A 56,164-nucleotide genomic window follows, 5' to 3' on the forward strand; every position below is an offset into this window, starting at 1 on the left:
GGATCGCGGGCGAACTCCCGCACCGCGCGGTGGCGCCCCCGGAGCTCTCCCTCCGGCAGCTGCGCCGCATCGTCTACGGCTGAGTCGGCCGAGCGCCCCCACTGACCTTGGAGGATCAACACCTGTGTGTGGAATCGTCGGTTACATCGGCAGGCGTGACGTCGCCCCGCTGCTGCTCGAAGGACTCCAGCGCCTGGAGTACCGCGGTTACGACTCCGCCGGCATCGTCGTCACCAGCCCGAAGGCCGCCGGCCTGAAGATGGTCAAGGCCAAGGGCCGGGTCCGCGACCTGGAGGCCCGGGTCCCCAAGCGCTTCGCCGGCACCACCGGCATCGCCCACACCCGCTGGGCCACCCACGGCGCCCCCAGCGACATCAACGCGCACCCGCACCTCGACGCGGAGAACAAGGTCGCCGTCGTCCACAACGGCATCGTCGACAACGCGGCCGAGCTGCGCGTCAAGCTGGAGGCCGAGGGCGTCGTCTTCGTCTCCGAGACCGACACCGAGGTCATCGTCCACCTGATCGCCCGCTCCCAGGCCGACTCCCTGGAGGAGAAGGTCCGCGAGGCGCTCAAGCACATCGAGGGCACCTACGGCATCGCTGTGATGCACGCCGACTTCAACGACCGCATCGTGGTGGCCCGCAACGGCTCCCCGGTCGTCCTCGGCATCGGCGAGAAGGAGATGTTCGTCGCCTCCGACGTCGCCGCCCTGGTCGCCCACACCCGCCAGGTCGTCACCCTCGACGACGGCGAGATGGCCACCCTGAAGGCCGACGACTTCCGCACGTACACGACGACGGGCGCGTCCACCACCGCCACCCCGGAGACCGTCGAGTGGGAGGCCGCCTCGTACGACATGGGCGGCCACGACACGTACATGCACAAGGAGATCTCCGAGCAGCCCGACGCGGTCGACCGCGTGCTGCGCGGCCGGATCGACGACCGCTTCTCCACCGTGCACCTCGGCGGCCTCAACCTGGACGCCCGCGAGGCCCGCTCCATCCGCCGGATCAAGATCCTCGGCTGCGGCACCTCGTACCACGCCGGTCTGATCGGCGCCTCGCTGATCGAGGGCATGGCCCGCATCCCGGCCGACGCCGAGCCGGCCTCCGAGTTCCGCTACCGCAACCCGGTCGTGGACCCCGACACCCTGTACGTCGCGGTCTCCCAGTCCGGCGAGACCTACGACGTGCTGGCCGCCGTCCAGGAGCTCAAGCGCAAGGGCGCCCGGGTCCTCGGCGTCGTCAACGTGGTCGGCTCCGCGATCGCCCGCGAGGCCGACGGCGGCGTGTACGTGCACGCCGGCCCCGAGGTCTGCGTCGTCTCCACCAAGTGCTTCACCAACACGGTGGTCGCCTTCGCGCTGCTCGCCCTGCACCTCGGCCGCATCCGCGACCTGTCCGTCACCGACGGCAAGCGGATCATCGAGGGCCTGCGCCGGCTGCCCGGCCAGATCGAGGAGATCCTCAAGAGCGAGGACGAGATCAAGAAGCTGGCCAAGGAGTACGCGGGCGCCCAGTCGATGATGTTCATCGGCCGCGTCCGGGGCTACCCGGTCGCCCTGGAGGCCTCCCTCAAGCTGAAGGAGATCTCCTACATCCACGCCGAGGCCTACCCGGCCTCCGAGCTGAAGCACGGCCCGCTCGCCCTCATCGAGCCCGCCCTGCCGACGGTCGCCATCGTCCCCGACGACGACCTGCTGGAGAAGAACCGCGCCGCGCTGGAGGAGATCAAGGCCCGCAGCGGCCGGATCCTCGCGGTCGCGCACCAGGTCCAGGAGAAGGCCGACCACACCATCGTCGTGCCGAAGAACGAGGACGAGCTCGACCCCATCCTGATGGGCATCCCGCTCCAGCTCCTCGCCTACCACACGGCGCTCGCCATGGGCCGCGACATCGACAAGCCGCGCAACCTGGCCAAGTCCGTCACGGTCGAGTAGGGGCGCCCCGGGCCTGTCCCCCGGGGCCCCGCCCGCCAGGCCTGTCCCCCGGCGGTCGACCGGACACGAAAGCGGTCCCCGTGCATCCCAGGTGCACGGGGACCGCCGCTTTCGTACGCCGTGTCCGCGTACGTCCCGCCGGCCGCTCAGCTCGCGGCGGCCGCTCCACGGGACGCCCGGGCCACCGAGGTCGGCCAGCCCGCGGCGGCGGCCGTGGCGCCGTACCAGGCCGCGAGACCGGCGACCGCGGCGACCCAGCCGCCCGCCTTGCCGAGGCCCGCGTTGCCCGCGAGGGCGCCGATGCCCAGGAGCAGCAGCGCGACGAACAGCAGCCCGTACACGCCCTGGCCGAACAGCCCGCTGCCGCCCGCCGCGAGGGTCAGGGTGAGCGCGAGGAGCGCCCACAGCAGCAGGAAGAGCCCGGCGGCCTCGGAGGAGTGCTCGCCGCCCGCGCCGGTGCCCCAGGTGAACCAGAAGGCACCGAGGGCCGCGTAGGCGGTGCCCGTGCCGCTGTCGCCGGCGCGCAGGGCGAGCAGGCCGACGACGAAGAGGGCGACGCCCCCGACGAAGGTGGCGAGACCGGCGGCGTCGGACGGGCCGACGTGGTCGATCACGCCGGTGGAGCCGAGGCCGAAGGCGAGGAGGGTGAGTCCGAGGGCGAGGTTTCCGAGGGTGGAGGTGGTGTTTCCCGCGGCGGCTTCGTTGGACACGGCGGGCTCCCTTCAGGAGTGCAGTTGTGCTGCTTGGGCCACTTTGTTCCGGTGCTCTTTAGCTACCCTTCACAAGCACACAATTCACCTGAGGAAGGCCGAAATATTGGCCGAATCAAGGGAGTTGACGATGTGTCCGCTGGGACGGACGCGTACGGTCCGGCTACGGGATGACGACGACGGGCCGCTGGGCCCGCCGGGCGAGCCGGCCGGCCACCGAGCCGAAGATCCGGCCGACGATGCCATGGGTGGAGCCGACCACGATGGCGTCGGCGGCGTACTCCTTGCCGACCTCCTCCAGTTCGTGGCAGATGTCCCCGCCGCGCTCGACCAGGATCCAGGGCACCTCGGAGAGGTGCTCGGCACAGGCGAGCTCCAGCCCGAGGACCTCGGTGCGATGGTCGGGCACGTCCACGAAGACCGGCGGCTCGCAGCCGGCCCACACGGTGGTGGGCAGCCGGTTGGCGACGTGCACGATGATCAGGCCCGAGGCCGAGCGGCGGGCCATGCCGATGGCGTAGGCGAGGGCGCGCTCACTGGACGTGGAGCCGTCGAAGCCGACGACCACTCCGTGCCGGAAGGCCGGATCGCAGGAGTGGCGTGGCTGTTCCACCGCGAGGGGGTCGGCCGTGGAGTCGGCGACGCGCTTGCGGTCCGCGGGTTCGGGGAATTCGTGACCGGCCATCGGTGTCTCGGCGAAGAGAGTCCTCTTGGGAGGGACGGAAAGGGGGAGCGGAACAACGGTTGGCGGCGGAGCTGTGTCCGGGAATCATCTTCCCAAGCCCATACCCCCAAGGGTACGGCGACACTCCTCCCGTGCCCAGGGGTGTCTCCGGCACTTCGGGGGACACCCTTACGGCGTTCCCCGGAGAATGCACGAGCCCCGCACCCTCGCGCAATGCCGCTTGTCCCCTACAGCTGTCGGCAGGGGGCCGAACGGGCGCCCGCCGCAGTGACCGGAACGTTCCATTCCTCGTTCCCACAGGTCACGCCGTCGCCGCAGGGAGTCCGCCCGTGCCCGCACCCTCCTCCGCCCCCGCCGTCCGGCCCCCCGAAGCCCCCGGAGCCGCGCCCCGCGCCGCCGCCGGGCCCCCCGCCCCGCGCGGGCGGCGCCGGACCCCGGCGGAGGAGCCGGCCGCCCCGGGGCCGGACGCGGCGAGCGACGTGGTGCGCTGGGCGGTCTTCTGCTGCGCGCTCGTGCCGGTGGTCCTGGTGGTCTACGGGACCTCCCTCGGCGGCGCCGCCGGCGCGGCCCTGGGGCTCGCCGCCGTGACGGCCGCCTGCCGGGTGCTGCTGCGCCGCTCGGAAAATGGCTTGCGCGCCGAGCGCGCGCGCCCCCGTACTGGTCGCGGACACCCTCGGAGTTGACAGGGTCGTACGTCGATTCCCATACGTTTTCAGCCAAGTTCCGACTAGCGGTCAAAGACTGGCCGAAGACCGCTCAACCCGCGTAGGGCTTGGCGTCCACGCTCTGGACTGCGTCGGCCGATCGAACGCTTCACGCCACGTACCCATGTCGACAATCCGCCGGGCGGAGAACTTGTCACGCCGGCGGCACCGGACGCAGTAGATTCGATCATGGGTACCGAAGACTGGGGTCTCGTGCAAAACCGAGGGGAAACGTGGCACAGCGACACGACCAGGGAGACGCCAACACCGAGGGGGGCTTAGCGTCATGAGCCAGGACCACTCCGTCGCACCGGAGGCGGCACGGAAGCTGTCCGGGCGCCGCCGTCGCGAAGTCGTCGCGGTACTGCTGTTCAGCGGCGGGCCCATCTTCGAGAGCTCCATCCCGCTCTCCGTGTTCGGCATCGACCGTCAGGACGCGGGGGTGCCACGCTACCGGCTCCTCGTGTGCGCCGGCGAGGACGGCCCCCTGCGGACCACAGGGGGACTCGAACTCACCGCGCCGTACGGCCTGGAGGCCATCAGCCGCGCCGGCACCGTCGTCGTGCCGGCCTGGCGCTCGATCACCTCCCCGCCGCCCCCGGAAGCGCTCGAAGCGCTCCGCCGGGCGCACGAGGAGGGCGCGCGCATCGTCGGCCTGTGCACGGGGGCCTTCGTCCTCGCCGCGGCCGGCCTGCTCGACGGGCGCCCCGCGACCACGCACTGGATGTACGCGCCGACGCTCGCCAAGCGCTACCCCTCGGTCCACGTGGACCCCCGGGAGCTCTTCGTCGACGACGGCGACGTGCTGACCTCCGCGGGCACGGCGGCCGGCATCGACCTCTGCCTGCACATCGTGCGGACCGACCACGGCACGGAGGCCGCGGGCGCCCTGGCGCGCCGGCTGGTCGTCCCGCCGAGGCGCAGCGGCGGTCAGGAGCGCTACCTCGACAGGTCTTTACCCGAGGAGATCGGCGCCGACCCGCTGGCCGAGGTCGTCGCCTGGGCGCTGGAGCACCTCCACGAGCAGTTCGACGTGGAGACCCTGGCGGCCCGCGCGTACATGTCGCGGCGGACCTTCGACCGCCGGTTCCGCTCGCTGACGGGCTCCGCCCCGCTCCAGTGGCTGATCACCCAGCGGGTGCTCCAGGCGCAGCGGCTCCTGGAGACCTCCGACTACTCGGTCGACGAGGTCGCCGGGCGCTGCGGCTTCCGCTCGCCGGTCGCCCTGCGCGGGCACTTCCGGCGGCAGCTCGGCTCCTCGCCGGCCGCCTACCGGGCCGCGTACCGGGCCAGGCGTCCGCAGGGTGACGGCGGGACCGCGGTGCTCGACCCGGTCGTGCCGGCGCAGCTCGCCTCGGCTCCGCGCCGGCCGATGGGCCCGCTGGAGCCGGGCCGGCTGCCGTCGGACGCCTTCGGCCCCGGCCGGGCCGCGCTGCCGGGCCAGCGCAGCGCGCCGTAGCCCCACCCCCGTACCGCGCCGCCACAAGCCGCGCACCGAGAAGACCGACGGGCCCCCGGGACACCTCCCCGGGGGCCCGTCGGGCGTGCCGGGGGCGGCCGCCGGGTCTCCCCCCGTTCCCCAGGACACCCCCTAAGGTAGGACGCATGAACGATCGCATGGTGTGGATCGACTGCGAGATGACCGGGCTCTCGCTGACGGACGACGCACTCATCGAGGTGGCCGCGCTGGTCACCGACTCGGAACTGAACGTGCTCGGCGAAGGCGTGGACATCGTGATCCGCCCGCCGGACGCGGCCCTGGAGACCATGCCGGACATCGTGCGCGAGATGCACACCCACTCCGGCCTCCTCGACGCGCTCGCCGAGGGCACCACCCTCGCCGACGCCGAGGCCCAGGTCCTCGCGTACATCCGCGAGCACGTGAAGGAGCCCGGCAAGGCCCCGCTGTGCGGGAACTCGGTCTCCACCGACCGCGGCTTCCTCGCCCGGGACATGGCGGCGCTGGAGAAGCACCTCCACTACCGGATCGTCGACGTGTCCTCGGTCAAGGAGCTGGCACGCCGCTGGTACCCGAGGGCGTACTTCAACAGCCCGGAGAAGAACGGCAACCACCGGGCGCTCGCGGACATCCGCGAGTCCATCGCCGAGCTGCGCTACTACCGCGAGGCCGTCTTCGTGCCGCAGCCCGGCCCGGACTCGGAGACCGCGAAGCAGATCGCCGCGAAGCACGTCGTCCCCGCGGAATGAGCCGGGCGACGAGCCCGGAGTGAGCCCCGCTCGCGCCCGTCGAACAACGCGGGCGCGAGCACCCTCAAACACCCTGTAGACTTCTTCTCGGCCGGTCGGGGAAACCCTAGGGAAAACCGCCGGTCATGGTGGGTATAGCTCAGCTGGTAGAGCACCTGGTTGTGGTCCAGGATGTCGCGGGTTCGAGTCCCGTTACTCACCCTGATGCCGAAGGCCCCGGTTCGAGAGAACCGGGGCCTTCGGCGTTTCCGGCGCGCCCCCGCCGCCGCCTGGCACCCGTGCGGGTGAGTTCCCGGCCGTCCGGCGAGCTGACGCCGGGGCCTCGGGCGGGCGGCCGGTACGGTCGGGGGCCATGGGGAGCGGACGGAGGGGGACGAACGGGTACGGGGCCGTCCTCGCCCTCCTCCTGACCGCCGCCCTCGCCGCCGGCTGCGCCACCGACCCGCCGGGGCCGCCGCGCCCCAAGGACGCCGGGGCGGGCGGGCGGCGGGCGGTGACCCTCACCGTCGGGGTCTTCGGGAACTTCGGCCTCAAGGAGGCCGGGCTCTACGACGCGTACATGCGGCTGCACCCGCACATCGCGATCCGGCAGAGCTCCGTGGAGCGGAACGAGAACTACTACCCGCAGCTCATCACCCACCTCGCCACCGGCTCCGGCCTCGCCGACGTGCAGGCCGTCGAGGTGGGCAACATCGCCGAGGTGGTCGCCACCCAGGGCGACCGGCTGGAGGACCTGGGCGCGGCGCCCGGGGCCGACCGGCGGTCCTTCCTGCCCTGGAAGTGGGCGCAGGGCACCGGCCGGGACGGGCGGACCGTCGCGCTCGGCACCGACATCGGGCCGGAGGCCGTCTGCTACCGCAAGGACCTGTTCGCGCGGGCCGGGCTGCCCACCGACCGGACGGCCGTCGGGCGGCTGTGGGCCGGAGACTGGCGCCGCTACCTGGAGGCGGGCCGGCGGTTCGCCGCGCGGGCCCCGAAGGGGGTGGCGTTCACCGACTCGGCGTCCGGGGTGATGTCGGCGGTCCTGGTGGGCTCGCCGCTGCGGTACTACGACGCGCGCGGCGAGCTCGTCCTGCGCGACAACCCGGCCGTGCGGGCGGCGTGGGACCTGGCGGCGGAGTTCGCCCGGGAGCGGCTGACCGCCCGGCTCGCGCCGTTCACCCCGAGCTGGGACCACGGCTTCGCGAGCGGTTCCTTCGCCACGATCGCCTGCCCCGCCTGGATGCTCGCGTACATCATGGACAAGACCGGTCCGGCCGGGCGGGGCCGCTGGGACGTGGCCGCCGCGCCGCGCCCCGGCAACTGGGGCGGCTCCTTCCTCGTCGTCCCCTCGGCGGGGCGGCACCGGGCGGAGGCCGCGCGGCTGGCGGCCTGGCTGACCGCGCCCGCGCAGCAGGCCCTGTTCTTCGAGCGCCGGGGCGGCTTCCCCAGCTCCTCCGCGGCGCTCGCGCTGCCCGTCGTGGCGGGCGCCCGGCACCCGTACTTCGGGGACGCCCCGGTGGGCGCGATCTACTCGGCGGCGGCGCGGGGCGTGCCGCGCGCGCCGATCGGGCCGAAGGAGGGGCTGATCGCCCAGCACCTGACGGAGGGCGGGATGCTCCAGGTCGACCAGGCGGGGCGGGATCCGGACGAGGCCTGGCGCGCGGTGCTGGCCTCCATCGACAACGCGCTGGACCGGTGACCGGGTGAGCGGCGAGGCGGGGACGCTGACCGTGCCCGCGCCGGGCGAGCGGGCCCCCGCGCCCGCCGTGCGGCGCCGGACGGACCGGGCGGCGCGCTGGACGCCGTACGGGCTGGTCGCCCCCTTCTTCCTGTTCTTCGGGGCCTTCGGGCTGTTCCCGCTCCTCTATACGGGCTGGGCCTCGCTGCACCGGCTGGAGCTGACGGCGCTGGACGAGCGGCGGTGGGTGGGGCTGCGGAACTACACCCGGCTGCTCGACGACCCCTTCTTCTGGAACGCGCTCGGCAACACCTTCACCATCGGGGTGCTGGCGACCGTCCCGCAGCTGCTGCTCGCGCTGGGCGTGGCGCACCTGCTGGACGCGCGGCTGCGGGGGCGCGGCTTCTTCCGGCTGGTGGCGCTGGCCCCGTACGCGACCTCGGTGGCCGCCGCGACGCTGGTCTTCGCGCTGCTCTTCGGGCGGGACCACGGCCCGGTCAACTGGGCGCTGGGCGGGGTCGGGCTCGCGCCGGTGGACTGGCAGAACGGACCGTGGGCGTCGAAGGCGGCGGTGTCGGCGATCGTGGTGTGGCGGTGGACCGGCTACAACGCGCTGATCTATCTGGCGGCGATGCAGACGATCCCGCGCGAGCTGTACGAGGCGGCGGCGCTGGACGGGGCCTCGCGGTGGCGCCGGTTCCGGCATGTGACGCTGCCGGGGATCCGGCCCGCGCTGCTGTTCACGGTGGTGGTGTCGACGATCGGGGCGAGCCAGCTGTTCGGCGAACCGCTGCTGTTCGGCGCGGGGGCGGCGGCGTCGGGCGGGGCGGACCACCAGTTCCAGACGCTGGGGCTGTACCTGTACGAGCAGGGCTGGGTGAATCTGCACCTGGGGCGGGCGGCGGCGATCTCCTGGGTGATGCTGCTGGGGCTGGTGGTGCTGTTCGGGGCGGTGCGGCTGGTGCGCGCGGGAGCCCGGTGGCGGGCGAAGCGCGCGGGGCACACGGGGCACGCGTGCTGACGCGGACGGAGCGGGCCGGGCCCGTCTCGTACGCGCTGCTCGTGCTGTTCGCGGCGCTCTCGCTGGGGCCGCTGCTGTGGGCGGCGGTGGCCGCCTCGCGCACCTCCTCGCGGCTGGCCCGGACCCCGCCGCCGCTGCGGTTCGGGCGGAACCTGCCGGAGAACCTGGCGGTGGCGTGGACGGAGGCGCGGCTGGGCGCGGCGCTGGCGAACACGCTGCTGGTGGCGGGGGCGGTGGCGGCGGGCACGGTGCTGGTGTCGACGCTCGCCGGTTTCGCCTTCGCCCGGCTGCGGTTCCGCTTCCGGGGCGGGCTGCTGGCGCTGGTGGTGGGCACGATGATGATCCCGCCGCAGCTCGGCGCCGTACCGCTGTATCTGATGGTGGCCCGGCTGCACTGGACGGACTGCCTCCAGGCGGTGATCCTGCCGGGGCTCGTCTCGGCCTTCGGGGTGTTCTACATGCGCCAGCACCTGCTGCGGGCCCTGCCGGCGGAGCTGGTGGAGGCGGCGCGGGTGGACGGGGCGGGGGTCGTGCGGATGCTGTGGCACGTGGTGTTCCCGGCGGCGCGGCCGGCGATGGCGGTGCTGGGCGCGCTGACGTTCGTGGCGGCGTGGAACGACTTCTTCTGGCCGGTGCTGGTGCTGACCCAGCCGGGGAACCCGACGGTCCAGGTGGCGCTGACGGGGCTGGGCCGGGGCTATGTGCCGGACCAGGCGGTGGTGATGGCGGGCGCGGTGCTCGGGACGCTGCCGCTGCTGGTGGTGTTCGCGCTGCTGGGGCGGCTGGTGGTGGGCGGGGTGATGGCGGGCGCGGTGAAGGGCTGAGCGCCCGGCCGGGCCCCGCCGCCGTACGCGCCGTACGCGCCGTACGCGCCGCGCGCTACGAGCCGGCATAGGCGCCGCCCTACGCGTCGCCGCACGCGCCGGACACGGCGGACACACCGGACACGACGGACACGCTCACCCTTTCGGGCGAGGCGGAAGGCTCTGACGATCCCTCCGCTGTTAGCTTTCCCTTATGTCCGATATCTTCGCAAATCTCCCCTCACGGGCGAGGTGAGGCCGGATGGGAGTCCTGCGTGACCATCCCGAACTGGCCCTCTTCCTCTGCCTGGCCGCCGGCTATCTCGTCGGCAAGCTCCGCGTCGGACCCATCACCCTCGGCGGCATCTGCGGCACGCTGATCGTCTCGCTGCTGCTCGGCGCCTGGGCGAAGATCACCATCTCCGACGACGTGAAGACCATCTTCTTCGCGCTCTTCATCTTCTCGCTCGGCTACATGGCCGGACCACAGTTCTTCGCCAACCTGAACAAGAAGAGCCTGCGCTTCTTCACCCTCTGCCTCATCGAGGTCGTCTGCGTCGTCGGCATCGCCCTGGGCCTCGCCGAGGCCTTCGACCTGGACGTCGGCACCGCCGCCGGCATCCTGGCCGGTGCCGCCACCGAGTCGGCGGTCGTCGGTACGGCCACCGAGTCCATCGGCAAGCTGACCAATCTGACGCAGGCGCAGATCACCGAGTACCAGGGGCACGTGGCCACCGCGTACACGGTCTGCTACCTCTTCGGCCTCATCACCATCGTGATCTACACCAGCCAGATCATGCCGATGATGATGCGGATCAACCTCCGCGACGCCTCCCGCGAGCTGTGGGAGAAGATGCGCGGCGGCGGGGGCGGCCTGGAGGACGACGAGCGCGAGGCGCTGCCGGGCATGGTCGGGCGCACCTTCCTGGTCACCCGCGCGGACGGCCAGAAGGTCTCGGAGCTGGAGCGGGCCAACGGGAACCGGGTCACCGTCGAGGCGGTGAAGCGGGGCAGCAAGGTCCTCACCCCTCCCCCGCCCGACTTCGAACTGACCCTCTCCGACCTGGTGCTGATGGTCGGCCGCCGGTCCAACATCATCGCCGCCGGGCGCCACGTCGGCCCCGAGACCCCGGCGATCCCGGGCCTCGACACCCCGCTCGCCACCACCCAGGTCTCGCTCACCGACAAGGCCGTGGACGGCAAGTCGCTCGACCGGCTCACCACCGAGCACCCGGAGATCTCGGGCGGCGGGGTGTACGTCACCGATGTGCTGCGCAACGACCAGCACCTGCCCGCCACCCTGGAGACCGTCGTGCACCGCGGCGACGTCCTCACCCTGGTCGGCTCCCGGTCGGGGCTCGGCAAGCTCGCCTCGAAGGTCGGCGCGGTGGTCAAGAACGACGCCACCGACTTCGTGTACCTGGGCTTCGGCATCGTCGTCGGCTCGCTGATCGGCCAGATCGTGGTCCGCTTCGGCGACGTCCCGATGTCGCTCGGCACCGGCGGCGGCTGCCTCATCTCCGGGCTGCTCTTCGGCTGGTTCCGCTCCCGCAAGCAGACCTTCGGCGCCTTCCCGCCGCAGGCCGCCACCACGATCAAGGACCTGGGCCTGGCCGTCTTCATCGCCTGCACCGGCCTGGTCTCGGGGCCCCAGGCGGGGCCGCTGCTCAAGGAGTACGGGGCGCTGCTGCCGTTCGCCGGGATCGCGATGGTCCTGGTGCCCGCGACGATCTCGCTGATCGTCGGCCGCAAGCTGCTGAACATCGAGAAGCCGATCCTGATCGGCGCCATCGCGGGCCAGCAGTGCTCGACCCCGGCCATCACCTCGGTCACCCAGGTGGCCCAGAGCTCGGTGCCGATGCTCGGCTACACGATCACGTACACGCTCTCGAACTTCCTGCTCCCCCTGACCGGCCCCCTGCTGGTCGGGATCCTCGGAGCGTGAGAGGACCCATGGTGACACCTGACCCGGCGGGAGGGCGGACCTCCCGATGATCGACTTCCTCAACCGGAACATCTTCCAGCCCCACCCCGAGCTGCTGATCTTCATCACGGTCGCGCTCGGCTTCCTCTTCGGCAAGCTCCGCTACAAGGCCATCGCGCTCGGCGCGGTGACGGGCTGCCTGGTGGCCGGGCTGCTGCTCGGCGCCCAGTTCAAGATCACTATCGACGACACCGTGAAGAACCTCTTCTTCACGCTCTTCCTCTTCGCGCTCGGCTACAAGGTCGGCCCGCAGTTCTTCCGCGGCCTGAAGAAGGACGGGATGCCGCAGGTCGTCAACGCGGTCGTCGTCTGCGTCACCGGCCTGCTGGTCTCCTGGGGCTTCGCCGTGATGCTCGGCTACGGCCCCGGGCTCTCGGCCGGCCTGCTGGGCGGCGCGCTCACCCAGTCGGCGGTCATCGGTGTCGCCCAGGACGCGATCGGCAACCTGCCGGGGCTGTCCGGCGCGCAGATGAAGAACGAGGAGAACCTGGTCGCGATCGGCTACGCGGTCACCTATCCGCTCGGCACGATCCTCTGCGCCATGCTGCTGGCCAACTTCCTGCCCAGGCTCTACAAGCGGGACCTGGCCGCCGAGTCGGCCCAGCTCGCCAAGGAGATGGACGCGCCCGGGGACAACCCCGACCTGGCCGAGGGCTACTACGAGGTCGTGCTCCGCGCGTACGAGATCGGGGACTCCGCGCTGGCCGGGCGGACCATCGACGACTTCGAGAACCAGCAGAAGGAGCTCGGGCACCGGATCTACCTCACCCGGGTCCGGCGCGACGGGCAGATCCTCGACCACGACCAGCAGACCGTGCTGCGCACGGGCGACGTGGTCGCGGTCAGCGCCCTGCGCGGCTCGCTGATCACCTTCGACGCCCGCACCAACATCGGGCCGGAGACCGACGACGTCGAGCTGCTCGGCTACCAGACCGAGATCCTGCACGTGGTCGCCTCGGAGAAGGCGCAGCTCGGCAAGACCATCGCGGACCTGCGGCGCGAGCCCTTCATGGTCGGGGTGTACATCGACAAGCTCTACCGCTCGGGCGCGGAGTTCCCGTACCGGCTGAGCACCAAGCTGGAGCGCGGCGACACGGTGGTCCTGACCGGCCCGAAGCGGCTGGTCGACCCGGCGGGCAAGGCGATCGGCAAGCCGGTGCCCACCTCCTTCGCCACCGACATGCTCTGGGTCGGCCTCGGCGTCTTCCTCGGCGGCTGCATCGGCATCCCGGCGCTGACCGTCTCGGGCGTGCCGATCTCGCTGTCCACCTCCGGCGGCGCGCTGATCATGGGTCTGGTCTTCGGCTGGATCCGCGGCAAGTACCCGACGTACGGCAACGTCCCGCCGGGCGCCCAGTGGTTCATGGACACCCTGGGTCTCTGCCTGTTCGTCGCGGTCGTCGGCATCAACGCCGGCCCCAGCTTCACCAGCGGGCTCTCCACGGCCGGCTGGGGGCTGCTGATCTGGGGCGCGGTGGCCACCCTGATCCCGCTGATCGTGGGCTTCCTGGTGGGCCACTACATCCAGAAGATCCGCTTCCCGATCCTGATGGGCGTGCTGGCCGGCGGCCAGACCACGACCGCGGCCATCGGCGCGATCAACGAACAGTCCCGGTCGCAGATCCCCACGCTCGGCTACACGATCCCCTACGCGGTGGGCAACGTCCTGCTGACCATCTGGGGCGCCGTCATCGTCATCCTCAACCACTGAAGGGTTCACCGTGCCCAAGACCACGTTCACCCGCGAGGAGATCAAGTCCTTCGCGCAGCTCTCGCCGTTCGAGCTGAAGGACAAGTTCATCAAGATCGCGCAGGCGGCGCAGGCCGACAAGCCCGGCCAGAAGGAGAAGTCGCAGACGCAGATGCTCAACGCGGGCCGAGGCAACCCGAACTGGGTCGCCACCGGTCCCCGCGAGGCCTTCTACGCGCTCGGCTACTTCTCGCTCGCCGAGTCGCGCCGGGTGTGGACCGCGGACAACCTCGGCGGGATGCCCGAGCTCACCGGTGCCGGCGCCCGCTTCGACACCTTCGCGCGCCAGCACCCGGACCTGCCCGGCATCGAGCTCCTCCAGAACTGCGTCGCGTACGCGATCGAGCGCTTCGGCTTCGACAAGGACGCCTTCGTCCACGAGCTCACCGACAGCACCATCGGCGACAACTACCCCGTGCCGGGCCGGATCCTCACCCACACCGAGCAGATCGTCCGCGGCTACATCGCGGACGAGATGTTCGACAAGCGCCCGCCGGCCGGGAACGTCTCGTACTTCGCGACCGAGGGCGGCACCGCCGCCATGTGCTACATCTTCGACTCGCTGATGAAGAACGGGATCCTGAAGAAGGGCGACCGGATCGCCCTGATGGTGCCGGTCTTCACCCCGTACATCGAGATCCCCGAGCTCGACACGTACGAGTTCGACGTCGTCAACGTCAACGCGAGCCTGTTCGCGGAGACCGGCGTCCGCGAGTGGCGCTACCCGACCGAGGAGGTCGACAAGCTCGCCGACCCCTCGGTGAAGCTGGTCTGCGTGGTCAACCCGTCCAACCCGCCCTCGCTCGCGATGAGCCAGCGGGTGACGGACCAGATCAAGGACATCGTCGCCACGAAGAACCCGAACCTGATGATCGTCACCGACGACGTCTACGGCACCTTCGTCGAGGGCTTCCGCTCGCTCGCCGCCGACCTGCCGCACAACACCCTGCTCGTGTACTCGTACTCGAAGCACTACGGCTGCACCGGGCACCGGCTCGGCGTCATCGGGCTGCACGACGACAACGTCATCGACGAGATGATCGCGAACCTGCCCCCGTCCGAGAAGGACCGGCTGAACAAGCGGTACGGGACGCTGACCCTGGAGCCCGAGAAGATCCGCTTCATCGACCGGCTCGTCGCCGACTCCCGGCAGGTCGCGCTCAACCACACGGCCGGGCTCTCCCTGCCGCAGCAGGTGCAGATGGCGCTGTTCTCCCTCTTCGACATGCTGGAGGAGGGCCAGGCCTACAAGCACAAGATCCGGGCCATCGTGCGGCAGCGGCTCGACCTGCTCCTCGAAGGCGCCCAGATGAAGATCGCCGAGGACCCGAAGCGGGCCGCGTACTACATCGAGCTCGACCTGCTCGCGGAGGCGGAGCGGGTGCACGGCAAGGACTTCGCGGACTTCCTGGAGAAGAACTACGAGCCGGTGGACGCGCTGTTCCGGCTCGCCGAGCAGACCAGCGTGGTCCTCCTCAACGGCGGCGGCTTCGACGGCCCGGAGTGGTCGGTCCGCGTCTCGCTCGCCAACCTGGACGACCTCGACTACCTGAAGATCGGACACCACCTGCGGGCGATCTTCAACGACTACGCGCAGGAGTGGAAGGGCGCGGCGGCGGGGTAGCGGCAGCCCTCCCCCGGACGGGGCGGGGCCTGGGGGTCCGGGCCCTTCGTCCACAGGCGGGGATATTTCTGTAGCGGGCGTTATGGAATCTGGTACGGTGAGTCCGTCGCTGATCTCATAGCGTCCGCTCCGCGTGTTCCGGGGCGCGGGCGCCGACCACGGGGGACCTTCCATGACCGCGCACGCCGCCCCACGCTCCCTGCTCCTCGCCCACGGCTCCGGCGGCGGCATCGACTCCCACTACGGCCCGGTCCGGGCCGCGCTGGCCGCCGGCGGGCGCCGGGTCGTCGGCTTCGACCTGCCCGGCTCCGGCGCCGCGCCGCGCGCCACCGCCCCGCTCGACCTGGACGCCCTGGCCGACGGACTGGTCGCCGAGGCGGACGCGGCGGGGATCGGGCGCTTCGCCGTCGCCGGGTATTCGCTGGGCACGACCGTCGCGGTACGGGCCGCCACCCGGCATCCGGAGCGGGTGACCGGACTGGTGCTCACGGCCCCCTTCGCGCGGGCGGACCACGCGCTGCGGCAGGCCTCCTACCTGTGGCGGGACCTCGCGGAGAGCGGGCAGCACGAGCTGGTGGCCCGGCTGCTGGTGCCGCTCGTCTTCAGCCCGGCCCTGCTCGACCCGATGAGCCCCGAGGTGGTCGAGGGGATCGTGCGCCTCACCGCCGAGTCGGTCCCGGCCGGGACCCCGGACCACGCCGATCTGGTGATCCGGGCGGACATACGCGAGGACCTGGCCCGGGTCCGTGTCCCCGCCCTCGTCGTCTCGACCACCGGGGACCGGCTGGTCTCCCCCGCGCTGCACCGCGCGGTCGCCTCGGGCATCCCGGGCGCCCGCCTGGCCGAGCTGGCCACGGGTCACGCGCCCTTCGCGGAGAGCCCGGCGGCGTGGGGGAAGCTCATCACGGAGTTCCTGGGAGAGCTGGAGGACGGCTCCGCCGCCGGGTGAGGTGCGCGCCCCGGCAGGAGGTGGGGGTGGGATCCGGCCGGGGCGCGCGGTGTGGGGGGTGTGGAGGTGCGGCGGCGGAGCGCGTGACGGCAACGCTAGCGGCCCTCGACGCCCAACGGGCGCCGGAAGGACTGAGGTTGAGGATTCTTAGGCTCCACTTAAGGGAGGCATCGGGGCGCCGAAAGGTTGGGGCGCGACGGGGTGCCCCTCAGGCCTTCTGGCGCCTGCCGCGGCGGCCCGCGCCCGCACCGGCGCGCCGGCCCCGGCGGCCCCCGCCGCCGCCCGGGCGGCGCCCGTCGAGGCCGATCCAGATGCGGACCTCGGTGCCGCCGAGGACCGAATGCCCGATGCGGACGTCGCCGCCGGTGGACTCCGCCATGCGGCGCACGATGTCGAGGCCGAGTCCGGTGGAGCCGTCCCGGGCGCCGCTGTTGCCTCGGGCGAGGGCGGCGGCCGGGTCGGCGATGCCGGAGCCCGCGTCGGAGACCAGGACGATGACGGCGTCGTCGCCGTTGTGGACGTCCACCGAGAAGGCGGTGCCGACGGGGGTGTGCCGGAAGACGTTGCCGAGCAGGGCGTCGAGCGCGGCGACGAGTTCGGGCCGGGCGACCGGGATGCGCACGGGTCCGTCCACCCCGGCGACCCGGACCTTGCGGTCCTCGTCCTCGGCCAGCGCCGACCAGAAGTCCATCCGCTCCCGCACCACTTCGGAGGCGTCGCAGCCGGCCAGCGGCGCGGTCGGCTGGGTCTGCGGCTTGGCCTCGCGGGCGGTGCGGATGATCGTGTCCACCTCGCGCTCCAGCTGCTCGACGGCGGCCCGGGTCTGGTCGGCGGCGGGACCGGAGCCCAGCGAGGCGGCGTTGAGCCGGAGCACGGTCAGCGGGGTGCGCAGCCGGTGGGAGAGGTCGGCGGCGAGCTCGCGCTCGTTGGCGAGGAGCTGGACGACCTGGTCGGCCATCGAGTTGAAGGCGGTGGCGGCGGACTTCAGCTCCGGCGGGCCCTCCTCGGGGACCCGGGCGCCCAGCCTGCCCTCGCCGAGTTCATGGGCGGCGCGGGCGAGCCGCTGGGCGGGCTGGACCATGCGCACGCCGAGCCGGTCGGCGACCGCGACGGAGCCGACGATCAGGGCGACCCCCACGGCGGCCAGCACCAGCCAGGCGGTGGCGACGCCGTTGCTGACCTCGCCCTCGGGGACGAAGAGTTCGACGATGGCGACCTGGTCGGGGCTGACCGCGGTCGGCTGGAGGAGCACCGAGCCGCCCGGCACCTCGGCGATGGTGGCCCGGCCGAGCCGCCGGGTGGTCGCCAGGTTCTGGTCGGTGGCGCGCCGGGTGCCCACCTCGATGCCCTCGGCGCCCGGCCGGTCCGGCGACGGGGGCAGGTGGACGGCCAGCCGGCCCTCGGCGCCGTCGTCGGTGGTGGCGACGGCCCGGTCCAGCTGATCGCGGTCGGTGGTGATCGCGAGGACCGGCGCCAGGCCCGCGGCCCGGCGCTCGGCGTTGGAGAAGGCCCGGTCCCTGGCCATCTCCTTGACGACCAGACCGAGCGGCACGGCGAACGCGACGACGACCATGGCGGTGACGGCGAGCGACACCTTGACCAGCGCCCATCTCACGGCAGCGCCTCCAGGGGCGGTTCGAGCTTCACGCCCACCCCGCGCAGGGTGTGCAGATAGCGGGGCCGGGCGGCCGTTTCGCCCAACTTACGCCGCAGCCATGACAAATGTACGTCGATGGTCTGATCGTCCCCGTACGACTGCTGCCACACCTCGGCCAGCAGCTCCTTGCGCGGCACGACCACCCCGGGGCGGCCGGCCAGGAAGGCCAGCAGGTCGAACTCCCGCCGGGTCAGGTCGAGCGGCGTGCCGTCCAGGGCCGCCTGACGGCGCAGCGGGTCGATGGCGAGCCCGCCGACCCGGATCTCTCGCGGCGGCGGGACCTCGCCTCCCGAGGAGCGAGCCCTGCGCAGCACGGCCGCCATCCGGGCGGACAGGTGCTCCACGGAGAAGGGCTTGGTCAGATAGTCGTCGGCGCCGTCGTTCAACAGCCGGACGATCTCCGCCTCGTCGTCGCGCGCGGTCGCGATGATCACGGGAACATCGGTGATGCCGCGCAGCATCTTCAGCGCCTCGGACCCGTCCAGATCGGGCAGTCCGAGGTCGAGGATGACCACGTCGAAACGGAAATGGGCGACCTCGCGCAGCGCCTCCAGGGCCGTGCCGACGCTGCGCACCAGGTGCGACGCCTCGGTCAGATGCCGGATGAGGGCGGAGCGCACGAACTGGTCGTCCTCGACCACGAGCACACTTGCCATGGGGCGCACCGTACGCCATCCGGGGGATGGCAGTATGAGCCGGATGCGAAGAGGACTGGTTCACGCGCTGGCGTGGTCGCTCGCCACGGGCGGGGCGGTCACGCTCTCGTGGTGGGGCGTGCACACGGTGCTCGCGGGCACGGTCTACGACCCGCCGCGCGCGCTGCCGATCCCGGCCGGCATCGGCTCGGCCGCCAGCGGCTCCGACCCGGTCACCTCCTCGACCAGCGCGTCCGGTTCCCCGAGCGCGCCGCCGGCCACTCCCCCGCCGACGACCCGCCCGCCGAGCTCCCCGGCCACGCACCCGACGCGTCGCACGACCGCCCCGGCGACCGGGACCGGCGCCCCCGGCGGCACGCCCGGCACGGGCACGGCGCCGGACCAGGGCGGCGGGAGTGGCGGCGGGGGCGGGGGGAACGTCCAGAGCTACGGCACCGACGGCGGCCGGGCCGTCTTCGACCTCGGCCCGTCCTCGGCCGAACTGGTCAACGCGACGCCGGAGTCGGGCTGGCAGATGCAGGTGTGGAAGCAGTCGACCTGGATCCGGGTGACCTTCACCAAGGACAGCCGGGAGATCTCGGTGTTCTGCATGTGGCACGACACCGCGCCCCGCGTGCAGATCGACGAGCGCGCCCTCTAGGGCCTGTCGTCACAGTCCCGTCGTCGCCCGGAGGGCGGCCTCGCGGCGTCTGGTGCGTGCTCTCGGCGTGCCGGGCGGAAGCCCGCGTACTGGACGTACCCGGGCTTTCGCCCGGTGCGGCGAGAGCGCGTGCCAGGCGTCGCGAGGCAGACGGGAGTGTGACGACAGGCCCTGGGGCCTCTCGTCACGGGTGCCGGTCAGCGGAAGACGGCGGCCGGGGGGAGCGGCGAGGGCTTCGCGCCCGCGTCGGTGACCGGTGCCGCGCCGCCGGTGAAGTCGGCGAGCGCCCGGCCGTGTTCGACCCGTCCGGCGTGCGGGTCGCCCGCGACCCGGCGGGTCAGCTCGGCCACCGGGAGCTCTTGGTCGGAGGCGAGCAGCACCGCGTTGCCGAAGCGGCGCCCGCGCAGCACGGTCGGGTCGGCGGTGAGGGCCAGTTCGGGGAAGACGGCGGCGGCGGTGGCGATCTGGCCGCGCAGATGGGCCAGCGGCGGGCCGTCGGCGAGGTTGGCCGCGTAGAAGCCGCCGGGCCGCAGCGCGCGCCGCACCTCGGTGAGGAATTCGGTGCTGGTGAGGTGCGCGGGCGTGCGGGCCCCGCTGAACACGTCGGCGATGATCAGGTCCGCCCAGCCGTCCTGCACCTTCCCGAGCCCGGCGCGGGCGTCGGTGGAGCGGACCCGGATGCGGGCGGTGGTGTCGAGGGGCAGTTCCCGGCGGACGAGCCGCACGAGCGGGCCGTCGAGCTCCACGATCTGCTGGGTGGAGCGGGGCCGGGTGGCCGCGATGTACCGGGCGAGGGTGAAGGCGCCGCCGCCGAGGTGCACGACCTGGAGGGGGCGGTTCGGCGGGGCGGCGAGGTCGGCGATGTGGCCGAGGCGCCGCTGGTATTCGAAGCCGAGGTGCGCGGGGTCGTCGAGATCGACGTGCGACTGCGGGGCGCCGTCGATCAGCAGCGTCCAGCCGCGGGGGCGTTCCCGGTCGGGTATGAGTTCGGCGAGCCCGCCGTCGACGGTCTCGACGACGGCGACGGCCGACGCCGTTCGCTCCCGCTGTCTGTTCCTTGCCACGTGCCCCATTATCGACGCAGCCGGCCGGGTGCCGCCCGACGAGCCGCGCGGGGCCGGAGAGGGCTCAGCGGCAGCCGTCCGCCGCCTCGATCAGGCGGGCCGCCTGGCCGAGCGCCTCGCGGAGCATCGCCGGGTCGGTCACCTCGCCGCTGTCGCCGGGGGGCAGCAGCCAGTCCGCGGGGCGGGGGGTGGCGCCGTCCGGGCCGGGCAGCTCCGGGAGCTCCGGCAGGCGCAGCCCTCGGCCCGCGGTCCTGGTACACGCGCTGCCCGGCATGTCCCAGCCGGCCGCGGTCCCGGGCGGGACCAGGAAGCCGAGCGTGTCGCAGGCGCCGTCGTGCAGCACCGGGCCGACGGCGGGGGACCCGCCGCGCCGCAGGATGTCGACGGCCTCCAGGCCCTGCCGGGCGGGCACGGTGACCAGGTCGCAGGGTTCGGCCGGGGACGCGCTGGCGTCCGGGGTGGGTGCGTGCGTCGCGGTGGACTGTGACGCGGTATCCGCCATGGGACCCCTCCTCACTCCAGGAGACACGTTCCGTCTCTCCGCATGGTTCAACGCCCGGGGACGTCAACGGCTACGGCGGCGCGCCGCCGCAAAGGATGGCAGTTCATGGCAGATCGCAGGCGAGATATCCGATTTGTTTGCAAACTCCGCGTGCGCGCCCGGTCACAGCGGGTACGTTCTTGCCCCGCCGGAACACCGGCAGCACCAGGAGAGGGCTCGGCCATGGCGTTGTCACGGGCAGTTCCCAATCTCGCCTTCCGCGGACTGCGCGGCCGGCACTCGCCGGCGGAGTTCGCCGCGTCGGTCCGCCGGGCCGCGCGGGAGATCGGCGAGCAGGTGGCATGTGACGCCCGCTACATCGGGCGCGTGGAGGCGGGCGAGATCCGCTGCCCCAACTACGCGTACGAGCGGGTCTTCCTGCACATGTTCCCCGGACTGAGCCTCGCGGACCTGGGCTTCTCGGCGAGGGAGGCCGTTCGCGGCCGGCGGCCGGCCGTCCCGGCCGGGGCACCGCCGCCCCTCGCCATCACCACCCGGAACGATGAGGAGAGCGACGTGCTGCGTCGCGCATTCATGACCGGCGGCACCGCCACCATGGCGGCCGTCTCGCTGGGACTCGGCGGCCCCGCCGCCGCGATCCCCGCCCCCCGTGGCGCCCACCGCGTCGGCGACGCCGAGGTGCGCGCCGTCGAGGACGCCGTACGCCAGATCCGCCTGCTCGACGACCGGCACGGCGCCGACGGCCTCTACCAGCGCGCCACCCAGCCGCTCCGTACCGCCTACGCCCTGCTCGACGCGGGTGTCAGCGCCCGCCGCTCCACCGCCGACCGGCTGCACAACGGCGCCGGCGAGCTCGCCATCTCCGTCGGCTGGCTCGCCCACGACTCCGGCCGGCTCGACGAGGCCCGCTCCCACTACGCCGAGGCCCTCGCCACCGCCCGGGTCGCCGGGGACGCCGCCCTGGAGGCGCACGCCTTCTGCAACACCTCGTTCCTGGCCAGGGACGCGGGCCGGTACCGGGAGGCCGTCCGGGCCGCCCAGGCCGGGCTGCGGGCCGCGCAGCCGCTGGGCTCCGCCCGGCTGCTCACCCTGCTGACCCTGCGCGAGGCGGCGGCCTGGGCCGGGCTCGGCGACCGGGCCGCCTGCACCCAGGCGCTCGGCCGCGCCCACGACCTCTTCGGCCGGGGCCGAGGCGAGCAGGACCCCGAGTGGATGTCGTTCTTCGGCGAGCCCGAGCTGGAGGCCCTGGAGGCCCAGTGCTGGTCGATGCTGGGCGACTGGACCCGTGCCGCCCGGCACGCCCACCGGGCGACCGTGCTCCAGGACCCGCACTTCGCCCGCAACCTGGCCCTCTACCGGGCCCAGCTCGCCGGGAACCTCGCCCACGCCGGGCACCCCGACGAGGCCGCGGCCCAGATGCAGCGGGTGGTGGACTCCCTGGACGGCGTCGACTCCGCCCGCATCCGCACCCTGCTCGCCGAGACCCGCCGGGTCCTCGCCGCGTACTGACCGGCGCGCCGCCCGTCAGGGCCGTGCCGGGCGTCCCGTCACGCCTGTTCCAGGTGCCCGGTGTCGTTCCAGCGCTCGACCGCGGGCGCGCCGTAGGCCCAGCCCAGGACCGACAGGCTGGTCGGGTCGAGGCGGATGCGGGAGCCGAAGGAGACGTCCTCCCCCATCCAGCGCGCGGCGATCGAGCGCAGGATGTGCCCGTGCGCGAAGACCAGCACGTCGCGGTCGGCCGAGCGGGCCCACTCCACGACCTGGTCGGCCCGCGCGGACAGCTCCGCGAGCGTCTCGCCGTCCGGGACGGCGTCGCGCCAGATGAACCAGCCCGGCCGGACGGCCTGGATCTCGGCCGGGGTCATCCCCTCGTAGGCGCCGTAGTCCCACTCCATCAGCGCGTCCCAGTCCTCCGCACGCTCGCCGAAACCGGCGAGCTCGCAGGTCTCCCGCGCCCGCACCAGGGGGCTGGTGCGCACCTCGACGCCGTCAAGACCGGCCCACGGGCCTCGGCTCAGACGCGCGCCGAGCAGCTTCGCCCCGCGTCGGCCCTCGTCGAGCAGGGGGATGTCGGTCCTGCCGGTGTGCTTGCCGAGCAGCGACCATTCGGTCTGCCCGTGCCGGGCGAGCAGGATGCGCGGTGCCATGGGGTCTCTCCGGGTGGTTCGGAACGGATCCCCTCCATCATCGCCCACATGAATTCCCGGTGGCCTCCTGGCAACCCCGCGCCGCTCCCCCGCGTCCTCACACGATCGGGGGACACGTGCGGCGGCCGGCGACGGCCGCCGGGGGACGCGACTGGGGGACTCGGATGCGCAGACCACGGTGGTGGGCGGAGCTCGCGCTGATCGGCGCGGTGTACGCGGCCTATTCCGGCGGGCGGCTGCTGGCCCGCGGCGACGTGGACGCCGCGGTCGGCCACGGACTGGCGCTGCTGCGGGCCGAGGAGGTCCTGGGGATCGACGTCGAGCGGGCGCTCAACCGCCTGTTCACCTCGGTGCCCGCGCTCGGCGTCCCGGCCGACTTCCTGTACGCCTCGCTGCACTACCTGGTCACCCCGGCGGTCCTGGTGTGGCTCTTCCGGAGCCGTCCCGCGCGCTACCGGGCGGCCCGGACCTGGCTGATGGTCTCCACGCTGCTCGGGCTCGTCGGCTTCACCCTGCTGCCGACCTGCCCGCCCCGGCTGCTCGACCCCGGGTACGGCTTCGTGGACACGATGGCGCGGTTCAGCGCGTACGGCTGGTGGGGCGCCGAGGCCAGCGCCCCGCGCGGGATGGGCGCGCTCACCAACCAGTACGCGGCGATGCCCAGCCTGCACGTGGGGTGGGCGCTGTGGTGCGGGGTGATGCTGTGGCGGTACGCGCCCGGGGCGCGCCGGTCGCTGTGGCGCGCGGCCGGGGTCGGCTATCCGCTGCTGACCACGCTGGTGGTCATGGGCACGGCCAACCACTACCTCCTGGACGCGGTCGCCGGGGCGGCCGTGATGGGCGCGGGGCTGCTGCTCACCCCGTACGCGCTGCGGCTGGCCGACCGGGTCGCGGCGCGGCTGCCGGGGCGGGGTCCGCGCGGGGGCGTCGGCGGGGGCTCGGGCCGGGCGACCGGGGCCGAATCCGCCCGAAACTCCCCCGCTGTCAGTGGCGGATGGGAGACTTCCGCGGGTGAGCGCATCCCTCGACAGCGGTCCGCCCCGACCGCCTCAGACGACCGTCCGGCATCGGCTCGCTGAGCTGCGCGGACCGGCCTCCGTGCCGCGCCCGCTCGACGCGCGGGCCGTGGCCGCGCTGGCCGCCAACCCGGGCTGCCGGCGCCGCGCGCTGCTGGACGGTGCCGGCGTCGACAAGACGGCGCTGGCCGCGAAGCTGGGCTCCCCCTCGGGGTACGGCCAGTCGCAGTTCGCGATAGCGCGGGGCAACGCCTTCGAGGCGAAGGTGAAGGCCGACGGCGGGCGGGAGCTGCTGCGGCTGCTCGGCGTCGAGGAGCCGGCGGAGGTGGACCTGCCCGACCTCGCGGCGGCAGGTCCGCAGGGCCGGGCCGCGCGGACGGCGCTCGCGCTGCGGGAGGCGACCGGGGCGGGCCGCTGGGCGCTGCTCGACCACCCGATGCTGGCCGTGGAGGTGGCGGGGTCGCCCGTCTATCTGGAGCCGGACGTGGTGGTGGTGCACCCCGACGGGCGCTGGACGGTCGTGGAGATCAAGTCCTTCCCGATGATCGACGGCTCGGCCGATCCCGCGAAGGTGGGCGCCGCGGCCCGGCAGGCCGCGGTGTACGTGCTGGCCCTCGACCGGGTCGCCGCCGTCACCGACGGCGCGACGGTGGCCCACTCGGTGCTGCTCGTGTGTCCGAAGGACTTCTCCAACCTGCCGACGGCGGCGGCGGTCGACGTGCGCAGGCAGCTTTCGGTGACCCGGCGTCAGGTGGAGCGGCTGACCCGGCTCGACGAGATCGTGGCGGCGCTGCCCGAGGGTGTCTCCTTCGACGTGGCGGAGTGCTCGCCGGAGCGGCTGGCGGAGTCGGTGGAGGCGGTGCCGCACGCGTACGCGCCGGAGTGCCTGGCCGCCTGCGAGCTGGCCTTCCACTGCCGGGCGCGGGCCCGGGCCGCCGGTGTGGTGGAGGCGCTGGGCCGCTCGGTGCGCGGGGAGCTGGGCGGGCTGACGACGATCGGCGAGGTGCTGGCGGCGGCGCGCCGGGAGAGCGGGGAGAGCGGGGAGAACGCGGAGAGCGACGATCCGGCGGTGGCGGCGCTGCGCCGCGCGCGGGAGCTGCGGGCGGAGGCGCTGGGATGCCGCTGATCGCCACGCTGGCCCGGATGGAGGCCGTGGAGTCGGGCCGGGCGCGCCCGCTGGCCACGGTCCGGCACCGGCACCTGTCGGCGCGCCCGCTGGTCCTCGTACCGCTGACGACCTCCGGTGAGGCGGGGGCGCCGCTGGGGGCGCTGGTCGGCACCGATCCGGCGGAGCCTCGGCTGCTGGTCGTGCCGCAGCCGCGCGACCGGGACCTGCGCTTCACGTTCCTGGCCGAGCTGGCGGACGCGGTGCTGCCGTACGTCGACTCGTTCACCGAGGACGTGGAGGGGGTCGAGCGGTCCGAGACCGACCCGGAGACCGGCAAGAAGGCCAAGGTCGAGGTCGAGCTGTGCGCGGACGCCCCGCAGCTGATCGTGCCGGGCCGGGCGGCCGTGGAGTACGTGCGGCTGCTGGGGCGCTCGACGCGGTTCCGGCGGACGGCCGAGCAGGATCCGGAGACGCCGTTCCCGGCGCCGCCGCGGGTGCCGCTGCTGGGCCGCTGGCTGACGCATTACGGGGAGCGGGCGCGGGTGCCGGGCTCCTCGCTGCTGCTCGCGGCGACGGACCTGCTGAACCGGCACTGGGCGACGGGCCAGTCCTCGCTGGAGGACCAGCACCTGGGTGCGCTGCTGTCCTGGATCGATCCGCCGGAGGGCGCGTCGGGCGCGGAGGCGGCGCTGCGGGCGGAGCTGGAGCGGGACGAGCGGGGGCAGTTGTGGTGCCCGCCGGCCGGTCCGGCGACCGATCCCGCCTTCGACAACGGGCTGCTGGCGCCGGCGATCGAGCGCTACGACCGGGCCCGGCAGGCGATGGGCGCCGCCGAGGACGGCGGGGTGGCCGAGGACGGGCTGGCCGCGCTGGGCGCCGCCGAGCGGGAGATCCGGCGACTGCTGGTCACCCAGATGAAGCCGGCCTGGGACGCGGTGTGGCAGGCCCTCGGGCTGCTGCGGGAGCTGCCGGAGGGGGCGCGGGTGGCCGAGCGCTGGACCCGGGACCGCTGGTCGTTCACGGGGCAGCGGGACCGGATCGCCGCGGGCGAGCCGCCGCAGCCGCGCCGGGACGACGCGGTGACCGCGGCGCGGAAGCTGGCGGCGCGCGAGCAGGCGCAGACGCAGCTGGAGGCGCAGGAGGCGCTGGACGATCCGCTGGTGCTGGCGGGGCGGCGGCTGTCCGGGGAGGCCTTCGTGGCGGAGGTGGCGGAGGTGACGATGACGCGGACGGAGAAGGGGCGTCCGCGTCCGCTGCTGACCGTCCGCACGGACGACGCGCCTCGGCTGGACGAGGGCGTGAAGGTGTTCCGCTCGCTCGACGGGAGGCCGCAGACGGCGGAGTTCGCCGGGCTGGAGCCGGACGGGGCGCTGGTGCTGCGGATCACGGACCGGATGGGCCGGGCCAAGGAGCCGGCGGAGGGTTCGGTGCCGGAGAAGGGCGAGCGGATCGCCTGGACGCTGTTCGAGCACGAGGCGCGGGTGGGCGCGAAGCTGCCGGACCCGGAGGAGACCCCGTGGACGCACGGGGGTCCGCCTCGGGCGGACGCTGTGGAGCTGCCGGACGCGGTGACCCCGGAGGATGTGCTGTGAGCGCGGTCCGAGAGCCGTTCGATCCCTCGGCGCTGGCCGCGCGGGCGACCCGCGAGATCCTCGCCGACACGCTGGGCGGCTCCTCGCGCGGGGTGGTGGTGGATTCGCCGCCGGGCGCCGGGAAGTCGACGCTGGTGGTGCGTGCCGCGCTGGAGCTGGCGGCGGCGGGGCGCCCGCTGATGGTGGTGGCGCAGACCAACGCGCAGGTGGACGACCTGGTGCTGCGGATCGCGGAGAAGGAGCCGGAGCTGGCCGTGGGCCGGCTGCATTCGAACGACGCGGATCCGTACGACCGGGCGCTGGACGGCCTGGAGCAGGTGCGGAAGTCGGCGAAGGCCGGGGAGCTCGCGGGGCTTCCGGTGGTGGTGTCGACGGCGGCGAAGTGGGCGCACGTGAAGAACGTGGAGCCGTGGGCGCACGCGATCGTGGACGAGGCGTACCAGATGCGTTCGGACGCGCTGCTGGCGGTGGCCGGGCTCTTCGAGCGGGCGCTGTTCGTGGGCGATCCGGGGCAGCTGGACCCGTTCTCGGTGGTGGGCGCGGAGCAGTGGGCGGGGCTCTCGTACGACCCGTCGGCGAGCGCGGTGGCCACGCTGCTGGCGCACAATCCGGAGCTGCCGCAGCACCGGCTGCCGGTCTCGTGGCGGCTGCCGGCGTCGGCGGCGCCGCTGGTGTCGGACGCCTTCTATCCGTACACGCGGTTCCGCAGCGGTACGGGGCACGGGGACCGGCGGCTGTCGTTCGGGGTGGCCTCGGACGGTTCGGGTCCCGACCGGGTGCTCGACGAGGCGGCGGAGTCGGGCTGGGGCCTGCTGGAGCTGCCGGCCCGGCACACCCCGCGCACGGATCCGGAGGCGGTGCACGCGGTCGCCCTGGTGGTGCGGCGGCTGCTGGACCGGGGCGGGGTGGCGTTCTCGGAGCGCTCCGAGGTCCCCGCGCCGGTCACCCCGGACCGGATCGCCGTGGGCACCGCCCACCGCGACCAGGCGGCGGCGGTCCGGGCGGAGCTCGCCCGGCTCGGGGTGACGGGCGTGACGGTGGACACGGCCAACCGGCTCCAGGGCCGGGAGTACGACGTGACGGTGGTGCTGCACCCGCTGTCGGGCCGCCCGGACGCGACCGCCTTCCACCTGGAGACGGGCCGCCTGTGCGTCCTGGCCTCCCGGCACCGGCACGCCTGTGTGGTGGTCTGCCGCGCGGGCGTGGCCGGGCTGCTGGACGAGCACCCGTCGACGGAGCCGGTCCAGCTGGGGGTGACGGTGAAGTTCCCGGACGGCTGGGAGGCGAATCACGCGGTGCTGTCGCATCTGGCGGAGCACCGGGTGGGCTGGACGCCGTGACGGGTGCGCCCACCCGGCCCGGCCCTCGGAGCCAGGGGGCGCGCCGGGCGCGTCGGGCGCCGGTGGGTGCGCCCTGGGGCGGTCTTGCCCGGCGCGGGAGAATGGGTGGCGGCCCGGGTGTCCGGGCCGCGTGCGCGCGAGGAGGAGAACGATGGCGGAACCCGCGGAGCGGAGCGGTCAGCGACGGGTCAGGCCGGCCCCGCTGATCTTCGAGCCTGCCGAGGCGACCGCCGATCCGGAGCACTTCTTCGACCTGGAGTCGATAGAGGATCCCCGGGAGCTGCTCTCCCGGGCGACGGAGCTGACGCTGGCGTTCCGGGCGGCGGCGGACCGGGCGATCGAGTTCCAGGCGATCGCGGCGGCGCAGCTCGCGGATCCGCGCCGGTTCGACCGGCTGACGCCGAAGGCCGTCGCGGAGCGGGCGGGGTGGACCGAGGACTACGCCCGGAAGATGATCGAGTTCGGTGAGGGCCTGATCCGGACGGGCGGCCACGACCCGGAGGAGTGAGCCGCCCCCGCCCGGCCGGGGAGCCGGACGGGGTGGGCCGGCCCGACCGGCCGGACCGAGTGGATCCGGCCACCGGTCTGATTTTCTGGCATATGCCGGGGCGCACGATACTCCCCCGGACCCCGCCGTGTCCGGGTTTCCGGCAACCCGCTGAAACCGACCGGTCACGCCCGGTAGATCTTCCCGTATGACCACTTGGCTGCGCGAAGAGACGACCCCCTACGAGATCCTGCACGCCCTGCGTGACCTGGACGAGGGGCGGCACCAGGCCGCGCGGGTCACCGAGGCGGGGGCCGCCTGGCTCGCCTCCGCCGTCAGCGGGCAGCGCTCGCTGCTGGACCTCTGGGAGGCGCACCCGACCGCCGCCCCGGTGCTGCCCTGCGGCACCGCCTTCGACGTGGTCAACGTGGAGCCGACGTTCGGGCGCCGGATGCTGGACCGGCTGTGGGCGGAGGGGCCCGGCTGCGGGCCGGTCGCCACCCACCGGGGCCGGATGCTGCTCTTCGCCGCCCCGGGCACCGCGCAGCGCTTACCGTCGCTGCTCGACTGGGAGGAGTGGGGCCAGGCGGTGCCCCGGCCGCTCTGCCACGGCACCGGCGACGCCGTGACCGTCCCCGCGCTGAGCCCCGGGGACGCCGGCGGCCCCCGCTGGCTGGTCGCCCCCGACACCCGCTCCCCGTGGCTGCCCGGGCCCGAGGTGCTGCTCTGGGCCTGCGTCCGGGCGGTCAGGGCCGCCTCCGCCGCCGACGTGCGGGTATCGATTTTTCCTCCGGCGGATCCGGGTGCTAATGTCTACGACGTCAGCAGGCGCCGCTAGCTCAGTTGGTTAGAGCAGCTGACTCTTAATCAGCGGGTCCGGGGTTCGAGTCCCTGGCGGCGCACCGACAGAAGAAGCCCCTCGCGGAAGCGGGGGGCTTCTTCGTGTGCGCGGGCGGTGCGCCGCCGTCCGGTCAGCGGGCCGCCTGCGGGCCCGTGACGCGGACCGTCCAGACGCCCGCCTCGGTCCGGTCGGCCACCTCCACCCGTACGCCCGTGCCCGGCACGGTGAAGGACTCCCCCACGCCCAGCGGCGCGTCCGCGAGCGGCGGGTAGACCGAGCGGTCCCAGCAGGCCTCGGTGTCCGGGTGGGCGTCCACGACCTCGACCGGCCCGTCGCCGGAGGCCGCCCCGTTGCGGACCCGGTAGACCAGCACGCCCTCGGCGCAGGTGTCCCGGTCGTTGCCGGTCGCCGCGCGGGCCTCGATCGCGAGGACGCTGTCCTCGCCGGTGCGGACGACCGCGAGCCGGGTCCCCACGGTGCCGCCGGCGGCCGGCGCGGCGGCGACCGGCTCCAGGCTCACCGTGCGAGTGCCGGGACCCCGGACGCAGGCCACCTGGGAGCGGTCGAGCCAGCCCAGCTTCCACTTGTGCCAGGCGAAGAGGTCGGGGGCGAGGCCGAACTGGCTGCCCATGACGTCCCAGTCGCCGACGTAGGTGTCCCAGTCACCCTTGCCGTCCACCGGCCGGTGGTAGAGGTCGGGCAGGTCGAAGACGTGGCCGGTCTCGTGGGCGAGCACGTTGCGGTCCGGCGGGTGCCGCTCGAAGACCGTGACCACCCGCTTGATCTCGGTGCCGTCCGCCTCCAGCGGGTGCTCCAGGTTCACCACCTTGGTGGCGTCGGAGTCCACCCCGGGCGCGTCCGGGTCGGCGACCAGGTAGACCACGTCGTAGCGGGAGAAGTCGACGGAGGCGTCGGCCGCCTTCACCGCGTCGCGGAGATAGGCCGCGCGGTGCTCGGCGTCCCAGTCCCGCCGTATCGCGTACGCGGAGGAGTCGCGCGGCATCCGGGTCCAGCCGGTCTGGGCATGGGTGCGCAGGGTGAAGCGCCCGTAGGAGGCCCGCTCGAAGAACCGGGCCGTGCCGGGGAAGTGGTCGGCGGTCAGCTCGGCCGGGGTGGTCAGCGGCGTGGAGTCCGGGAAGGACAGGAAGATCATGACCGCGTCGAGGGTCCTGGTGGGCCGGGGATAGGCCCGGTTCCAGGTGTCGAGGCCGAGCGAGTGGTGCGCGGCGGTACGGGGCAGGGCGCAGGGCCCGGCCGAGGGCGCGGCGACGGCGGGGCCCGCCACGAGGCCGGTCGCGGCGAGCGCCGCGAGGGAGGTGAAGGCCGCCGCCCCCGCCCGCAGGCGCGGACGCGGCGCTCCTCCGGGCGCTCCCACGGGCACTCCCCCGGGTGGCTGCTGACCCCTCACGTGGACCTCCGGCTCCGGAATGCGCGACACCTCACCCACCTTGTGATGGTTTGCCGGGTTTCGCACCTTTCCGCTGCCCCGGTCGGGTGAGCGGGACCCGCCGGGTCGACGCGACACGGACGCGCGACGGCTCACGGAAAGTCACATTCGGTCAGGGTGGCGTCGGCCCGTGTCAGACCCGCGCAGAAACGATCGGGCGAGGGCAACGGACGGGCGGTCCCGGGCACCGCGCGGCCCCGCCGCCGGGCCCCGGAGCTGGAACGGCCCCCGGCCAGCCTCTATGATCGGCACACTTTCCCTGGCCGACCATTCCGACCACATCTGTACGGCCCGAACGCACTACGGGAGCGAGCGGTGAGCGGAACCCCCGAAGAACCGGTGCACCCGTCGGCGGAGCCCTCGCTCACGGAGCGTCACCCGTCCGAACTCCGCGACCGTTCCGCCGCCTTCCGCGCGGCCCGGCTCGCGATGGCCCTCGTCGACCAGGACGGCACCGTGGTCGCCGCCAACGACTCGCTCGCCGCCCTCCTCGGCACCGAGCCCGCCGCCCTGCGCGAGCAGACCGCCGCCGACCTCGTCGACCTCGCCTCCGACGGGCGCACCTGGCACGCGTACCGCGAGGTGCTGCGCGGCCGGCGCTCCCGCTTCCGCTGCACCCGCCGCCTCAAGCACCCCGACGGGCGCTCGCTGTGGGCCGAGGTCACGGTCGCCCCGCTGCCCGACAGCCCCAGGGTGCTGCTCTCGGTCGCCGACGTCAGCGAGCGCCGCGAGCTCCAGGCCCGGCTCCGCCACCTCCAGATGCACGACCCGGTCACCCGGCTGCCCAACCGCGCCCTCTTCTTCGAGCGGCTCACCGCCGCGCTGGAGAGCGCCGCCCTCGACGTCGAGGAGGGCGACCCGCGCGATCCCCGGGACCGGTCGTACGAGTCGTACCGGTCGTACGGGCATGGCGGAACAGGGCGGATCGGCATCTGCTACCTCGACCTGGACGGCTTCAAGGCCGTCAACGACACCCTCGGCCACCGGGTCGGCGACCGGCTGCTCGCCGCCGTCGCCGGCCGGCTGACCGAGTGCGCCGACCAGTACGGCTACACCCGCGGCGGCGGGCACCTCGTCGCCCGGCTCGGCGGCGACGAGTTCGCCATCCTGGTGGAGGACTCCACCGGCACCGAGCAGCTCGCCGACCTGGCCCGGTCCGTGCTGACCGCGCTCCAGCGCCCCTTCGACCTGGCCGGGCAGCGGCTCTCGGTCTCCGCCTCCATCGGCGTCGTCGAGCGGACCGCCCACGGCTCCACCGCCACCTGCCTGATGCAGGCCGCCGACACCACGCTGTACTGGGCCAAGGCCGACGGGAAGGGCCGCTGGACGCTCTTCGACCCCGAGCGCAACGCCCACCGGATGACCCGGCAGGCCCTCAGCTCCACGCTGCGCCCCGCCGTGGAGCGCGGCGAGTTCGCGCTGGAGTACCAGCCGCTGGTGGACCTCGCCGACGGCGCGGTGCGCGGAGTCGAGGCGCTGGTGCGCTGGAACCACCCGCAGTTCGGCACGCTGGCGCCGAATCGGTTCGTCGGGATCGCCGAGGAGGACGGCTCCATCGTCGAGCTCGGGCGCTGGGTGCTGGAGACCGCCTGCCGCCAGGCCCGGCAGTGGCAGAAGGACCACCCCGGCGACCGGCCGATCTTCGTCAGCGTGAACGTGGCGGTGCGGCAGGTCTGGGACTCGGACCTGGTCGCCGACGTCGCCGGCATCCTCGCCGAGACCGGGCTCGCGCCCCATCTGCTCCAGCTGGAGCTCACCGAGTCCGCGGTGATGGGCTCGGCGGGCCGCCCGCTCCAGGCGCTCCAGGCGCTCAGCGACATGGGCGTGCGGATCGCCATCGACGACTTCGGCACCGGCTATTCGAACCTGGCCTATCTGAGCCGGCTGCCCGTCTCGGTGCTGAAGCTGGACGGCTCCTTCGTCCGCGGCTTCCAGGACGAGGCGCACGCCAACCCGGCGGACGAGCTGATCGTGGAGGCGCTGGTGCAACTGGCCCACCGCCTCGGGCTGACGGTCACCGCCGAGTGCGTGGAGACCTCGGGGCAGGCCACCCGGCTGCGCCGGATCGGCTGCGACACCGGGCAGGGCTGGCTCTACTCGCGGCCGGTGGCCCCGGACCGCATCGCCGAACTGATCGGGGTCGCGCCGCTGCCGGTGTGACGCCCCGCCCGGTGTCCGGGCATGGAACTGCCCCCGGCCGGAGGGACATTCCGGGCGGGGGCAGTGGTTCATGAGGGGCTGGTGATCAGACGGGGACTAGCAGGCGCCCTGGTCCTTCCAGACGCCCCAGTCGCCGGTCGTGCCCGGCTCCTCGTTCTGCGTCCACCACTGGGCGAGCCACTTGCGGCCCTTGTGGGAGACGGTCGAGCCACCGGTGTAGACCGTGCCGGCCACGTACGCCGGGGCGGTGCAGCCGGTCGGCGGCGTCGTCGGAGGCGTGGTGGGCGGGGTGGTCGGCGGCGTGGTCGGAGGGGTCGTGGGCGGGGTGGTCGGCGGCGTCGTGGGCGGCGTCGTCGGGGTGGTCGGCGAGGAGCCGACGGCGGTCACGATCTGGTTGAAGAGCGTGGCGTTGGCGTCGAGGCCGAGCAGCGAGTACATCATCGCGCCGGCGAGGCCGCGCTGGTGGGCGTAGTCGGCACGGGCCTGGATGGTGCGCTGGTCGAGGCCGGTGAAGAACTCGCCGTCCTTGTAGAAGTACGCGGACTTGGCCTGGTCGTCCCAGAAGGTCGTGGCCGGGTTGTCGACGATGCCGCCGAGCTCCTTGTAGTGCGCGATGCCGGGCTGCTGGCTCAGCGGACGGGCGCCGGAGGCACCGGTGGCGGGCTGGGCGAGGCCGTTGGCGGTCCCGGCGGGGACGCCCTTCCAGCCGCGGTAGTAGAACTCGTAGCCCAGGGTCAGCTTGTTGGCGGGGAAGCCGCCGGCGATGCCGTAGGCGGGCTTGCCGTCGATCCAGGAGTCGATGGCGTTGTCGATCGAGTACTTCTCGGTGCCCGGCTTGATCGCGTCGGTCGGGTCGTTCGCACCGGAGTACAGCGGGGACTGGTGGTACGTCGGCCCGTCGCCGTCCCAGGCGCCGTGCATGTCGTACGTCATGATGTTCGCGTAGTCGAGGTACGCGCCGATCTTGTCCGTCTCGATGTACTTGATCTTGTCCTGGCCGGCCGGCAGGGCGGCGGTCAGCAGGTACTTCTTGCCGCCGTTGGCGGCGCCGTACGCGTCGAGCTGCTTGCGGAACTCGGCGAGCAGGAGGGTGAAGTTCTGCTTGTCCTCGGGGGCGTAGTGGTTGCCGAGGTGGCCGCCGTCCGAGCCCGGGTACTCCCAGTCGATGTCGATGCCGTCGAAGATGCCGGCTGCGGTGCCGGGGCCGCCGTAGCCGCCCTCCACCGGGAGGTCGCCCTGGATGTACTGCTTGATGCAGGAGGCGACCAGCTTCTTGCGGCTCGCGTCGGTCTTGGCCGCGTCCGAGAAGTACTTGGAGTAGGTCCAGCCGCCCAGCGAGATGTTGATCTTCAGGTTGGGGTGCTTCGCCTTCAGCTCCTTGAACTGGTTGAAGACGCCCACGATCGGCTGGTCCCACTTGTCGGCCACGCCGTCGACGCTGTCCGCGGCCGAGAAGGACTTCTGGTAGTCGGCGTACGAGTCGCCCGCGCCGTCACCGGCGTTGGGGTTGTTGTCGTCGCCCGCGGCCTTGTTGGCCTGGAAACAGGTGAGGTCGGTCGGGTGGATGTTCCCGAACGAGTAGTTGATGATGTCCAGCTTGGCCGCGATGCCGCGGGTGTCCAGGTGCTTGGGGTAGAACGCGTTCCCGTACACGCTCCACTGGTCGTAGTAGGCGATCTTCACGCCGCCCGTCGACGTGGCGGAGGCGGCGCTGTCGGCGGCCTGTGCGGAACCGAGGCCGACGGTGGCGGCGAGCGCGCCGGCGGCGAGGGCGGAGCTGAGAAGTGCTGCGATCACTGTTCTGCGGGGGTGCACGTGCGGCCTCCGGGTGGGGTGGCGGTACGGAAGTTGGAGCAGTGATATCCGGCGCGTGAACAGCGCGTCAATGGTCTGAACCAGATTGAGGACTAGACCAATTGGCGCGAGAAAGCCCTTGTCAGCGACGCCCGGGAAGCCCGCAGCACAAAACGGAACCGCCCGCCACCACATGTGACGAGCGGTTTAAGGTTCACTTAGGGATCGGCCGTCCGGTCGTTCGGAACTGAACCAACGGCCGGAAGGTCTCCAGGTTTTACTCTCCCGTCGACAGCTCCGGGAGCCCGTACGCGTCCGCGATCAGCTCGTAGCTGCGTACCCGCGCGTCCCCGCCGTGGGCGTTGGCGGTGATCATCAGCTCGTCCGCGCCGGTCCGCTTCCGCAGTCCGTCGAGCCCCTCGCGCACCTCGTCCGCCGTGCCGTGCACGACGTTCCCCAGCCAGGAGTCGACGAACTCCCGCTCGGGCGCGCTGAAGTCGTACGCCTCCGCCTCCTCCGGCGTAGGGATCAGGCCCGGCCGCCCGGTGCGCAGCCGCAGCATCGACAGCGCGCCGGTCAGCACCTGCCGGCGGGCCTCCTTCGGGTCGTCGGCGGCGAGCGCGGCCACCCCGATCAGCGCGTAGGGCGCGTCGAGCACCGCCGAGGGACGGAAGGAGTCCCGGTAGAGGTCGAGCGCGGGGATCGTGTTGTGCGCGGAGAAGTGGTGCGCGAAGGCGAAGGGCAGCCCGAGCGCCCCGGCCAGCCGCGCGCTGAAGCCCGAGGAGCCCAGCAGCCAGACCGGCGGGCGCCCCTTCGGCCCCTGCACCGGCCCGGGTACGGCGTGGATGCGGGCGTACGGGTGCCCGTCCGGGAAGTCGTCGTCGAGGAAGCGGACCAGTTCGGCGAGCTGCTGCGGGAAGTCGTCCGCCCCCTCACTCAGCCGATCGCCGCGGCGCAGCGCCGCCGCCGTGGCGCCGTCGGTGCCGGGGGCGCGGCCCAGCCCCAGGTCGACCCGGCCCGGGGCCAGCGCCTCCAGGGTGCCGAACTGCTCGGCGATCACCAGCGGGGCGTGGTTGGGCAGCATCACGCCGCCGGAGCCGAGCCGGATGCGGCGGGTGTGGGCGGCCAGGTGGGCCAGGATCACGGCGGGCGAGGAGGAGGCGACCCCGGGCATCGAGTGGTGCTCGGCCACCCAGTGCCGGTGGTAGCCGCGCCGCTCCGCGAGCCGGCTGATCTCCACGCTGGTCGCCAGCGCCTGGCTCGCGGTGCGCCCGCTGCCGACGGTGACGAGATCCAGTACGGACAGCGGTACGGGCGCGGTGCCCCGCGCCTCTCCTCGAATCGCGTCGCTCACCGTGGGCGGCCTTCCTGCGCGGGGTCGTCTGTACGGGGAGGGATAACAGGAGGGTGTCTCCGGTTATTCCGGCCATGGCCGACTTCCGTCGCCCCGGGTCCCCCTGCGACCTCGTACGCCCCTCCGGGCACGCCCCGAGCGCCCCCAGGGGGCCCGCGCGGGGGCCCTCGGGGTCCCCACCGGGGCCCCGGGCCGAAAAAATCTTCACGTCCGGAGCGGCCCGAACGCCCGTGCGGGAACCTTCCCGCACTGTCCTGACCTCACTTTCTCCCCTCGGGCTGTGACTCTGGCATATGCCAGAGTGATGCGCCCCAGCGTAGGGCGCCCTTGCACCGCATCAATCTCGCCAACAGCCGCCCCGTACCGGGCCCTTGGCGGCTATCGTGGTACGGAAGCTAGCGGTCACAACCTGGTAGGGGGAAACCGTGGCGCTGAAGCCCGAGCCCACCGCGCCGTTCCACTCGGTGCAATACGCGCTGCGCGTGCTGGAGACGGTCTCACGGCACGGCGGCGGAGTGTCGGACGTGCAGATCGCACGGGAGACCGGCCTGCCCGTCGCCCATCTGACGTCCCTGCTCCTGATGCTCAGGCGCGAGGGATATGTGGAGCAGGTCTCCGACGGCGCCTACGTCATCGGCGACTCCCTCGTCCTCCTCGGCTCCGGCATGACCCGCCGCGAGGCCCTGGAGCTCAAGCTGCAGGAGACCCTGACCGAGCTGCGCGACTCGGTCGGTGCCGCCGTCTACATCAGCCGGTACATCGACGGCGAGGTGAAGATCACCCAGTTCGCCGACGGACCGCGCACCCCGAAGGTCAACGAGTGGGTGGACTTCCGCTCCGCCGCCCACGCGAGCGCCGTCGGCAAGTGCCTGCTGACCCAGCTCGACCAGAACGGGCGCCGCGACCACCTCTCCCGGCACAAGATCGCCCGGCTGACCTCGCGGACGATCACCAACGAGAAGGTGCTGTTCTCCAAGCTGGACAGCCAGCCGCCGACCGTCCCGGTGCTCGACCTCCAGGAGTACGCGGTGGGCACGGTCTGCGCCGCCGTGCCGCTGACGGCGGGCTCGGCGGTGGGGTGCCTCGCGCTCTCGCTGCCGATCGAGCACGCGCACCGGCTGCGCTCGGCGGCCGACACGCTGAACCGGCGGGCCGCGCCGGTGGTGCTGTCGCTGGCGATCTGACCGGCGCCCCGGCCGGCCGCCCGACGGGCTGCCCGGGGGGTGCTCGGCCGTGGTCGGGAGCACCCCCGGGGACCAGGTAGTATTTTCTCTGTCAGCAAGCGCCGCTAGCTCAGTTGGTTAGAGCAGCTGACTCTTAATCAGCGGGTCCGGGGTTCGAGTCCCTGGCGGCGCACCGACAGGGAAAGGCCCCTCGCGAGAGCGAGGGGCCTTTCTTCTTTGCCCGCGCGCCCCGCGCGCCCTTCCGCCCCGCGCCCTCCGCCTCACGCCCGCAGATAGGCGAGGACCGCGAGGACCCGGCGGTGGGTGTCCTCGGCCGGCGGCAGCTCCAGCTTGGCCAGGATGTTGCCGATGTGCTTGCCGACCGCCGCCTCCGTGACGACCAGCCGGCGGGCGATCGCCCCGTTCGAGTGCCCTTCCGCGACCAGGCCCAGGACCTCCCGCTCGCGGGGCGTCAGCGCCGCCAGCGGGTCCCGGTGCCGCCACAGCAGCTGCCGTACGACCTCCGGATCGACCACCGTGCCGCCGTCCGCGACCCGGACCAGCGCGTCCAGGAACTCCTCGACCTGGCCGACCCGGTCCTTGAGCAGATAGCCGACACCCGTGCCGTCCCCGGCGTCGAGGAGGTCGGCGGCGTAGCTGCGCTGCACGTACTGGCTGAGCACCAGCACCGGCAGCCCCGGGCGCTCGGCGCGCAGGGCGACGGCCGCGCGCAGCCCCTCGTCCTGGAAGTCCGGGGGCATCCGCACGTCGGTCACCACGATGTCCGGGTCGTGCGCGGCGACGGCGGCGCGCAGGGCGCCGGCGTCGCCGACCGCCGCGACCACCTCGTGGCCGAAACGGGCCAGCAGCCCGATCAGTCCCTCGCGGAGGAGGACGCCGTCCTCGGCGAGGACGACGCGGAGCGAACGCCGCACGGGATCTCCACTCGTAGCACGGTCGGCCCGCCGGGCGGGCTGGTGAGCGAAAGTGTGCCATCGAGCACCGCGAGCCGGTCGCCGAGCCCGGTCAGCCCGCTCCCCCGGGCCGGGTCGGCGCCGCCGCGCCCGTCGTCCTCGACGGTGAGCCGGAGCAGCCCGCCGGTGTGGCGGGCGGTGAGCCGGGAGCGGGTGGCGCCGCTGTGCCGGGCGAGGTTGGCGAGGGCCTCGCGGGCGGCGAAGTAGGCGGCGCTCTCGACGGGGGCGGGCAGCCTCGGGAGGGCGTCGGCGCGGACGTCGACCGGGACCGGCGAGCGGTCGGCCGCGTCGGCGAGGGCCTCGGCGAGTCCGTAGTCGGCGAGCACCCGCGGGTGGATGCCGTGGATCAGTTCGCGCAGCTCGGTCAGGACCTGTCCGGCCTCCTCGTGCGCCTTCGCGAGCTGCTCGGCGAGCGGGCCCGGCGGGGCGTCGTAGCGGGCGAGGCCGAGGGTCATGGTGAGGGCGACCAGGCGTTGCTGGGCGCCGTCGTGGAGGTCCCGTTCGATCCGGCGCCGCTCGGCCTCGAAGGCGGCGGCGAGCCGGGCGCGGGAGGCGGTGACCTCGCCGATCCGGTCCCGCAGCTCGGCCTCGCGCGGGGCGAGCAGGGCGCGGGCGAGGGCGGCGCGGGCGGCCGCGAGGACGGTGAGCGGGTAGAGCAGGAGGGGCAGCAGGACGAGGCCGAGCAGGGCCGTGGCGATCGCCTGCGGGTAGGAGGTGACGAGGAAGGCCTTGACCACCTTCGCCTCCTCGCCGCCGGCCGCGGCGAGCTGGACGGGCGCGCTCAGCAGCGCGGCGGGCAGGCCGAGGCCGACGGCGAGCGTGATCAGGTCGAGCGGCCAGAGCACGGTGGCGAGCAGCACGGCATAGCCGAGCTCGCGCCAGGTGGCCTGCTCGCGCACCCGGACCCGGAGCCAGGCGGCGAGGCCGGGGGCGTCGGGGAGCCGGTGCGGGTCGGCGGCCGGGTCCCGGTCCAGGAGGAGCAGCCGGCGGCGCTCCAGACCGCCGAGGGCGACCCCGGCGAGGAGCAGGAGCGGGAGCCCGAGGAGGACGAGCGAGAACCCGGCGAGCAGGAGGAGGACGAGCAGGGCGAGCGCCCCGAGGACGGCGCCGGAGGCGAGGTAGCCGACGGCCCGCCAGGGCCAGACGGTCAGCGGGAATCGCCGGGGCCGGGCCAGCGCCTGCCAGGGGGTACGGGGCTCCATGGCGCTCACGGTAGGCGGGGGCGCGGGGGCGGGGCCATGGGCGTGGGGGGTGTACGGGGGGTGGGGCTGGGACTACCCCGGCGCGGGGGCGGGGAGCGCGGGGGCGGGCCGTGGGCAGGCCCGTGGGCGGGGGCGGGCGGGGCCCGATCCGCTGGACGGGCCCGATCCGCTGGGCGGGGGCGGCCCGTGGGCTGGTCCGCTGGGCGGGCCCGATCCGCTGGGCGGGCCCTAACCCGGGAAGTCCCGGCCCCGTTCCGCGTACTGGGCGCGCAGGCTCGCGCGGGCGGCCGGGGTCAGGGGTTCGTACGGGGCGGTCGGGGTGGGGCGCCACCAGGTGGGGTCCGGGGAGCCGAGGGCGGTGCGGCGGAGGGCCACCCGGTGGATCTTGTTGGTGGCGGTGAGGGGGAGTTCGGGGACCACCCGGACGAAGCGCGGCGGCATCTTGGTGCCGAGGTCCGGCTGGGCCGCCAGGAAGGCGCCGAAGGCGGCGGGGTCGAAGGCGGTGCCGGGGCGCAGGGCCAGCGCGGCCATCACCTGGTCGCCGGCGGCCGGGTCGGGGACGGCGTACACGGCGACTCCGGCGGCCCGGTCCCAGCGGGCCAGGATGTTCTCGATCATGGCGGCGGCGAGGTTCTCGCTGTCGACGCGGAGCCGGTCGTCGGTGCGGCCCGCGAAGTAGAGGAAGCCGTCGGCGTCCCGGTAGAAGAGGTCGCCGGTCCAGTACCAGCCGTCGCGGAGCCGGGCGGCCTGCGCCTCGGGGTTGCGCCAGTAGCCCTCGAAGGGGTTGCGGCCCCGGTTGACCAGCTCGCCGACGGCCTCGTCGGCGTTGAGCAGGGCGCCGGCCGGGGAGAAGCGGGCCGGGGGGCATACGCGGCGGGTCTCCGGGTCGACCACGGCCAGGTCGTCGGCGGGGGCGGCGCGGCCGATCGCGCCGGGCGGGGTGCCGGGGGTGCGCTGGATGGCGGCGCCGCCCTCGGAGGAGCCGTACCCCTCGACGAGCCGGGCGCCGAACCGCGCCTCGAAGCGGGCCGCGTCCACGGCGCCCGCCTCCGTCCCGAAGCCGATCCGGACGGCGTGGTCGCGGTCGTGCGGGGTCTCGGGGGTGGCGAGGAGGTACTGGACGGCCCGGCCGACGTAGGTGAAGTAGGTGGCGCCGAAGGCCCGGACGTCGGGGAGGAAGCGGGAGGCGGAGAAGCGGGCGCGCAGGGCGATCCCGGCGCCCGCGACCAGCGCGGGGGCCCAGTCGGCGATGACGGCGTTGCCGTGGAACATCGGCATGCAGATGTAGTGGGTGTCCTCGGCGCGTATCCCGAAGTGGGAGACGAGGGAGGCGCCGGCGGCGGCGAGCCGGCCCTGGGAGCAGACGGCCGCCTTGGGGGCGCCGGTGGAGCCGGAGGTGAAGGAGAGGAGGAGGCGGCTGTCGGGGCCGACCGGGCGGAGGGGGACGAGGTCGTCCGGGGTGGCGGCGGCGTAGGGGGCGAGGAGGGCCCCGTACGCCTCGGTGTCGGTGACCAGGATCCGCAGGCCGGGCAGGGCGAGGCCGTCGAGCAGCGGGAGGTGGGCGCGCTGGGTGACCAGGACCCGGCACTCGGTGTGGCGGATGTCCCGGGCGAGTTCGGCGCCGCGCCGGGTGGGGTTGATCCCGGCGACGGCGGCCCCCGCGAGGGCCGCCGCGCCGAGCCAGAGCGGGTACTCCGGTGTGTTGTCGAGCAGCAGGCCGAGGTGCGGCTCGCACCCCGGCCGGTCGGGCATCAGCTCCGTGAGCAGCGCCGCGCGCGCGGCGGCGCCGGCGGCGACCTGGTGGTGGGTGAGGGCGGTGTGCTCGTCCCTCAGTCCGGTCCGCTGGTCGTCCCACTGGCGTCGTACGAGCTCCGCGACGGTCCCCATGGGGGCGGATGCTAACTGACGCTACGTCAGAACTGAACGTCCGAGCACGCGTAGAAGGCGTTCCCGGTGTCCGCGACCGTCCATACGGCCAGGATGACGCCGCGCCCGGTCTTGCCCGCCGGGATGGTCCCGGAGTGCGAGAGCGTGGCCGGCGGCTGCTGGCTGTTGTACGGGACCACCAGGAAGGGCTGGGTGTCGAGGTCGGCCCTGGTCAGGGCCTTGGTCCCGGTCCAGCCGTTCTTGGTGACGTAGTAGCGGAAGTCCGTGGTCGCGTGGCGGGCCGTGAACTGCCAGCGGAAGGTGTAGCTCTGGCCCGCGGTGACCTTGGTGGTGGGCCAGGCGCCGCCGCGGGGGTCGTCGAGCTGCGAGAAGCGGGAGTTCCCGCCGGCGCAGATCTTCCCGTCGGCGGGGCCCGCGGCCGGGAAGCCCTTGAGCCCCTCGACCGACTGCGGCTCCCACTGGATGTCGCCGCAGTTCTTCACGGTGCCGTTGGCACAGAGTTTCTGGCGGCTGATCGGCGAGTCGGTGTAGCCGTGACTGCTCGCACTGGTGGTGGCGAAGAGGGAGGCGGCGGCGATGCCGAGCGCCACGGCCGCCACTCCTGTCTTTTTGCGCATAGCTTCGCTCCAGGAGAACGTGGGGGAGTTCTGTGGGTCGTGCCGCACGCGCGCGATGACACTGATTCCGGTCTAGACCAAGTACCAAGGTATGGCCGGAAGTTGAGCATGTCCATACCAATGAGCGAGGGTCACGCGCCCTCCCCCGGGCCCGTGCGGCCCGTGTAGAACGCGACCGTCAGGTCCTTCACCAGCGCCTTGCGCTCGTAGTCGTCGAGCTCGACCAGACCACGGGAGGTCAGCCGGTGGACCACGTCGTCCACCGCGTCCACGACCGAGGTCAGGACGCTGTCCCGGTGCTTCGCGTCGATCGCGGCGATCCGGCGGCGGCGCATCGCGGCGGCGACCTCCGGGGCGTACTCGATCCGGGTCGGCTGCGCCGAGAAGACGTCGATGCCGACCGGGGCGCACTCCGCCGACAGCATCCGGGTCAGCGCCTCGCCGACCGCCTCCGCGTCGCGGAGGGTCGGCGCGTCCTCGTGGAAGGCGTCCGCCGGGAGCTGGCTGAGCACCCGGGCCATCGCCGCCTCGACCTGCTCGCGCAGATACTCCTCGTGCCGGGCCACGCCGAGGGCGGCGCGGACCGTGTCCCGGATCCGCCACACGACGAGGACGACGACGTCCAGCGCCGTGCCCTTCGCGTCGACGGCGGGCAGCGGCTCACTGCGCCAGTGCCGCAGGCGCACGTCGACGCGGCGGCGCAGCAGCAGCGGGCTCACCCAGAGCAGCCCGGTGCGGCGGACGGTCCCCCGGTAGTCGCCGAACAGCGTCAGGACCAGCGCGTAGCCGACCCGGCCGCGGCCGAGGCCGCCGAGGAAGAAGAGGGCGAGGAGCACGCCGAGGGCCAGCAGGCCCCACTGGCCGAGGTGGATCCCGTGGTACGGACGCGAGGGCAGCCGCAGCATCCGCGCGGCCTCCTCGGGGACGGCCCCCGTCCACCACACGAGGGCCGCGCACCCCGCGAGCGCGAGGGCCCCGCCGGCCACGCCGACCCAGCCCGGCAGCACCGGACCCGGCCGCTCCACGAGCTGGGGGTCGGCGGTCGGGGCGGGCCGCGCGGGCGTCCGGGCGGGCGCGGGGACCGCCGCGCCGCCGCGCGGGGCCGGCTTGTGCGCGGGCACCTTCGGCTTGGGTACGGGAACGGTCGCGGGGCCCCCGTCGTCGGCCCCGTCCACCTCCTCACGGAACAGCAGGTGCACGGGGATGGACCCGGTGGTCTCGGTCCCGATGACGTTGCGCCGCCGCGTCACGGGGGGCCGCGGGGCCGGGCCGGGTGCGGCGGGCGAGGCGGACGGGACGGGCGAGGCGGACGAGTTGAGAGAGCCGGGCGAGACGGGAGAGGTGGGCGAGGCGGCGACGGGCACGGCGATCCCCTGGGCCCGCGCCCCGGCGATCCACGCGAAGTCGACTCCCCCATCGGCCCCGGACGGCTTCCCGGCGGAGCCGCGCACCGGGCGGGCCTTGCGGCCGGACGCGCGGTCGAGGCGGACGGGGGTGGGGGGCGCGTCGGCGGGGGCCTTGCCGGCGGGGGCGGGTGTGTCGGCGGCTGGGGTGGCCTTGCCGTCGCGCTCGCCGCGCGGGTGGGCGGGGGCCTCGGCGGCGGAGGTGGCCTCGCCGCGCGGCTGCGCCGAGGCTGGGGTGGCGGGTGCGGGGGCCTGGTCCGCCGGGGCCACGGAGGCCGCCGGGCTCGCCGGGACCGGCACGTGGCCCTCCCGGGCCGCAGGGGCGGCGGGAGCGGCGGGGGGCGTCAGGCCCACCGGGGCCACCCGGGTGGCCCGGGTCGCGGGGGTCGCGGGGGCCGCGGGGGCTGCGGGGGTCGCCAGGTCGGCGTGAGGCGGCCGGACAGGCGGGTCCGCCGGACTCGCCGGACTCGCCGGACTCGCCAGGGTCACGGGAGCCTCCGGGGTGGCGCGGGCCGCCTGGGCCGCCGGAACCGCCGGGGTGGCGCGGGCCGCCTGGACCGCCGGGTTGGCGTGGGTCGCCGGAACCGGCGGGGTGGCCGGGGCTGCCAGGGCCGCGGGGGTCGCCAGGTCGGCGTGAGGCGGCCGGACAGGCAGGTCCGCCGGACTCGCCGGACTCGCCAGGGTCACGGGAGCCTCCGGGGTGGCGCGGGCCGCCTGGGCCGCCGGGACCGCCGGGGTGGCGAGGGCCGCCGGGACCGCCGGGTTGGCGTGGGTCGCCGGAACCGGCGGGGTGGCCTGGGTCGCGGAGGCAGCGTGGGGCGTCCGCGTGAGCGTGTCCGCCGGGATGGCCGGGGCCACAGGGGCCTCCGGGGTAGCCGAGTTGGCGCGGACCGCCGGGGCCGGGTGCGGTGTCCGGGCGGGCGGGTCCGCCGGGACCGCCGGGGGCGTCAGCCCCAGCGGGGCTACCGGGGTCGCCCGGGGGGCCGGGGCGGCGTGGGGCGTCCGGGCAGGCGGGTCCGCCGGGGCGGCCGGGGGCGTCGGCCGCGCCGGGGACGTGACGGGAGGCTGAGGCGCCCGGGCCGCCGGAGTGATCGGGCCCGTCCCGGTCGGGGGGACCTGCGGGGCGGTCCCGGCCCCCGGGGCCCCCGGGGTCACCGAGGTCACCGGGGCGGCCGAAGCCGCCCGGGCCCTCGGGCCCGGCGCGCCGGTCGCGGGCGGCGTGGCCGCCGGTCCCGTACGAGCCGCCTGGCCCGCCGAGGCGGCGGGAATCCCCGAAGTCGCCGTGCCTACCGCGCCCTCCGGGTGCGCCGTGCTCGTCGCGGGCCCGGAGGCGGCGGGCACCGCCCGGGTCACCGGGACCCCGGCGCCGACCGGGGCCGTCGAGGGCACCGAGGCCGTCGCAGACGCGGAAGCCGTCGGGCTCACCGCAGGCGTCGAGGCAGCCGGAGCCGTCAGCCCCGCCCGGGGTGCCTGGGCCCCCGAGGCCGCCGCACCCGCCCCGCCCTCCCGGGCCACCGCACCCGACGCGGACACCGGAGCCGTCAGCCCCGCCTGGGCAACCTGGGCCGTCCGCACCCCCGAAGCCGCCGCACCCACCGCCCCCGGCGCGAGCGCCGTGCCGGACGGCGGGGGCGTCGGGGCCACCGGCCCCACCGGGGCCGTCGCCGTCCCCGGGCCCGCCAGGTCAGCCGCCACCGGGCCGCGCGCCGGCGAGCCCGTACCGTCCCCGGAACGGCTCACGGCCTCGCGGGCCGGCTCCCCCTGGGTCGGGTCCGGCGGGTTCGGGCGGAGGCGGCCGTCGGTGAGGCGGCGGGCCGTTCTGGCCGCGTCTCGGGTGGCCGCCGGGCCGGAGTCCGGGGGGTTCGGGGTCGATGCCGTCATTCGGTCCGCCTCACGTTCTCGGGGTCATCGGAACAAGCGCCGCCAGGTCTCCGGGCCCGGGTAGCCGTCGGCCGCGCCGCCGCGCCAGCCCTGGGCCCGCTGGAAGGCCTCGACATTGCGGCGGTCCGCCTCCGTCCACTGCGGACCGGGACCCGACGCGTAGTGCTTGCCGAAGCCCCGCTTCACCAGTTGTTTGCCCAGCTTCTCCACATATGCGCTGGATTGGCCCGGACGGAAGTAGCCACGCCCGGGAAACCCGCTCGCAGTTGCGCTCGACCCGCCCGAACCACTCGAACCGCCGATGTCCTTGCCCTGCCCCGACACCAGCAGCGCCCACGTCTGCGGGCCCGGCAGACCGTCCGCCGCGCCGCCCTTCCACCCCTGGGCCTGCTGGAACGCCTGGGTCGCCTTCCGGTCGGCCTCGCCCCAGCGGGGGCCGGGGCCCTGCGCGTAGAACTTCTTGCCGCCGCGCGCCACCAGCAGCCGCCCGAGCTGCGTGACGTACGCGTTGTTCGCGCCCGGCCCGAAGCTCGCCGCGCCCGGGTACGGCGTCGCCGTGGTGTCCGTGCCCGTGCCCGTGCCCGTGCCCGTGCCCGTGCCCGAGCCCGAGCCCGAGCCCGCGTTGCCCGAGCCGCCGCTCACCACGCCCTTGTAGCGGTAGGCGAGGTAGCGGTCCGAGTTCTCCCAGTACGCGAGCGGAGTCGCCTGCTTCCGGGTGCGCGGCTTGGTCTGCTCGTACGCGATGTACGAGGTGTGGGTGTAGTCCGTCCACCCGCCGAAGATCGTCACGTGCGAGCCGCGCGTCGGGTTGGCGGGGTTGTGGAAGAGCAGGATGTCGCCGGGCTGGAGGTCCGCGCGGTCGACGCGGTCGGCGAAGCGGTCGAGACTGCCGGTCCACTCGTTGCTCCGCAGGTTCCACGCCATGGAGATGTAGCCGGAGCAGTCCTGCCGGTAGCCGTCGCTCCAGTACCGCTCCATCGAGTACGGCACCTGCGCCGCGACCCAGATCTTCGCGCGGTTGATGATCTCGGCCCGGGTCGTCTTCCGCAGGGTGGCGGTGGAGATCTGACTGGTCGTCGGGGTCGCGTCCGGGGACGGCGCCGAGCCGGGACCCGGCGCGCCGTGCAGCGGGCCGGCGCCGCCCTGCGGGGTCTCCGGGCCCGGGACGGCGGCCAGGAGGCGGGCCTCCGCGCCCGCCGCCGCCGTCGTCGCCCCGGCCGTGTCGGCGGAGTCCGCCACCGCGTCCGCCGCGCCCGTGCCCGCGCCGCCGAGGACGACGCCCGCCGCCGTCACCAGGACCAGCGCGCGGCGGGCGCCGTGCGCGGCCGGGGGGCCGCCCGCCCGTACGGGGAGCCCCAGCGCGAGGTCGCGCCGCTGCCGCGCACAGCCCGCGCAGGCGCAGTCCGACGCGGGTTCGATTTCTTCGAAGACCGGCACACTCATGTGTTCCCCTCCACACTCGTCAAGATCTTTTGGAGCTCCTGCACGGGCGCCAGTGTCTCAACTGTCTGGACAAATCGCATTTTGACGGATCGAAGGCTCGATACGACCATCCGACAGGCCGGGCGGGGCGGTGAATGGTCAGGAGCACGGTCGGGGGTCCTGTAGAGTTCTCGATGTCAGCAGGCGCCGCTAGCTCAGTTGGTTAGAGCAGCTGACTCTTAATCAGCGGGTCCGGGGTTCGAGTCCCTGGCGGCGCACGCGCATGACTGAGGCCCCCACCGATGGTGGGGGCCTCAGTCGTATGCAATCGTTCGCTCGTGTTCGGCGTACGGGCTCTGGGCCCGGGGTCGGGCCTCGCCCTACAGTGAGCGGAACCCGACCTCCCGCGGCGGCTCCGGGCTCCTCCCGCGGCCCGTGAGCCCGCGGTCGAGGACCGGTCCGGCCGGCGGCCGGCGGGAGCCGATCCGCCGGCCGGTGCCCGGTCGGACGCCCCCGCCGCGAGCTCGCCGGTGTCAGCCCTTGGCCGTCTTCACCGAGGTCAGGTACGCCGAGACCACCACGTTCGCCGTGTAGGCGCCCGCCTCCCGGTCGAAGGTGCCGCCGCAGGTGATCAGCCGCAGCTCGGCCTGGTCGGGCCGGCGCTGCCCGTACGCCTTCCGGGGGTCGAAGCCCTCCCGTTCGAGGACCTGGACGTCCTCGATGGTGAATTCCGCGACGCTTCCGTCCGAACGGGTTACGTCGACCGTGGCGCCGGGCCTGGCCGCGCTCAGGCCGTAGAAGACCGCCGGGCGGGTCTCGGTGTCCACGTGCCCGACGAGGAGCGCGGCGCCCGAGGCGCCGGGGCGGGTGCCCGCCCCGTACCAGCCGACCGTCTGCGGCATCTCGAACGGCGGCGGGTCGATCGCCCCCGCCGCGTCCAGGCCGCGGGCCACCACCGGGGCGGCGATCCCGACCGAGGGGATCTCGACCCGGCGCGGCTCGACCGCCGCCGTCGGGGCGTGCGCCGGTGGCAGCGGCAGCCCGAGCGGGCGCCCCACGGCGGCGATGTCGCCGGTGGCGGGCGCCGGGACGGCGGGGCCGTCCGCCGCGTCCCGGCCCCAGAGCCACAGGCCGCACAGCAGCAGCGCCCAGGCCGCCCCGGTCAGCGCCCGCCCGGAGGACACCCGGTCAGTCCGCGCCCTGGCCCGCGCCGGTGCCGCGGCGGCGGGCGCTGCGGAAGGCGACGGACACGGCGGCGACGGCGGCCAGGCCCAGGCCCAGCAGCGTGTACGGGGTGCCCAGCCCCTCCTCGGCGGCGGTCTGCGCCACGCCGGGGGCCGCCGGGGCGGCGAAGGCGGCCGTGCCGCCGCCGCCCGCCCGGACCGGGGCGATCGGGGACGGGTGGTGGGTCGGCTCCTGGTGCCGCTTGACGTGCACGGTGCCGACGTCGGGGTGGTCGTGGCCGTCACAGGTCACGCTGATCTTGTACGTGCCCTCGTCGAGACCCGACTTGAGGGTGGTGTCGCCGAACAGCGGGTCCTTCCCGCCGTCCCGGCCGGTGAGACCCGCGTCGGCGACGAACGCCTGGGACTTGGCGGCGCCGGTGGTGCCCTTGCAGCCGGTGACCCGGATGTCGACGTCGGCGCCGGGATGGGTGCTGGCGGGGGTGACGGTGGCCTGGACTCCGTCGTGGGCCAGGGCGGTGCCCGCCGTGGGCGCGAGCACCAGAACCAGAGCCGCCCCCGCGGCACGGAGAGCGATGGGACCTGAACGCATGGTGACCTCCTGATACTGGCAGGGTCACCCGGTTCGGGCCGTTCCGCATCCGCAGGGCGGCGGCCAGGGGACGCGCGTCCCGTCGGTCAGATGCGCTCGACCAGGTCCGCGATCGACTTGACGACCTTGGACGGGCGGAACGGGAAGCGGTCGATCTCCGCCTGCGAGGTCAGGCCGGTCAGCACCAGGAAGGTCTGCATCCCCGCCTCCAGGCCGGCCAGGATGTCGGTGTCCATGCGGTCGCCGATCATCGCGCTGGACTCCGAGTGGGCGCCGATCGCGTTCAGGCCGGTGCGCATCATCAGCGGGTTCGGCTTGCCCGCGAAGTACGGCTCCTTGCCCGTCGCCTTGGTGATCAGGGCGGCGACCGAACCGGTGGCGGGCAGCGGGCCCTCCAGCGACGGGCCGGTCTCGTCCGGGTTGGTGCAGATGAAGCGGGCGCCCGCGTTGATCAGGCGGACCGCCTTCGTCATGGCCTCGAAGGAGTACGTGCGGGTCTCGCCGAGCACCACGTAGTCCGGGTCGTGGTCGGTGAGCACGTAGCCGATGTCGTGCAGCGCCGTGGTGAGGCCCGCCTCCCCGATGACGTACGCGGTGCCGCCGGGGCGCTGGTCGTCGAGGAACTTCGCGGTGGCCAGCGCCGAGGTCCAGATGTTCTCGACCGGGACCTCCAGGCCCATGCGGGCCAGGCGCGCGTGCAGGTCGCGCGCGGTGTAGATCGAGTTGTTGGTGAGCACCAGGAACGGCTTGCCGGTGTCCCGCAGCTTGGTGATGAACGCGTCGGCGCCGGGGATGGGCACGCCCTCGTGGATGAGGACGCCGTCCATGTCGGTGAGCCAGGATTCGATCGGCTTGCGCTCTGCCATGGGTTCGGGACTCCTGCCGTACAAGACTTCCGGTGTGCTGGGGGCGACGCGACAGCTCTGTGGCGACGCCCCCAGCCTAGGTCAGGAAGCCGCGACCGTGACCCCGTCGATCACCCAGTACCAGTTGTTGGAGCCGGTGTAGCGGAAGCGGAAGCTCACGCTGCTCGCCCCGGCGGGGACGGCGACCGGGACGGACTGGGGCCGCGAGATGACGTCCGCCGTGTAGCTCTTGACGACCGTCGGCGTGCCGCCGTTGAACGAGGCCAGGATCTCGGCCGTCTGGGCGCCCTCCTGGCGGTAGAGGGTGGTGAAGCCGAGGGTGACCCGGCTCGCGCCCGCGACCGGGTACGCCGGGGTCACCAGGGTCGAGTCGTAGGTGCCCGAGAAGCTCTTGTCGGCCCACTCGTCGGAGTCGGCGACCGCGAAGACGCCCCGGGCGCGCACGTTGAGCTCGCGGGACTGGTCGCGCTGGGAGCGGGACCAGAACTCGTCGGTGGCGAAGGACCAGCCGCGCCACTCGGTCACGCCGCCGGTGCCCATGGCGTTGTTGATGACGGACCAGCCGGCGGGGGCGGTGCGGGTGAAGCCGAGGACGCCGGCGGGGATGCCGGTCTCGTCGACGCGGCCGGTGAGGGAGGGGTGGAGGGTGTCGAAGGGGTCGGTGGAGCGGTCCTGGACCGGCTTGCCGTCCAGGCCCCAGGCCGGGTCGGGGACGATGCCGAGCTGGCAGAAGACGGTGGCGGCGACGTCGACGAGCCGGGTGTCCACAGGGCGGGCGCCCGCCTCGATGCCGGGGCCCTGGGCGAGGACGAAGGTGCGGCGCTCCTCGATGCTGGAGCCGCCGTGGCCGCCGGCGTCGGTGTGGCCGTGGTCGGTGGCGACGATGACGGTCCAGCGCTCGGTCGCGTACGTCGGGCGGGCCCGGATCGCCGTGAGGAGGCGGCCGAGGTAGGCGTCCTGGACGTCGATGGCGTCGGTGTACTTGGGGCTGGCGGCGCCGTAGCTGTGCCCGATCTCGTCGGTCTCGCCGAAGTAGACGAAGAGCACGTCGGGGTTCTGGTTGCGCAGCACGTCCTCGGTGATCTCGGTGATCACCCGGTCGTTGACGGCGTAGTCGTTGTTGTAGACGATCTTGGCGTCGGCGCCGGGGGTGACCGTGCCGTAGGTGTCGAGCTCGGGCCAGTCGACGGCGGCGAAGAGGGAGAGCCCGGGGCGGACCTGGTGCAGCCGGGCGAGGAAGCCGGGGTAGGTGCCGTAGTCGCGGCCGGTGAAGGTGTTGTCCTTCACGCCGTGCTTGTCGGGCCAGACGCCGGTGGAGATGGTCGACCAGCCGGGGCCGGAGGAGGTGGCGGCCATCGGGTTGGCGTAGAGCAGCGAGCGGCCGTAGGTGCCGTTCGCCATCAGGGACTTGAGGGTGGGTGCCTTGGCGGCGTCTATGCGGTCGTGGCGCAGGCCGTCCATGCCGACGACGAGCACCTTGTCCTTGCTGATGCCGTCGGGGAGCGTCGGGGCGGCGGCGGCCGTGGTGGCGGCCTGGGTGCCGGGGGCGGTCACCAGGCCGGTGGCGGCGACGGCGGCCGTGGCGCCGGCGGCGGCGAGCAGGGTCCGGCGGGTCGGCCGGGCGGACGGCTGGGCGGAGCTGGCGATGCCGGGGATCGGCATGTCGGGAGTCCTCCGTGATCGGGGGTGAACTGACGGCACACCAACGCCCCTGATTGCTCAGGGGCGTCGCGCGATCTGGCGTTGGTCCGTACCCGTTATCTTTTCGCTATACGGGTGCGGGGCGGAAGGGACGTGCGGTGAACTCTCAGCTGCCCGTGGCGGTCTTCCACGCGTCCACGTAGGCGGTGAGGTTCGTGTCGATGTCGGACCAGTCCGGCTCGAAGACCTCGACGCCGTCCATCAGCTTGGCGAGCGCGAGGGCGTTGGCGTCGGTGGGCTTGACGTCCTTGCGGGCGGGGAAGCCGCCGCCGATGGCGCTGACCTCGCGCTGGGCCTGCTCGCCGAGCATGAAGTCGAGCAGCTTCTTGCCGTTCTCGGTGTGCGGGGCCTTGGCGACGAGCCCGGCGGCGTACGGCAGGGCGAAGGTGGTCGGCTTGCCGCCCGCCTTGGCCGGGAACCAGATGTCCAGGTTGGGCATGGACCGGGCCTGGGCGTAGTTCATCTGGACGTCGCCGTTGGCGACCAGGATCTCGCCCTTGTCGACCTTCGGGGCGAGCTTGGAGGTGGAGGAGGACGGGCCGACGTTGTTGGCCTGGAGCTTCTTCAGGTAGGCCATGGCCGGCTCCTGGCCGCCGAAGTCGTGCAGGGCCTTGATGAGCACGGCGGTGCCGTCGCCCGCGACGCCGGGGGTGGAGTACTGGACCTTGTCCTTGTACTTCGGGTCCAGCAGCTCCTCCCAGGTGGTGGGGGCGGGCTTCGCCTGCCCCTTGTTGCGGATGAAGCCGAAGTAGTTGTTGACGACGGAGGTCCACTTGCCGTCGTCGGCCTTGTCGGCGCCGCTGACCTGGTCGGCGCCCTGCGGCGCGTACGCCTGGAGCAGTCCCTTGGAGTCGGCCTGCTGGATGAAGGGGGGCAGGGTGACGAGGACGTCGGCCTGGGTGTTGTTCTTCTCGCGGGCGGCGCGCTGGACCATCTCGCCGGAGCCGCCCTCGACGTACTTCACCTTGATGCCGGTCTGCTTCTCGAAGTCCTTGAAGACCTTGTCGTACCAGCCGTCGCCCGCCTCGCCCTTGAGGCCGTCGGCGCTGTAGACGGTGACGACCTTCTCGTCGGCGGCCGCGGAGGAGCCGCCGCAGGCGGTGAGGGTGGCGGCGAGGGCCAGGCAGCCGGTGACGGCGGCGATCGGCTTGGCGTACGGGAAGGGGGTAAGCATGACGTCGTTCTCTCCTGACGGCTAGCGGTACGAGGCTTTGGTACGGATGCGGGAGACGGCGAGCAGGACCAGCAGGGTCGCCGCCATGAGGACCACCGCGAGCGCGGAGCCCGTGAAGAGCGAACCCCGGTCGGTGGCGGTGAAGATGAGCACCGGCAGCGGGAGCCAGTCCGGCGGGTAGAGCATCATCGTGGCGCTCAGCTCGCCCATGGACAGGGCGAAGCAGAGGCCGGCCGCCGCGGTCAGCGACGGCAGCAGGAGCGGCAGCCGGACCCGGAGCAGGACGTACGAGGGGCGGGCGCCGAGGCTGGCCGCCGCCTGCTCGTACACCGGGTCGAGCCGCCGGATCGCGGCCGAGACGGACTGGTAGGCGAAGGCCGTCACGAGCACGGTGTGGGCGAGGATCACGATCCAGCGGGTGCCGTTGAGGAGCAGCGGCGGCTGCGAGAAGGCGACCAGGACCGCGAGGCCGACGACCACCGAGGGCACGGCCACCGGCAGCATGAACAGCGCGTCGACGATCCGGCGCCCGCGCCTGCGCAGCGCGGCGGCGGCGAGCGCGGCCCAGGTGCCGGCGGTCAGCGCGAGGGCGCTGGCGGCGAGGGCGGTGACGAGGCTGGTGGTGAGCGCCGTCAGCGACTCGCCGCGCAGGGCGGCGGTGTAGTGGGCGGTGGTCGGGCCGGAGGGGAAGGCGCCGGACCAGTGGGTGGAGAGGGAGGCGGCGAGGATGACGAGGAGGGGCAGGGCGAAGAGCGGGACGAAGAGGACCGCGAAGAGGGCCCAGACCGCCCACCTCCCGGCTCGGCTATGCACCAGCACGGCGGCTCACCACCCGGTAGACGGCGTAGAGCCCGACGGAGAGCACCACGTTGACGACGGCGACGACGCAGGCCGAGGCGTAGTCGGATTCGAGGATGGCCTTGCCGTAGACGAGCATCGGGAGGGTCGTGACGCCCTTGGCGCCGGTGAAGAGCACGATCCCGAACTCGTTGAGGCACATCACCAGGACCAGGCTGCCGCCGGCGGCGAGCGCCGGGAGCGCCTCGGGGAGGATCACCCGCCGCACGATCCGCAGCGGGCGGGCGCCGAGCGAGGACGCCACCTCCAGCTGGGCGGTGTCCAGCTGGGAGAAGGCGGCGAGCAGCGGGCGCATCACGAAGGGCGTGAAGTACGTGATCTCGGCGAGGAGCACGCCCCAGGGGGTGGTCAGGAAGTGGAAGGGCCCGTCGGCGGCGCCGGTCAGGTCCGTCCACAGGCCGTTGGCCACGCCGACGGTGCCGTAGAGGAAGAGCAGGGCGAGGGTGATCAGGAAGGACGGGAAGGACAGGAAGACGTCGATGAACCGGGCCACCGCCCGCCCGCCGGGGAACGGTACGAAGGCGATGACCAGCGCCAGCGTGAAGCCGAGGACGAGGCACCCGGCGGTGGCGGCGAGGGCCAGCCACACCGTGGTGACCAGGGCGTCCCGGAACGAGGCGGACGCGAAGACCTCGGCGTAGGCGCCGGGGGCGAGGGACTCGCGGACGACGAGGGCGAGCGGGTAGAGGAAGACGACGGCGAGGGCGAGGACCGGGGGGACGGTCCAGAACCAGGTGGGCGCGCCCGCCCGGGTCCCGGTCCGGGGCTCCTCGGACGGCGTCCGGGGGAGGGCGGGCGCGGCGTCCGCCGCGGGCCGCGCCGCCACGACGCCCGCGCCCGGGCTAGTCATCGTTCACCCCGGCGGCCAGCAGCACCGCGTCCTCGCGGGCGAAGTGCAGGGTCACCTCGTCGCCGAGCGCCGGGGTCTCCCGCAGCTCGCGGACGTCGGCCTTGATCCGCCGGGCGCCGACGTCGACGTACAGCCGGTGGGTGGAGCCCCGCCACTGGACCTCGGCGATCCGGCCGCTCAGCGCGTTGGGCCCGGGGCCGAGGCCGACGAGGTGGGGCCGGACGCACAGGGTGGCGCCCGCGCCCGGCACGGCGTCGGTGCCGGCGACCGGCACGTCGAGGGCGACGCCGTCGAGGGTGACCCCGTCGGCGCCGACGACGACCGGCAGCAGGTTCGCGTTGCCGACGAACGAGGCCGTGAACTCCGTGCGGGGCCTGCGGTACAGCTCCTGCGGGGTGCCGCAGTCCCGCAGCCGGGCCCGGTCCATGACGGCGATCCGGTCGGCGAGGGTGAGCGCCTCGACCTGGTCGTGGGTGACGTACAGGATGGAGACGTCGGGCAGCTCGCGGTGCAGGCGGGCCAGTTCGGCGAGCATCCCGGAGCGGAGCTGGGCGTCGAGCGCGGAGAGCGGCTCGTCGAGGAGGAGGACGTCGGGGCGGATGGCGAGGGCGCGGGCGATGGCGACGCGCTGCTGCTGTCCGCCGGAGAGCTCGCGCGGGTAGCGCCGGGCGTACGCCCCCATGCCGGTCATCTCCAGCGCCTCGGCGACCCGGCCGGGGATCTCGCCCTTGGGCGCCTTGCGCGCCTTCAGTCCGAAGGCGACGTTGTCCTCGACCCGCAGGTGCGGGAAGAGGGCGTACTGCTGGACGACCATGCCGATGCCGCGCTTGTGCGGCGGCAGCGCGGTGACGTCCCGGTCGCCGATGAACACCCGCCCGGCGGCGGGCCGGACGAAGCCGGCGACGGCCCGCAGGGCGGTGGTCTTGCCGGAGCCGGAGGGCCCGAGCAGGGCCATCACCTCGCCGGGCCCCACGGTGAGGTCGAGGCCGTCGAGGACGGTGTGGTCGCCGTACCGGACGGAGACGCCGTCGAAGCGTATGCCGCTGGTCATGCCCCGTACTCCCGCAGCAGGTCGGGGAGTTCGGCGACGGAGGCGAGGACGTGGGTGGCGCCGTGCTCGGTGAGCGCGGCCTCGCCGTGCGCCCCGGTGAGGACGCCGGCGACGATCCCGGCGCCGGAGCGGGCACCGCTGAGCATGTCGTACGAGGTGTCGCCGGCGACCACGGTGTGGCGGACGTCGTCGACGGCGCCGGTGCGCAGGAAGGCGGCGAGCACCAGGTCCGGGTAGGGCCGGCCGCGGCCGCCCGCGTCGGCGGGGCACAGGGTGAGGGCGACGAGCTCGCGCCAGCCGAGCGCGTCGAGGATGGCGTCCTGGGTGACGCGGGCGAAGCCGGTGGTGAGGACGACGGTCCTGCCCTGCTCGCGCAGGGCCGCGATGGCCTCGGCGGCACCGGGGACGGGGGCGATCCGGCCGGCCGTGACGAGCTCTCCGTAGGCGTCCTCGAAGGCCAGGTTGGCCTGCTGGGCGCGCTGTTCGTCGCCGTCGAAGAGGTGCCGGAAGACGGAGATCTTGGACTCGCCCATGGTGGCGCGGACGTAGTCGATCATCGTGGCGGGGTCCTCGCCGAGGCGTTCGGCGGCGGCCGTGAAGGCCTGCTCGACGAGGCCGCCGTCGGCGACGGTGGTACCCGCCATGTCGAGGACGACGAGGTTGTGCTTCTGCATGGCGGTCACCAGCCCAGTTCGTTCGCGGTGGTCTCGGCGATGGCGGGCGAGCAGGTCATGCCGCGTCCGCCGGGTCCGGTCACCAGCCACACGCCGTCGCGCACCCGCTGGCGGTGGACGACGCGGCTGGTGTCGGTGCACTGCGCGTACACGCCGGCCCAGCGGCGCCGGACGCGCGGCAGGGGGCGGCCGAGGAAGGACTCGACGACGCGGGTGAGGTGCTCGTAGGGGTCTTCGAGGGTGTCGAAGGCGAAGGGGTGCTCGTACTCGTGGGTGTCGCCGATGGTCAGCCCGCCGTCGAGGCGCTGCACCATGAGGAGCTGCATCTTGTGGGCGGCGGCCGTCGGGTCCTGCGCCTGGCCCGCGTTGAGGGCGTCCAGCTCGGGGGAGGCGTACGCCGGGTAGTAGCGGAAGGAGTCGGCGTCGGCGACGGAGGTGGTGAGCGGCTCGCCGAGCGGGTCGGTCTGCATCATCTGGAGGCGGACCCGGCGGACCGGGACCGGGCCGGCGATCTCGCGGACCAGGCCGGAGAGCCAGGCGCCGGTGCACAGGACGACCGTGTCGCCGGTGTGGGTGTCGCCGTGGTCGTCGCGGACCGCGTGCTCGCCGACGACCTCGCGGACCTCGCGGTTCGGCAGGAAGGTGTAGCGGCCGGTGGCCAGCAGGGCCTCGCGGAGGGCGAGCTGGGCGGTGCGGGGCTCGACGGCGGCGTCGCGCTCGCACCACAGGGCGGCCTGGGCGACGCCGTTGTCGAACGCGCCGCGCAGGGCCGGGTTCACGGCCAGCGCCTCGGCGGCGGTGAGCAGCTTGTAGCCTCGGG

At 73.9% G+C, this 56,164-nt stretch carries 48 protein-coding genes and 4 tRNA genes (2 of these 52 only partly in view); 26 read left to right on the forward strand and 26 right to left on the reverse strand.

Annotated elements, in window-relative coordinates:
* Positions 1 to 83, forward strand: partial view of a hypothetical protein gene (locus tag ACZ6J5_RS06470; RefSeq protein ID WP_351662955.1) — the 3' end only. Its footprint begins 193 nt before the window's first position; the window shows 83 of its 276 coding nt (coding positions 194–276); its start codon lies off the left edge, out of view; its stop codon occupies positions 81 to 83.
* Between the two features lie 41 nt (positions 84 to 124).
* Positions 125 to 1,942, forward strand: a complete 1,818-nt coding sequence (gene glmS, locus ACZ6J5_RS06475; protein ID WP_469388250.1) for a glutamine--fructose-6-phosphate transaminase (isomerizing) — start codon at positions 125 to 127, stop codon at positions 1,940 to 1,942.
* 146 nt (positions 1,943 to 2,088) lie between these two features.
* Here the strand turns inward: glmS and ACZ6J5_RS06480 are convergent, their stop codons facing one another.
* A complete protein-coding gene (locus ACZ6J5_RS06480; RefSeq protein WP_469388252.1) occupies positions 2,089 to 2,652 on the reverse strand; it encodes a GPR1/FUN34/YaaH family transporter in 564 nt (187 codons plus the stop codon).
* A gap of 163 nt (positions 2,653 to 2,815) precedes the next feature.
* Positions 2,816 to 3,337 (reverse strand): universal stress protein, encoded by a 522-nt coding sequence (locus ACZ6J5_RS06485; RefSeq protein WP_469388254.1) that lies wholly within the window; start codon positions 3,335 to 3,337, stop codon positions 2,816 to 2,818.
* 329 nt (positions 3,338 to 3,666) lie between these two features.
* On the opposite strand from ACZ6J5_RS06485, the gene ACZ6J5_RS06490 reads away from it, so the two are divergent.
* From ACZ6J5_RS06490 to ACZ6J5_RS06540, 11 genes are all read left to right on the forward strand, one after another.
* A complete protein-coding gene (locus ACZ6J5_RS06490) occupies positions 3,667 to 4,020 on the forward strand; it encodes a hypothetical protein (RefSeq protein WP_469388256.1) in 354 nt (117 codons plus the stop codon).
* A gap of 307 nt (positions 4,021 to 4,327) precedes the next feature.
* Positions 4,328 to 5,500 carry a helix-turn-helix domain-containing protein gene (locus ACZ6J5_RS06495; RefSeq protein ID WP_469388258.1) on the forward strand — a complete coding sequence of 391 codons (1,173 nt, stop codon included), beginning with the start codon at positions 4,328 to 4,330 and terminating at the stop codon, positions 5,498 to 5,500.
* Positions 5,501 to 5,646: 146 nt separating this feature from the next.
* Entirely contained in the window at positions 5,647 to 6,249 is a 603-nt protein-coding gene (gene orn / locus ACZ6J5_RS06500) for an oligoribonuclease (RefSeq protein ID WP_469388260.1), read from the forward strand.
* 128 nt (positions 6,250 to 6,377) lie between these two features.
* A tRNA-His gene (locus tag ACZ6J5_RS06505) sits at positions 6,378 to 6,450 on the forward strand.
* Between the two features lie 151 nt (positions 6,451 to 6,601).
* Entirely contained in the window at positions 6,602 to 7,930 is a 1,329-nt protein-coding gene (locus ACZ6J5_RS06510; protein WP_469388262.1) for an ABC transporter substrate-binding protein, read from the forward strand.
* Positions 7,931 to 7,934: 4 nt separating this feature from the next.
* A complete protein-coding gene (locus tag ACZ6J5_RS06515; protein WP_469388264.1) occupies positions 7,935 to 8,930 on the forward strand; it encodes a carbohydrate ABC transporter permease in 996 nt (331 codons plus the stop codon).
* Positions 8,924 to 9,754 carry a carbohydrate ABC transporter permease gene (locus tag ACZ6J5_RS06520; protein ID WP_469388267.1) on the forward strand — a complete coding sequence of 277 codons (831 nt, stop codon included), beginning with the start codon at positions 8,924 to 8,926 and terminating at the stop codon, positions 9,752 to 9,754. Before ACZ6J5_RS06515 ends, ACZ6J5_RS06520 begins: the two co-directional genes overlap by 7 nt.
* A gap of 241 nt (positions 9,755 to 9,995) precedes the next feature.
* A complete protein-coding gene (gene aspT, locus ACZ6J5_RS06525; protein WP_469388270.1) occupies positions 9,996 to 11,678 on the forward strand; it encodes an aspartate-alanine antiporter in 1,683 nt (560 codons plus the stop codon).
* Positions 11,679 to 11,724: 46 nt separating this feature from the next.
* Positions 11,725 to 13,428, forward strand: coding sequence for an aspartate-alanine antiporter (aspT, locus tag ACZ6J5_RS06530; protein WP_469388273.1), 1,704 nt, complete (start codon positions 11,725 to 11,727; stop codon positions 13,426 to 13,428).
* 10 nt (positions 13,429 to 13,438) lie between these two features.
* The gene (locus tag ACZ6J5_RS06535; protein ID WP_469388275.1) at positions 13,439 to 15,091 is read left to right on the forward strand and encodes a bifunctional aspartate transaminase/aspartate 4-decarboxylase; all 1,653 of its coding nucleotides are present in this window, start codon (positions 13,439 to 13,441) and stop codon (positions 15,089 to 15,091) included.
* Positions 15,092 to 15,263: 172 nt separating this feature from the next.
* The gene (locus ACZ6J5_RS06540) at positions 15,264 to 16,040 is read left to right on the forward strand and encodes an alpha/beta fold hydrolase (protein WP_469388277.1); all 777 of its coding nucleotides are present in this window, start codon (positions 15,264 to 15,266) and stop codon (positions 16,038 to 16,040) included.
* Between the two features lie 208 nt (positions 16,041 to 16,248).
* On the opposite strand, the gene ACZ6J5_RS06545 is transcribed toward ACZ6J5_RS06540, so the two are convergent.
* Positions 16,249 to 17,655, reverse strand: a complete 1,407-nt coding sequence (locus ACZ6J5_RS06545; protein ID WP_469388279.1) for a HAMP domain-containing sensor histidine kinase — start codon at positions 17,653 to 17,655, stop codon at positions 16,249 to 16,251.
* Positions 17,652 to 18,353, reverse strand: coding sequence for a response regulator transcription factor (locus ACZ6J5_RS06550; protein WP_469388282.1), 702 nt, complete (start codon positions 18,351 to 18,353; stop codon positions 17,652 to 17,654). The genes ACZ6J5_RS06545 and ACZ6J5_RS06550 overlap by 4 nt, the downstream gene beginning before the upstream one ends.
* A gap of 34 nt (positions 18,354 to 18,387) precedes the next feature.
* Between ACZ6J5_RS06550 and ACZ6J5_RS06555 the strand changes: the two genes are divergently transcribed.
* Positions 18,388 to 18,993, forward strand: a complete 606-nt coding sequence (locus tag ACZ6J5_RS06555; protein ID WP_469388284.1) for a hypothetical protein — start codon at positions 18,388 to 18,390, stop codon at positions 18,991 to 18,993.
* A gap of 197 nt (positions 18,994 to 19,190) precedes the next feature.
* Here ACZ6J5_RS06555 and ACZ6J5_RS06560 read toward each other — a convergent pair whose 3' ends face one another.
* Together ACZ6J5_RS06560 and ACZ6J5_RS06565 are read right to left on the reverse strand one after the other, a co-directional pair.
* Positions 19,191 to 20,066 (reverse strand): spermidine synthase, encoded by an 876-nt coding sequence (locus ACZ6J5_RS06560; RefSeq protein WP_469388286.1) that lies wholly within the window; start codon positions 20,064 to 20,066, stop codon positions 19,191 to 19,193.
* Between the two features lie 55 nt (positions 20,067 to 20,121).
* Complete coding sequence (locus ACZ6J5_RS06565) at positions 20,122 to 20,559, reverse strand: hypothetical protein (protein WP_469388288.1); 438 nt, start codon at positions 20,557 to 20,559, stop codon at positions 20,122 to 20,124.
* Between the two features lie 222 nt (positions 20,560 to 20,781).
* On the opposite strand from ACZ6J5_RS06565, the gene ACZ6J5_RS06570 reads away from it, so the two are divergent.
* The gene (locus tag ACZ6J5_RS06570; protein ID WP_469388290.1) at positions 20,782 to 22,068 is read left to right on the forward strand and encodes a tetratricopeptide repeat protein; all 1,287 of its coding nucleotides are present in this window, start codon (positions 20,782 to 20,784) and stop codon (positions 22,066 to 22,068) included.
* Between the two features lie 38 nt (positions 22,069 to 22,106).
* On the opposite strand, the gene ACZ6J5_RS06575 is transcribed toward ACZ6J5_RS06570, so the two are convergent.
* Positions 22,107 to 22,706: a histidine phosphatase family protein gene (locus ACZ6J5_RS06575; protein ID WP_469388293.1), complete on the reverse strand. Its 600-nt coding sequence runs from the start codon at positions 22,704 to 22,706 to the stop codon at positions 22,107 to 22,109.
* A gap of 164 nt (positions 22,707 to 22,870) precedes the next feature.
* On the opposite strand from ACZ6J5_RS06575, the gene ACZ6J5_RS06580 reads away from it, so the two are divergent.
* The 7 genes from ACZ6J5_RS06580 to ACZ6J5_RS06610 all read left to right on the forward strand — a co-directional run bounded on the left by ACZ6J5_RS06580 (position 22,871) and on the right by ACZ6J5_RS06610 (position 29,151).
* Positions 22,871 to 23,785, forward strand: coding sequence for a phosphatase PAP2 family protein (locus tag ACZ6J5_RS06580; protein ID WP_469388295.1), 915 nt, complete (start codon positions 22,871 to 22,873; stop codon positions 23,783 to 23,785).
* On the forward strand, positions 23,718 to 24,848 hold the full coding sequence (locus ACZ6J5_RS06585) for a hypothetical protein (protein WP_469388299.1): 1,131 nt from the start codon (positions 23,718 to 23,720) through the stop codon (positions 24,846 to 24,848). Before ACZ6J5_RS06580 ends, ACZ6J5_RS06585 begins: the two co-directional genes overlap by 68 nt.
* The gene (locus ACZ6J5_RS06590) at positions 24,839 to 26,422 is read left to right on the forward strand and encodes a hypothetical protein (RefSeq protein WP_469388300.1); all 1,584 of its coding nucleotides are present in this window, start codon (positions 24,839 to 24,841) and stop codon (positions 26,420 to 26,422) included. The genes ACZ6J5_RS06585 and ACZ6J5_RS06590 overlap by 10 nt, the downstream gene beginning before the upstream one ends.
* The gene (locus ACZ6J5_RS06595; protein WP_469388303.1) at positions 26,419 to 27,762 is read left to right on the forward strand and encodes an AAA domain-containing protein; all 1,344 of its coding nucleotides are present in this window, start codon (positions 26,419 to 26,421) and stop codon (positions 27,760 to 27,762) included. The genes ACZ6J5_RS06590 and ACZ6J5_RS06595 overlap by 4 nt, the downstream gene beginning before the upstream one ends.
* Positions 27,763 to 27,913: 151 nt before the next feature.
* A complete protein-coding gene (locus tag ACZ6J5_RS06600) occupies positions 27,914 to 28,270 on the forward strand; it encodes a hypothetical protein (protein ID WP_469388305.1) in 357 nt (118 codons plus the stop codon).
* 187 nt (positions 28,271 to 28,457) lie between these two features.
* Entirely contained in the window at positions 28,458 to 29,087 is a 630-nt protein-coding gene (locus ACZ6J5_RS06605; protein WP_469388307.1) for a bifunctional DNA primase/polymerase, read from the forward strand.
* Positions 29,078 to 29,151, forward strand: a tRNA-Lys gene (locus tag ACZ6J5_RS06610). The genes ACZ6J5_RS06605 and ACZ6J5_RS06610 overlap by 10 nt, the downstream gene beginning before the upstream one ends.
* 69 nt (positions 29,152 to 29,220) lie before the next feature.
* Here the strand turns inward: ACZ6J5_RS06610 and ACZ6J5_RS06615 are convergent.
* Positions 29,221 to 30,498 carry a M6 family metalloprotease domain-containing protein gene (locus ACZ6J5_RS06615; protein WP_469388666.1) on the reverse strand — a complete coding sequence of 426 codons (1,278 nt, stop codon included), beginning with the start codon at positions 30,496 to 30,498 and terminating at the stop codon, positions 29,221 to 29,223.
* Positions 30,499 to 30,852: 354 nt separating this feature from the next.
* Here ACZ6J5_RS06615 and ACZ6J5_RS06620 point away from each other — a divergent pair, with 354 nt between their 5' ends.
* Positions 30,853 to 32,697: a putative bifunctional diguanylate cyclase/phosphodiesterase gene (locus ACZ6J5_RS06620; RefSeq protein WP_469388310.1), complete on the forward strand. Its 1,845-nt coding sequence runs from the start codon at positions 30,853 to 30,855 to the stop codon at positions 32,695 to 32,697.
* Positions 32,698 to 32,793: 96 nt separating this feature from the next.
* On the opposite strand, the gene ACZ6J5_RS06625 is transcribed toward ACZ6J5_RS06620, so the two are convergent.
* Positions 32,794 to 34,494 carry a glycosyl hydrolase family 18 protein gene (locus tag ACZ6J5_RS06625; protein ID WP_469388311.1) on the reverse strand — a complete coding sequence of 567 codons (1,701 nt, stop codon included), beginning with the start codon at positions 34,492 to 34,494 and terminating at the stop codon, positions 32,794 to 32,796.
* 274 nt (positions 34,495 to 34,768) lie between these two features.
* Positions 34,769 to 35,845, reverse strand: a complete 1,077-nt coding sequence (locus ACZ6J5_RS06630; RefSeq protein WP_469388313.1) for an LLM class flavin-dependent oxidoreductase — start codon at positions 35,843 to 35,845, stop codon at positions 34,769 to 34,771.
* A gap of 425 nt (positions 35,846 to 36,270) precedes the next feature.
* Here ACZ6J5_RS06630 and ACZ6J5_RS06635 point away from each other — a divergent pair, with 425 nt between their 5' ends.
* Together ACZ6J5_RS06635 and ACZ6J5_RS06640 are read left to right on the forward strand one after the other, a co-directional pair.
* On the forward strand, positions 36,271 to 37,029 hold the full coding sequence (locus ACZ6J5_RS06635) for an IclR family transcriptional regulator (protein ID WP_469388316.1): 759 nt from the start codon (positions 36,271 to 36,273) through the stop codon (positions 37,027 to 37,029).
* A 98-nt stretch (positions 37,030 to 37,127) separates the two neighbouring features.
* Positions 37,128 to 37,201, forward strand: a tRNA-Lys gene (locus ACZ6J5_RS06640).
* Positions 37,202 to 37,289: 88 nt separating this feature from the next.
* Here the strand turns inward: ACZ6J5_RS06640 and ACZ6J5_RS06645 are convergent.
* From ACZ6J5_RS06645 to ACZ6J5_RS06670, 6 genes are all read right to left on the reverse strand, one after another.
* Positions 37,290 to 37,943, reverse strand: a complete 654-nt coding sequence (locus tag ACZ6J5_RS06645; RefSeq protein ID WP_469388318.1) for a response regulator — start codon at positions 37,941 to 37,943, stop codon at positions 37,290 to 37,292.
* Positions 37,883 to 39,184, reverse strand: coding sequence for a sensor histidine kinase (locus tag ACZ6J5_RS06650; protein WP_469388320.1), 1,302 nt, complete (start codon positions 39,182 to 39,184; stop codon positions 37,883 to 37,885). Before ACZ6J5_RS06650 ends, ACZ6J5_RS06645 begins: the two co-directional genes overlap by 61 nt.
* Positions 39,185 to 39,412: 228 nt before the next feature.
* Entirely contained in the window at positions 39,413 to 41,071 is a 1,659-nt protein-coding gene (locus ACZ6J5_RS06655) for an AMP-binding protein (RefSeq protein WP_469388322.1), read from the reverse strand.
* Positions 41,072 to 41,097: 26 nt separating this feature from the next.
* Positions 41,098 to 41,688 carry a lytic polysaccharide monooxygenase auxiliary activity family 9 protein gene (locus tag ACZ6J5_RS06660; RefSeq protein WP_469388325.1) on the reverse strand — a complete coding sequence of 197 codons (591 nt, stop codon included), beginning with the start codon at positions 41,686 to 41,688 and terminating at the stop codon, positions 41,098 to 41,100.
* 131 nt (positions 41,689 to 41,819) lie between these two features.
* Positions 41,820 to 43,949, reverse strand: a complete 2,130-nt coding sequence (locus ACZ6J5_RS06665; RefSeq protein WP_469388327.1) for an SPFH domain-containing protein — start codon at positions 43,947 to 43,949, stop codon at positions 41,820 to 41,822.
* Between the two features lie 1,047 nt (positions 43,950 to 44,996).
* Positions 44,997 to 46,415, reverse strand: a complete 1,419-nt coding sequence (locus tag ACZ6J5_RS06670) for a peptidoglycan-binding protein (RefSeq protein ID WP_469388329.1) — start codon at positions 46,413 to 46,415, stop codon at positions 44,997 to 44,999.
* A gap of 183 nt (positions 46,416 to 46,598) precedes the next feature.
* Between ACZ6J5_RS06670 and ACZ6J5_RS06675 the strand changes: the two genes are divergently transcribed.
* Positions 46,599 to 46,672: transfer RNA gene (locus ACZ6J5_RS06675), tRNA-Lys, on the forward strand.
* A gap of 255 nt (positions 46,673 to 46,927) precedes the next feature.
* On the opposite strand, the gene ACZ6J5_RS06680 is transcribed toward ACZ6J5_RS06675, so the two are convergent.
* The 10 genes from ACZ6J5_RS06680 to ACZ6J5_RS06725 all read right to left on the reverse strand — a co-directional run.
* Positions 46,928 to 47,578, reverse strand: coding sequence for a class F sortase (locus ACZ6J5_RS06680; protein WP_469388331.1), 651 nt, complete (start codon positions 47,576 to 47,578; stop codon positions 46,928 to 46,930).
* A 4-nt stretch (positions 47,579 to 47,582) separates the two neighbouring features.
* Complete coding sequence (locus ACZ6J5_RS06685) at positions 47,583 to 48,170, reverse strand: hypothetical protein (protein ID WP_469388334.1); 588 nt, start codon at positions 48,168 to 48,170, stop codon at positions 47,583 to 47,585.
* A gap of 86 nt (positions 48,171 to 48,256) precedes the next feature.
* Complete coding sequence (locus ACZ6J5_RS06690) at positions 48,257 to 49,036, reverse strand: HAD-IIA family hydrolase (protein WP_351662848.1); 780 nt, start codon at positions 49,034 to 49,036, stop codon at positions 48,257 to 48,259.
* Between the two features lie 81 nt (positions 49,037 to 49,117).
* The gene (locus tag ACZ6J5_RS06695) at positions 49,118 to 50,698 is read right to left on the reverse strand and encodes an alkaline phosphatase family protein (RefSeq protein ID WP_469388337.1); all 1,581 of its coding nucleotides are present in this window, start codon (positions 50,696 to 50,698) and stop codon (positions 49,118 to 49,120) included.
* A 145-nt stretch (positions 50,699 to 50,843) separates the two neighbouring features.
* Positions 50,844 to 51,911 carry a 2-aminoethylphosphonate ABC transporter substrate-binding protein gene (locus ACZ6J5_RS06700; protein WP_469388340.1) on the reverse strand — a complete coding sequence of 356 codons (1,068 nt, stop codon included), beginning with the start codon at positions 51,909 to 51,911 and terminating at the stop codon, positions 50,844 to 50,846.
* 21 nt (positions 51,912 to 51,932) lie between these two features.
* Positions 51,933 to 52,730 carry an ABC transporter permease gene (locus ACZ6J5_RS06705; RefSeq protein ID WP_469388342.1) on the reverse strand — a complete coding sequence of 266 codons (798 nt, stop codon included), beginning with the start codon at positions 52,728 to 52,730 and terminating at the stop codon, positions 51,933 to 51,935.
* A complete protein-coding gene (locus ACZ6J5_RS06710) occupies positions 52,717 to 53,619 on the reverse strand; it encodes a 2-aminoethylphosphonate ABC transporter permease subunit (protein WP_469388344.1) in 903 nt (300 codons plus the stop codon). Before ACZ6J5_RS06710 ends, ACZ6J5_RS06705 begins: the two co-directional genes overlap by 14 nt.
* Complete coding sequence (locus ACZ6J5_RS06715) at positions 53,612 to 54,670, reverse strand: ABC transporter ATP-binding protein (protein WP_469388347.1); 1,059 nt, start codon at positions 54,668 to 54,670, stop codon at positions 53,612 to 53,614. The genes ACZ6J5_RS06710 and ACZ6J5_RS06715 overlap by 8 nt, the downstream gene beginning before the upstream one ends.
* Positions 54,667 to 55,344 (reverse strand): phosphonatase-like hydrolase, encoded by a 678-nt coding sequence (locus ACZ6J5_RS06720; RefSeq protein ID WP_469388349.1) that lies wholly within the window; start codon positions 55,342 to 55,344, stop codon positions 54,667 to 54,669. Before ACZ6J5_RS06720 ends, ACZ6J5_RS06715 begins: the two co-directional genes overlap by 4 nt.
* A 5-nt stretch (positions 55,345 to 55,349) precedes the next feature.
* A protein-coding gene (locus tag ACZ6J5_RS06725; RefSeq protein ID WP_469388352.1) for a TIGR03364 family FAD-dependent oxidoreductase crosses the window boundary here: on the reverse strand, positions 55,350 to 56,164 show its 3' portion. The gene runs 322 nt beyond the window's last position; the window shows 815 of its 1,137 coding nt (coding positions 323–1,137); its start codon lies off the right edge, out of view — the gene reads right to left on this strand; it ends in the stop codon at positions 55,350 to 55,352.

It is taken from the genome of Streptomyces sp. NPDC042100, assembly GCF_055582325.1.

Excerpts from the sequence above, each read along its gene's own strand:
- aspT (WP_469388270.1), top strand. The coding sequence starts at position 9,996 with ATGGGAGTCCTGCGTGACCATCCCGAACTGGCCCTCTTCCTCTGCCTG.
- ACZ6J5_RS06540 (WP_469388277.1), top strand. The coding sequence starts at position 15,264 with ATGACCGCGCACGCCGCCCCACGCTCCCTGCTCCTCGCCCACGGCTCC.
- ACZ6J5_RS06510 (WP_469388262.1), top strand. The coding sequence starts at position 6,602 with ATGGGGAGCGGACGGAGGGGGACGAACGGGTACGGGGCCGTCCTCGCC.
- ACZ6J5_RS06660 (WP_469388325.1), bottom strand. The coding sequence starts at position 41,688 with ATGCGCAAAAAGACAGGAGTGGCGGCCGTGGCGCTCGGCATCGCCGCC.
- ACZ6J5_RS06695 (WP_469388337.1), bottom strand. The coding sequence starts at position 50,698 with ATGCCGATCCCCGGCATCGCCAGCTCCGCCCAGCCGTCCGCCCGGCCG.
- ACZ6J5_RS06650 (WP_469388320.1), bottom strand. The coding sequence starts at position 39,184 with ATGGAGCCCCGTACCCCCTGGCAGGCGCTGGCCCGGCCCCGGCGATTC.
- ACZ6J5_RS06720 (WP_469388349.1), bottom strand. The coding sequence starts at position 55,344 with ATGCAGAAGCACAACCTCGTCGTCCTCGACATGGCGGGTACCACCGTC.
- ACZ6J5_RS06550 (WP_469388282.1), bottom strand. The coding sequence starts at position 18,353 with ATGGCAAGTGTGCTCGTGGTCGAGGACGACCAGTTCGTGCGCTCCGCC.
- ACZ6J5_RS06485 (WP_469388254.1), bottom strand. The coding sequence starts at position 3,337 with ATGGCCGGTCACGAATTCCCCGAACCCGCGGACCGCAAGCGCGTCGCC.
- ACZ6J5_RS06590 (WP_469388300.1), top strand. The coding sequence starts at position 24,839 with ATGCCGCTGATCGCCACGCTGGCCCGGATGGAGGCCGTGGAGTCGGGC.
- ACZ6J5_RS06560 (WP_469388286.1), bottom strand. The coding sequence starts at position 20,066 with ATGGGGCACGTGGCAAGGAACAGACAGCGGGAGCGAACGGCGTCGGCC.
- ACZ6J5_RS06700 (WP_469388340.1), bottom strand. The coding sequence starts at position 51,911 with ATGCTTACCCCCTTCCCGTACGCCAAGCCGATCGCCGCCGTCACCGGC.
- ACZ6J5_RS06565 (WP_469388288.1), bottom strand. The coding sequence starts at position 20,559 with ATGGCGGATACCGCGTCACAGTCCACCGCGACGCACGCACCCACCCCG.
- ACZ6J5_RS06605 (WP_469388307.1), top strand. The coding sequence starts at position 28,458 with ATGACCACTTGGCTGCGCGAAGAGACGACCCCCTACGAGATCCTGCAC.
- ACZ6J5_RS06690 (WP_351662848.1), bottom strand. The coding sequence starts at position 49,036 with ATGGCAGAGCGCAAGCCGATCGAATCCTGGCTCACCGACATGGACGGC.
- ACZ6J5_RS06570 (WP_469388290.1), top strand. The coding sequence starts at position 20,782 with ATGGCGTTGTCACGGGCAGTTCCCAATCTCGCCTTCCGCGGACTGCGC.
- orn (WP_469388260.1), top strand. The coding sequence starts at position 5,647 with ATGAACGATCGCATGGTGTGGATCGACTGCGAGATGACCGGGCTCTCG.
- ACZ6J5_RS06555 (WP_469388284.1), top strand. The coding sequence starts at position 18,388 with ATGAGCCGGATGCGAAGAGGACTGGTTCACGCGCTGGCGTGGTCGCTC.
- ACZ6J5_RS06655 (WP_469388322.1), bottom strand. The coding sequence starts at position 41,071 with ATGGGGACCGTCGCGGAGCTCGTACGACGCCAGTGGGACGACCAGCGG.
- ACZ6J5_RS06715 (WP_469388347.1), bottom strand. The coding sequence starts at position 54,670 with ATGACCAGCGGCATACGCTTCGACGGCGTCTCCGTCCGGTACGGCGAC.
- aspT (WP_469388273.1), top strand. The coding sequence starts at position 11,725 with ATGATCGACTTCCTCAACCGGAACATCTTCCAGCCCCACCCCGAGCTG.
- ACZ6J5_RS06495 (WP_469388258.1), top strand. The coding sequence starts at position 4,328 with ATGAGCCAGGACCACTCCGTCGCACCGGAGGCGGCACGGAAGCTGTCC.
- ACZ6J5_RS06710 (WP_469388344.1), bottom strand. The coding sequence starts at position 53,619 with ATGACTAGCCCGGGCGCGGGCGTCGTGGCGGCGCGGCCCGCGGCGGAC.
- ACZ6J5_RS06670 (WP_469388329.1), bottom strand. The coding sequence starts at position 46,415 with ATGAGTGTGCCGGTCTTCGAAGAAATCGAACCCGCGTCGGACTGCGCC.
- ACZ6J5_RS06580 (WP_469388295.1), top strand. The coding sequence starts at position 22,871 with ATGCGCAGACCACGGTGGTGGGCGGAGCTCGCGCTGATCGGCGCGGTG.
- ACZ6J5_RS06685 (WP_469388334.1), bottom strand. The coding sequence starts at position 48,170 with ATGCGTTCAGGTCCCATCGCTCTCCGTGCCGCGGGGGCGGCTCTGGTT.
- ACZ6J5_RS06600 (WP_469388305.1), top strand. The coding sequence starts at position 27,914 with ATGGCGGAACCCGCGGAGCGGAGCGGTCAGCGACGGGTCAGGCCGGCC.
- ACZ6J5_RS06575 (WP_469388293.1), bottom strand. The coding sequence starts at position 22,706 with ATGGCACCGCGCATCCTGCTCGCCCGGCACGGGCAGACCGAATGGTCG.